The sequence below is a fragment of the Bradyrhizobium sp. genome (assembly GCF_004799405.1).
In the GTDB taxonomy this organism is placed as follows: domain Bacteria; phylum Pseudomonadota; class Alphaproteobacteria; order Rhizobiales; family Xanthobacteraceae; genus Bradyrhizobium.
Genome location: NZ_SSMW01000085.1, coordinates 1 through 56,887, shown reverse-complemented (window position 1 = coordinate 56,887; position 56,887 = coordinate 1). Strand labels below are relative to the sequence as shown.

55 protein-coding genes (1 of these 55 cut by a window edge) are annotated in these 56,887 nt (G+C 62.3%); 30 read left to right on the top strand and 25 right to left on the bottom strand.

Annotated elements, in window-relative coordinates:
- A protein-coding gene (gene groL, locus E7813_RS13990) for a chaperonin GroEL (RefSeq protein WP_291574878.1) crosses the window boundary here: on the top strand, positions 1–1,557 show its 3' portion. 90 nt of this gene lie to the left of the window's left edge; the window shows 1,557 of its 1,647 coding nt (coding positions 91–1,647); the start codon falls outside the window, past its left edge; the stop codon is at positions 1,555–1,557.
- Between the two features lie 165 nt (positions 1,558–1,722).
- On the top strand, positions 1,723–2,919 hold the full coding sequence (locus E7813_RS13985; protein WP_291574876.1) for a hypothetical protein: 1,197 nt from the start codon (positions 1,723–1,725) through the stop codon (positions 2,917–2,919).
- Positions 2,920–3,019: 100 nt separating this feature from the next.
- Here the strand turns inward: E7813_RS13985 and E7813_RS13980 are convergent, their stop codons facing one another.
- Together E7813_RS13980 and E7813_RS13975 are read right to left on the bottom strand one after the other, a co-directional pair.
- Complete coding sequence (locus tag E7813_RS13980) at positions 3,020–3,436, bottom strand: META domain-containing protein (RefSeq protein ID WP_291574874.1); 417 nt, start codon at positions 3,434–3,436, stop codon at positions 3,020–3,022.
- 156 nt (positions 3,437–3,592) lie between these two features.
- Complete coding sequence (locus tag E7813_RS13975; RefSeq protein WP_291574872.1) at positions 3,593–5,257, bottom strand: L-lactate permease; 1,665 nt, start codon at positions 5,255–5,257, stop codon at positions 3,593–3,595.
- Between the two features lie 307 nt (positions 5,258–5,564).
- Here E7813_RS13975 and E7813_RS13970 point away from each other — a divergent pair, with 307 nt between their 5' ends.
- The gene (locus tag E7813_RS13970) at positions 5,565–7,310 is read left to right on the top strand and encodes an ABC transporter ATP-binding protein/permease (RefSeq protein WP_291574870.1); all 1,746 of its coding nucleotides are present in this window, start codon (positions 5,565–5,567) and stop codon (positions 7,308–7,310) included.
- Between the two features lie 105 nt (positions 7,311–7,415).
- Here the strand turns inward: E7813_RS13970 and E7813_RS13965 are convergent, their stop codons facing one another.
- The 4 genes from E7813_RS13965 to E7813_RS13950 all read right to left on the bottom strand — a co-directional run bounded on the left by E7813_RS13965 (position 7,416) and on the right by E7813_RS13950 (position 11,910).
- Entirely contained in the window at positions 7,416–8,435 is a 1,020-nt protein-coding gene (locus E7813_RS13965; RefSeq protein ID WP_291574868.1) for a TorF family putative porin, read from the bottom strand.
- 411 nt (positions 8,436–8,846) lie between these two features.
- Entirely contained in the window at positions 8,847–9,284 is a 438-nt protein-coding gene (locus tag E7813_RS13960) for a hypothetical protein (RefSeq protein ID WP_291574866.1), read from the bottom strand.
- Positions 9,285–9,358: 74 nt separating this feature from the next.
- The gene (locus E7813_RS13955; protein ID WP_291574865.1) at positions 9,359–10,675 is read right to left on the bottom strand and encodes a heterodisulfide reductase-related iron-sulfur binding cluster; all 1,317 of its coding nucleotides are present in this window, start codon (positions 10,673–10,675) and stop codon (positions 9,359–9,361) included.
- Complete coding sequence (locus E7813_RS13950) at positions 10,672–11,910, bottom strand: FAD-binding protein (protein WP_291574863.1); 1,239 nt, start codon at positions 11,908–11,910, stop codon at positions 10,672–10,674. The genes E7813_RS13955 and E7813_RS13950 overlap by 4 nt, the downstream gene beginning before the upstream one ends.
- 237 nt (positions 11,911–12,147) lie before the next feature.
- Here E7813_RS13950 and E7813_RS13945 point away from each other — a divergent pair, with 237 nt between their 5' ends.
- Positions 12,148–12,486: an antibiotic biosynthesis monooxygenase gene (locus tag E7813_RS13945; protein WP_291574861.1), complete on the top strand. Its 339-nt coding sequence runs from the start codon at positions 12,148–12,150 to the stop codon at positions 12,484–12,486.
- A gap of 86 nt (positions 12,487–12,572) precedes the next feature.
- Here the strand turns inward: E7813_RS13945 and E7813_RS13940 are convergent, their stop codons facing one another.
- Positions 12,573–14,066, bottom strand: coding sequence for an FAD-linked oxidase C-terminal domain-containing protein (locus E7813_RS13940; RefSeq protein ID WP_291574859.1), 1,494 nt, complete (start codon positions 14,064–14,066; stop codon positions 12,573–12,575).
- Between the two features lie 246 nt (positions 14,067–14,312).
- Here E7813_RS13940 and cycA point away from each other — a divergent pair, with 246 nt between their 5' ends.
- Positions 14,313–14,705: a cytochrome c-550 CycA gene (gene cycA, locus E7813_RS13935; protein WP_291574858.1), complete on the top strand. Its 393-nt coding sequence runs from the start codon at positions 14,313–14,315 to the stop codon at positions 14,703–14,705.
- A gap of 77 nt (positions 14,706–14,782) precedes the next feature.
- On the opposite strand, the gene E7813_RS13930 is transcribed toward cycA, so the two are convergent.
- Positions 14,783–15,031 carry a hypothetical protein gene (locus E7813_RS13930; RefSeq protein WP_291574855.1) on the bottom strand — a complete coding sequence of 83 codons (249 nt, stop codon included), beginning with the start codon at positions 15,029–15,031 and terminating at the stop codon, positions 14,783–14,785.
- A 1,729-nt stretch (positions 15,032–16,760) separates the two neighbouring features.
- On the opposite strand from E7813_RS13930, the gene E7813_RS13925 reads away from it, so the two are divergent.
- Positions 16,761–17,438, top strand: a complete 678-nt coding sequence (locus E7813_RS13925; protein WP_291574852.1) for an alpha/beta hydrolase — start codon at positions 16,761–16,763, stop codon at positions 17,436–17,438.
- A gap of 113 nt (positions 17,439–17,551) precedes the next feature.
- On the opposite strand, the gene E7813_RS13920 is transcribed toward E7813_RS13925, so the two are convergent.
- The 5 genes from E7813_RS13920 to E7813_RS13900 form a co-directional block, all read right to left on the bottom strand.
- Positions 17,552–18,511 (bottom strand): alpha/beta hydrolase, encoded by a 960-nt coding sequence (locus E7813_RS13920; RefSeq protein ID WP_291574849.1) that lies wholly within the window; start codon positions 18,509–18,511, stop codon positions 17,552–17,554.
- Between the two features lie 95 nt (positions 18,512–18,606).
- Positions 18,607–19,254, bottom strand: a complete 648-nt coding sequence (locus tag E7813_RS13915) for a tetratricopeptide repeat protein (protein ID WP_291574847.1) — start codon at positions 19,252–19,254, stop codon at positions 18,607–18,609.
- A 128-nt stretch (positions 19,255–19,382) separates the two neighbouring features.
- Positions 19,383–19,508, bottom strand: coding sequence for a type B 50S ribosomal protein L36 (gene ykgO / locus E7813_RS13910; protein WP_002718645.1), 126 nt, complete (start codon positions 19,506–19,508; stop codon positions 19,383–19,385).
- 159 nt (positions 19,509–19,667) lie between these two features.
- On the bottom strand, positions 19,668–20,105 hold the full coding sequence (locus tag E7813_RS13905; RefSeq protein WP_291574845.1) for a MaoC family dehydratase: 438 nt from the start codon (positions 20,103–20,105) through the stop codon (positions 19,668–19,670).
- A gap of 14 nt (positions 20,106–20,119) precedes the next feature.
- Positions 20,120–20,596: a MaoC family dehydratase gene (locus tag E7813_RS13900; protein WP_291574843.1), complete on the bottom strand. Its 477-nt coding sequence runs from the start codon at positions 20,594–20,596 to the stop codon at positions 20,120–20,122.
- 155 nt (positions 20,597–20,751) lie between these two features.
- Here E7813_RS13900 and E7813_RS13895 point away from each other — a divergent pair, with 155 nt between their 5' ends.
- Together E7813_RS13895 and E7813_RS13890 are read left to right on the top strand one after the other, a co-directional pair.
- Positions 20,752–21,636, top strand: coding sequence for an amidohydrolase family protein (locus E7813_RS13895; RefSeq protein WP_291574841.1), 885 nt, complete (start codon positions 20,752–20,754; stop codon positions 21,634–21,636).
- A gap of 28 nt (positions 21,637–21,664) precedes the next feature.
- Positions 21,665–22,396, top strand: a complete 732-nt coding sequence (locus tag E7813_RS13890; RefSeq protein WP_291574840.1) for a hypothetical protein — start codon at positions 21,665–21,667, stop codon at positions 22,394–22,396.
- 103 nt (positions 22,397–22,499) lie between these two features.
- Here E7813_RS13890 and E7813_RS13885 read toward each other — a convergent pair whose 3' ends face one another.
- Positions 22,500–23,213 (bottom strand): glycosyltransferase family 25 protein, encoded by a 714-nt coding sequence (locus E7813_RS13885; RefSeq protein WP_291574838.1) that lies wholly within the window; start codon positions 23,211–23,213, stop codon positions 22,500–22,502.
- 116 nt (positions 23,214–23,329) lie between these two features.
- Between E7813_RS13885 and E7813_RS13880 the strand changes: the two genes are divergently transcribed.
- The gene (locus E7813_RS13880; RefSeq protein WP_291574836.1) at positions 23,330–24,076 is read left to right on the top strand and encodes a haloacid dehalogenase type II; all 747 of its coding nucleotides are present in this window, start codon (positions 23,330–23,332) and stop codon (positions 24,074–24,076) included.
- Positions 24,066–24,533, top strand: a complete 468-nt coding sequence (locus E7813_RS13875) for a YbaK/EbsC family protein (RefSeq protein ID WP_291574833.1) — start codon at positions 24,066–24,068, stop codon at positions 24,531–24,533. The genes E7813_RS13880 and E7813_RS13875 overlap by 11 nt, the downstream gene beginning before the upstream one ends.
- A 76-nt stretch (positions 24,534–24,609) precedes the next feature.
- Here the strand turns inward: E7813_RS13875 and E7813_RS13870 are convergent, their stop codons facing one another.
- The gene (locus E7813_RS13870) at positions 24,610–25,599 is read right to left on the bottom strand and encodes a tripartite tricarboxylate transporter substrate binding protein (protein ID WP_291574831.1); all 990 of its coding nucleotides are present in this window, start codon (positions 25,597–25,599) and stop codon (positions 24,610–24,612) included.
- A gap of 111 nt (positions 25,600–25,710) precedes the next feature.
- Positions 25,711–26,622: a LysR family transcriptional regulator gene (locus tag E7813_RS13865; RefSeq protein ID WP_291574828.1), complete on the bottom strand. Its 912-nt coding sequence runs from the start codon at positions 26,620–26,622 to the stop codon at positions 25,711–25,713.
- A gap of 115 nt (positions 26,623–26,737) precedes the next feature.
- On the opposite strand from E7813_RS13865, the gene E7813_RS13860 reads away from it, so the two are divergent.
- From E7813_RS13860 to E7813_RS13840, 5 genes are all read left to right on the top strand, one after another.
- On the top strand, positions 26,738–27,436 hold the full coding sequence (locus E7813_RS13860) for a pirin family protein (RefSeq protein ID WP_291574825.1): 699 nt from the start codon (positions 26,738–26,740) through the stop codon (positions 27,434–27,436).
- Between the two features lie 185 nt (positions 27,437–27,621).
- On the top strand, positions 27,622–28,221 hold the full coding sequence (wrbA, locus tag E7813_RS13855; protein WP_291574823.1) for an NAD(P)H:quinone oxidoreductase: 600 nt from the start codon (positions 27,622–27,624) through the stop codon (positions 28,219–28,221).
- Complete coding sequence (locus E7813_RS13850; RefSeq protein ID WP_291574821.1) at positions 28,214–28,435, top strand: hypothetical protein; 222 nt, start codon at positions 28,214–28,216, stop codon at positions 28,433–28,435. Before wrbA ends, E7813_RS13850 begins: the two co-directional genes overlap by 8 nt.
- Positions 28,436–28,519: 84 nt before the next feature.
- Positions 28,520–28,693: a hypothetical protein gene (locus E7813_RS13845; RefSeq protein ID WP_291574819.1), complete on the top strand. Its 174-nt coding sequence runs from the start codon at positions 28,520–28,522 to the stop codon at positions 28,691–28,693.
- A gap of 80 nt (positions 28,694–28,773) precedes the next feature.
- A complete protein-coding gene (locus E7813_RS13840; protein WP_291574817.1) occupies positions 28,774–29,715 on the top strand; it encodes a DUF5996 family protein in 942 nt (313 codons plus the stop codon).
- Here the strand turns inward: E7813_RS13840 and E7813_RS13835 are convergent.
- Both E7813_RS13835 and E7813_RS13830 read right to left on the bottom strand, forming a co-directional pair.
- Positions 29,712–30,899 carry a GNAT family N-acetyltransferase gene (locus tag E7813_RS13835; protein ID WP_291574816.1) on the bottom strand — a complete coding sequence of 396 codons (1,188 nt, stop codon included), beginning with the start codon at positions 30,897–30,899 and terminating at the stop codon, positions 29,712–29,714. The genes E7813_RS13840 and E7813_RS13835 overlap by 4 nt on opposite strands.
- A gap of 16 nt (positions 30,900–30,915) precedes the next feature.
- Positions 30,916–31,851 (bottom strand): hypothetical protein, encoded by a 936-nt coding sequence (locus E7813_RS13830; RefSeq protein WP_291574815.1) that lies wholly within the window; start codon positions 31,849–31,851, stop codon positions 30,916–30,918.
- Between the two features lie 192 nt (positions 31,852–32,043).
- Here E7813_RS13830 and E7813_RS13825 point away from each other — a divergent pair, with 192 nt between their 5' ends.
- A complete protein-coding gene (locus tag E7813_RS13825) occupies positions 32,044–33,135 on the top strand; it encodes a glycosyltransferase (RefSeq protein WP_291574814.1) in 1,092 nt (363 codons plus the stop codon).
- Between the two features lie 3 nt (positions 33,136–33,138).
- On the opposite strand, the gene E7813_RS13820 is transcribed toward E7813_RS13825, so the two are convergent.
- From E7813_RS13820 to E7813_RS26160, 4 genes are all read right to left on the bottom strand, one after another.
- Positions 33,139–34,452 carry an O-antigen ligase gene (locus E7813_RS13820; protein WP_291574813.1) on the bottom strand — a complete coding sequence of 438 codons (1,314 nt, stop codon included), beginning with the start codon at positions 34,450–34,452 and terminating at the stop codon, positions 33,139–33,141.
- On the bottom strand, positions 34,449–35,486 hold the full coding sequence (locus E7813_RS13815; RefSeq protein WP_291574812.1) for a glycosyltransferase: 1,038 nt from the start codon (positions 35,484–35,486) through the stop codon (positions 34,449–34,451). The genes E7813_RS13820 and E7813_RS13815 overlap by 4 nt, the downstream gene beginning before the upstream one ends.
- Positions 35,487–35,575: 89 nt before the next feature.
- Entirely contained in the window at positions 35,576–36,571 is a 996-nt protein-coding gene (locus E7813_RS13810) for a hypothetical protein (RefSeq protein ID WP_291574810.1), read from the bottom strand.
- Positions 36,558–36,983: an SGNH hydrolase domain-containing protein gene (locus E7813_RS26160; RefSeq protein ID WP_363331177.1), complete on the bottom strand. Its 426-nt coding sequence runs from the start codon at positions 36,981–36,983 to the stop codon at positions 36,558–36,560. Before E7813_RS26160 ends, E7813_RS13810 begins: the two co-directional genes overlap by 14 nt.
- Positions 36,984–37,204: 221 nt before the next feature.
- On the opposite strand from E7813_RS26160, the gene E7813_RS13805 reads away from it, so the two are divergent.
- From E7813_RS13805 to E7813_RS13740, 14 genes are all read left to right on the top strand, one after another.
- A complete protein-coding gene (locus E7813_RS13805; RefSeq protein ID WP_291574807.1) occupies positions 37,205–38,119 on the top strand; it encodes a DUF6492 family protein in 915 nt (304 codons plus the stop codon).
- Entirely contained in the window at positions 38,119–39,561 is a 1,443-nt protein-coding gene (locus E7813_RS13800) for an oligosaccharide flippase family protein (RefSeq protein ID WP_291574805.1), read from the top strand. Before E7813_RS13805 ends, E7813_RS13800 begins: the two co-directional genes overlap by 1 nt.
- A 19-nt stretch (positions 39,562–39,580) precedes the next feature.
- Entirely contained in the window at positions 39,581–40,399 is an 819-nt protein-coding gene (locus E7813_RS13795; RefSeq protein WP_291574803.1) for a class I SAM-dependent methyltransferase, read from the top strand.
- Positions 40,400–40,498: 99 nt separating this feature from the next.
- A complete protein-coding gene (locus tag E7813_RS13790) occupies positions 40,499–41,155 on the top strand; it encodes a polysaccharide deacetylase family protein (protein ID WP_291574801.1) in 657 nt (218 codons plus the stop codon).
- Positions 41,156–41,311: 156 nt separating this feature from the next.
- On the top strand, positions 41,312–43,594 hold the full coding sequence (locus tag E7813_RS13785) for an exopolysaccharide transport family protein (protein WP_291574800.1): 2,283 nt from the start codon (positions 41,312–41,314) through the stop codon (positions 43,592–43,594).
- Positions 43,587–44,405, top strand: a complete 819-nt coding sequence (locus E7813_RS13780) for a WecB/TagA/CpsF family glycosyltransferase (protein WP_291574799.1) — start codon at positions 43,587–43,589, stop codon at positions 44,403–44,405. The genes E7813_RS13785 and E7813_RS13780 overlap by 8 nt, the downstream gene beginning before the upstream one ends.
- A 79-nt stretch (positions 44,406–44,484) precedes the next feature.
- The gene (locus E7813_RS13775; RefSeq protein WP_363331176.1) at positions 44,485–44,646 is read left to right on the top strand and encodes a hypothetical protein; all 162 of its coding nucleotides are present in this window, start codon (positions 44,485–44,487) and stop codon (positions 44,644–44,646) included.
- Between the two features lie 226 nt (positions 44,647–44,872).
- Complete coding sequence (locus E7813_RS13770; RefSeq protein ID WP_291574798.1) at positions 44,873–46,849, top strand: tetratricopeptide repeat protein; 1,977 nt, start codon at positions 44,873–44,875, stop codon at positions 46,847–46,849.
- A gap of 36 nt (positions 46,850–46,885) precedes the next feature.
- Positions 46,886–47,194 (top strand): hypothetical protein, encoded by a 309-nt coding sequence (locus E7813_RS13765; RefSeq protein ID WP_291574796.1) that lies wholly within the window; start codon positions 46,886–46,888, stop codon positions 47,192–47,194.
- A 229-nt stretch (positions 47,195–47,423) separates the two neighbouring features.
- A complete protein-coding gene (locus E7813_RS13760; protein WP_291574795.1) occupies positions 47,424–48,476 on the top strand; it encodes an Ldh family oxidoreductase in 1,053 nt (350 codons plus the stop codon).
- 31 nt (positions 48,477–48,507) lie between these two features.
- Positions 48,508–49,875 (top strand): LLM class flavin-dependent oxidoreductase, encoded by a 1,368-nt coding sequence (locus E7813_RS13755; protein WP_291574793.1) that lies wholly within the window; start codon positions 48,508–48,510, stop codon positions 49,873–49,875.
- A 13-nt stretch (positions 49,876–49,888) separates the two neighbouring features.
- On the top strand, positions 49,889–50,680 hold the full coding sequence (locus E7813_RS13750; RefSeq protein ID WP_291574791.1) for a fumarylacetoacetate hydrolase family protein: 792 nt from the start codon (positions 49,889–49,891) through the stop codon (positions 50,678–50,680).
- Positions 50,677–52,410 carry a thiamine pyrophosphate-requiring protein gene (locus tag E7813_RS13745; RefSeq protein WP_291574789.1) on the top strand — a complete coding sequence of 578 codons (1,734 nt, stop codon included), beginning with the start codon at positions 50,677–50,679 and terminating at the stop codon, positions 52,408–52,410. Before E7813_RS13750 ends, E7813_RS13745 begins: the two co-directional genes overlap by 4 nt.
- An 11-nt stretch (positions 52,411–52,421) precedes the next feature.
- Complete coding sequence (locus tag E7813_RS13740; RefSeq protein WP_291574787.1) at positions 52,422–53,402, top strand: tripartite tricarboxylate transporter substrate binding protein; 981 nt, start codon at positions 52,422–52,424, stop codon at positions 53,400–53,402.
- 586 nt (positions 53,403–53,988) lie between these two features.
- Here the strand turns inward: E7813_RS13740 and E7813_RS13730 are convergent.
- The 3 genes from E7813_RS13730 to E7813_RS13720 all read right to left on the bottom strand — a co-directional run.
- Positions 53,989–55,140, bottom strand: a complete 1,152-nt coding sequence (locus tag E7813_RS13730; RefSeq protein WP_291574784.1) for an acyltransferase — start codon at positions 55,138–55,140, stop codon at positions 53,989–53,991.
- A 176-nt stretch (positions 55,141–55,316) separates the two neighbouring features.
- Positions 55,317–56,174 carry a D-amino-acid transaminase gene (locus tag E7813_RS13725; protein ID WP_291574782.1) on the bottom strand — a complete coding sequence of 286 codons (858 nt, stop codon included), beginning with the start codon at positions 56,172–56,174 and terminating at the stop codon, positions 55,317–55,319.
- Positions 56,175–56,330: 156 nt separating this feature from the next.
- The coding region (locus tag E7813_RS13720) for an amino acid ABC transporter ATP-binding protein (protein WP_291574779.1) at positions 56,331–56,887 on the bottom strand (557 nt) is incomplete at its 5' end.

The following is a 56,887-nucleotide window of genomic DNA, read 5'->3' as shown; positions in this document are numbered from 1 at the left end:
CTCGGTCCCAAGGGCCGCAACGTCGTCATCGAAAAGAGCTTCGGCGCGCCACGCATCACCAAGGACGGCGTCACCGTCGCCAAGGAAATCGAGCTTGAGGACAAGTTCGAGAATATGGGCGCGCAGATGCTGCGCGAAGTCGCCTCCAAGACCAACGATACCGCAGGCGACGGCACCACCACCGCGACCGTGCTGGCGCAGGCGATCGTGCGGGAGGGCGCCAAGTCGGTTGCCGCCGGCATGAACCCGATGGATCTGAAGCGCGGCATCGAGATTGCAGTGACGGCGGTGGTCAAGGACCTCGAGAAGCGCGCCAAGCCGGTGGCCTCGTCATCCGAGGTCGCCCAGGTCGGCACCATCTCCTCCAATGGCGATGCAGCGATCGGCAAGATGATCGCCCAGGCGATGCAGAAGGTCGGCAATGAAGGCGTCATCACGGTCGAGGAGAACAAGTCACTCGAAACCGAAGTCGACATCGTCGAAGGCATGAAATTCGACCGCGGCTATCTTTCACCCTATTTCATCACCAACGCCGAGAAAATGACCGCCGAACTCGAAGACGTCTATGTGCTGCTGCACGAGAAGAAGCTGTCCGGCCTGCAATCGATGCTGCCGGTGCTGGAAGCCGTGGTGCAGTCCGGCAAGCCGCTATTGATCGTCGCCGAGGACGTCGAAGGCGAAGCCCTGGCGACGCTGGTCGTCAACCGCCTGCGCGGCGGGTTGAAAGTCGCCGCCGTCAAGGCGCCCGGCTTCGGCGACCGCCGCAAGGCAATGCTGGAAGACATCGCGATCCTGACCGGCGGTCAGCTGATTTCGGATGAACTCGGCATGAAGCTCGAAAGCGTGACCGTCAACATGCTGGGACGCGCGCGCAAGGTGGTGATCGACAAGGAAAACACCACGATCGTCAGCGGCGCCGGCAAGAAAAAGGACATCGAAGCCCGCGTCGGCCAGATCAAGGCGCAGATCGAGGAAACCACCTCGGACTACGACCGCGAGAAGCTGCAGGAGCGCCTGGCCAAGCTCGCCGGCGGCGTCGCGATCATTCGGGTCGGAGGTGCCACCGAAATCGAGGTCAAGGAGAAGAAGGATCGCGTCGAGGATGCCCTCAATGCGACCCGCGCAGCAGTGCAGGAAGGCATCGTGCCGGGCGGCGGCGTCGCCTTGCTGCGCGCCAAGAAGGCCGTCGGCCGCATCACCAACGACAACTCCGATGTGCAGGCCGGCATCAATATCGTGCTCAAGGCGCTGGAAGCTCCGGTGCGCCAGATCGCCGAGAATGCCGGGGTCGAGGGCTCGATCGTGGTCGGCAAGATCCTGGAGAACAAGTCCGAGACCTTCGGCTTCGATGCGCAAACCGAGGAATATGTCGACATGGTCTCCAAAGGCATCATCGATCCGGCCAAGGTGGTGCGCACGGCGCTGCAGGACGCCGCCTCGGTCGCCGGCCTGCTGGTGACCACCGAAGCCATGGTCGCCGAGTTGCCAAAGGAGCCGGCGCCGCCGATGCCCGGCGGTGGCGGCGGCATGGGTGGCATGGGCGGCATGGGCTTCTGAGCCGGCCGCATTGGTATCGTCGCGATCGCGAAGGCCGCCTCCGGGCGGCCTTCTTTTTGGGGTGATTTGCGCCGAGCTTTGCCGGCAAGGACCTGGTTTCGATTCATTCGCAGCCAAAAAGGCTCTACGGTAACAACCGATTCTGTCCCCTCGAGGAATTTTGATATGCGCGCGTTTTTGTTCTGCCTGGTCGGCCTGATAACGGCCTCGTCGACTCCGGTCTTTGCCCAGATGAAGCTCTTGACCAAGCCCGCGAATGCCAATGAAACAAGGTATTTCACCTCCATCGACGGGTTGATGGAAGGCAATGCCGACGTCATCCTCAAGGAGGCCCGTCAGGGCAAGAACGTCACCTCCGCGGTGCTCGACGTTTGCTACCCCGTCGAGAAAGGCTCCGACCGCAAGGACCGCTTTGTCGCTAACCTCGCCGTGAACGGTCAGACCATGACCGGCACCACGCAAAGCCTTGGCGACAAATTGCCGGTCACGGTGAAACTCGTGCGCAAGCCGACCGGCGACACGTTCGAATTCAAGGGCCAGATCAGCGTCGGCCAGACCGTGACGGAAGTGACCTCGTCGGATAATTCCGACATCAGCGAAAAGGAATTCCAGGACAACCAGTCGAGTGATGACAACATCGCTGCATCGCCAAAGGATTTTAGCGAAGTCTCTCCGGAATCGATCGGCGTCAAGGTCAAGCTGGATGCTGCGGCGGATTTCCTCAGGAGTCTGAAGGGACAGGACGTCGAGGTGGCCCTCAGCAGCCTCGCCGTTTCCTGCGAGGCGCTGCGCGCCGGCGAGCAGACCATCAACATCAGCGCCGATCCGGATCGCGCCGCGGCGCTGATCGCAAAATACAGGTCGGCGCCCGGCGTGGTCGCCGCCGGCTGGACCAGCGGCATTCTGGAAATCGAGCGCACCATCCGCTTCGCAGCCGCCGACTGGCGCGACGGCGACAAGCTCAACAGGGACAGGCTCGCCGCCGCGGTCGCAGCGGTCCTGACCAAAACCCTTGCGGCGAAATCGTCGTCGTCGGCAACATGGAACCCCAATACCGGCAAGCTGAAATTGACCTTCAAGCGGCCGAGCCAGATGTTCCCCGCGCTCGATCTCACCGAGACCATCGAGGTTGCCGCCCTAGTGGCGCCGGACAAGCCCGGCACGTCCGACCGGTTATTGCTGTGGATCGGCACCCCGACCGTTACCACCACGGACGAATCCGCCGGCGCAAGGCTCAATCTGACCGATGAATCCAGCGGCGACGAGGAAGGCGATCCCAAGGACGACAACGGCTCGCTCGATGCGCTGGCCAAGGAGTTCAAAGGCCAGCGCTGGGACGCGGATAAATCGGTCTGGAAATGAGACGAGAGTCCCGTTTCGATCGGATCAAAACGGGACTCTGGACTCCAGTTTTGAGGCGTTTTCTTTCCGCGAACCGGTATCCACTTCGCTCGAAAACGTTCTAGTTGGTAAGGAGACGGAATCGCAGCGGCCTGGTTCCGATGAATGAAATGAGATCGCCCTGCCGCCTCCAGGTCGCCGCCTCGCTCAACGCCGCAACCAGTTCATCGTCGGCCTGCGCCTTGGCCGGCGGACAGGCGCGATCTTCCAGCGGGCCGGCGACGAAAATCACGGTATTGCCCGCGACCGAGAACTGGCCCTTGCCGCCCTTGCACCACAACTCCAGCGTCGCCTCGCCGCTGTCGCCGATCTGCATCGTCGGGACCCGCTTCGATCCGGGCTGCCGGGCTGCATCCAGTGTCATCTCGAATCCGAACGGAAATCCCTCCTGAGCGCGAGCCGGGCCGGCGTTGAAGGCAGCCGCGGTTAGAATAAACGTGCCCGCGGCTTGCTTCAAAAACCTTTTCGCTGAAAACATGCTGCCTCTCGAACTATCGCCGCACCGCCGCGCGCTGTTCTAATGGGCGAATGTGATCTTGACCAGATTGGCCGCAAAAAAGATTTACCGGTTCGCCAAAACAAATCCCCGCGGCAGCGGCCGCGGGGATTTTCACCGGTCGTAAACGACGGTCCTTTATTTCAGGACCATGGCCGTGAACGGATAGACATAGGCCTGCAGCATCACGAACAGCCCGACCAGGCACGCCAGCGCGATCGAGTGCTTGAACACGAAGCGCAAAATCGTGCTTTCGTGCCCGACCCAGTTGGTGGCGGTCGAGGCGACCACGATCGACTGCGCGTCGATCATCTTGCCCATGACGCCGCCGGACGAGTTGGCCGCACCCATCAGGATCGGCGACAGCCCGAGCTGCTGCGAGGTGATCTTCTGCAGGTTGCCGAACAGGATGTTCGACGACGTATCCGATCCCGTCAGCGCGACACCGAGCCAGCCCAGCAGGGTGCCGAAGAAGGGATAGAGCACGCCGGTTGCCGCAAAGGCGAGACCGAGCGTCGCGTCAACGCCGGAGAGCCGGGTCAGGGTGCCGATCGCCAGCATCGCCGAGATCGTGATCAGCGAATACGCACACAATTTGATGGTGCGCCCGTATTCGCTGACGATCTTGCCCGGCGACAGCCCCATGATGAAGCCCGCGATAATGGCGGCGATCAGCATGCCGGTGCCGGTAAACGACAGATAGGTGAATGAGAAGATCGCAGCTTCCTTGGTCGGCGCCGGCACCACCGGCGCAACCTTGTTGATCATGTTGTGCAATTCGGGAACCGCATAGTTCCAGGTGAAGATCGGATTCACCGCGGCCTTGAACCAGCCGGTGCCCCAGACTAGCAGAATCGCGCACAGGATGATCCACGGCAGCAACGCGGTGAACAGTTCTCCCGGCGTCAGCGGCGTCGGATCGATCAGCTTGGCCGGTGGCATCGTGCTGGCGGATTCGTCATTGCCGCGCAACGCGGGCGACAGCCAGAGCACCTTCGGCTGCCAGACTTTCAGGAACAGGATCAGGCAGCCCATCGAAATCAGCGATGCGCCGATATCGACGATCCACGGGTTGATGTAGTTCGAGATCAGGAATTGCGGGATCGCGAACGACACGCCGGTGACGAGAATGGCCGGCCAGACTTCCTTCATGCCTTTCCAGCCGGCGAATGCCCACACCACCCAGAACGGCACGATCAGCGAGAAAATCGGCAACTGCCGTCCGACCATCGCGCCCAGAATATAGGGATCGAGACCGGTTACCGACGCGAGGCCCTGGATCGGGGTACCCAGCGCGCCGTAGGCAACCGGCGCCGTATTGGCGATCAGCGACAGGCCGGATGCTGCAAGCGGCGAGAAACCGAGCCCGATCAGGATCGCACCCGTGATCGCCACCGGGGTGCCGAAGCCGGATGCGCCCTCGAAGAACGCGCCGAATGAAAATGCGATCAGCAACAGCTGCAATCGCCGGTCGGTCGTGACACCGCCCACGGCGCGCTTGAGCGCTTCAAACCGGCCGGCGGAAACCGTCAGCTGGTACATGAAGATGACGTTCAGCACGATCCAGCCGATCGGGAAGAAACCGGTGACGATGCCCAGCAGCGAAGCCCGGATCGCCAGGTTGGCCGGCATGGTGAACAGAAAGATCGCCACCAGGTTGGCCAGCACCAGCGCGGTGATGGCAGCGATATGTACCTTGACCTTGCCGCTCGCGATCAGCACCAGCAGCGTGACGACGGGTACCGCCGCAGCGATCGTCGAAAGCGTGGTATTGTTGAACGGATTATAGACTTGATCCCACATTGCGGTTCCTCCCCACGCCATTATGCGGTGCCCCGGCCAGCGTGGACGGTCAGGTGCGCCTGGCGTGATCGCGGGGGATGTCTATGCAATGAAGCAAGGTCGGCCGCGGATTTGGGCAATGCCACCCCGCTCACAACCTCGCGAAAGTATAAGGACCCCCGCCCCTCGCCGTTGGGCCCATGCTAGGGTTGACTCGAAGCCGGGAACAAGCAAACCCGGATCGCGAGAGCTAGGACTTTAGTCTAACGATCCGTAATTCTCTCATTTTTTCAGGCCTTTGAAGCCAACCTGCAGGAGATCGTAATCTGTGAACAACATCCGCTCGACGCTCGCAACCGTGTGGCGGATCGCTGCCCCGTATTTTTCCTCGGAGGACAAGTGGGCGGGCCGCGGTCTTCTAGCCGCGGTGATCGCCATTGAACTTGCTTCGGTATTCCTGACCGTCCTGTTCAACCGCTGGAACAATGTTTTCTACAATGCGCTTCAGGAACGCAACCAGGCCGTTTTCACCTACCAGATCGGTTATTTCGCCGTACTCGCCGTTTTCTGGATCACGTTGAAAGTCTACCAGCTCTATCTCAATCAGTGGCTGCAGATCCGGTGGCGGCAATGGATGACCGCCCGGTATCTCGGCGGCTGGCTGCACGACGCCAATCACTACCGGATGCAGCTGCTCGGCGACGCCGCCGACAACCCCGACCAGCGCATCGCCGAGGACACCCAGCGTTTCGTCGACCAGACGCTTGCTCTCGGCATCGGGCTTTTGAGTTCGGTCGTGACCTTGGCATCCTTCGTCTTCATTCTCTGGGGCCTGTCCAATGAAGCGCCGCTGCACCTGTTTGGCAGGGACATCCCGATTCCAGGCTATCTGGTGTGGGGCGCGCTGATCTACGCGCTGCTCGGGACGACGTTGACCCATCTGATCGGCTGGCCGCTGGTCGGGCTCAATTTCCAGCAGCAGCGCTATGAAGCCGATTTCCGCTTCAATCTGGTTCGCACGCGCGAAAATGCCGAGCAGATCGCCTTGCTGCGGGGCGAGCCGGCCGAGCGGACGCGGTTGCTGGGACGATTCGCCTTCGTGGTGCAGAACTGGCTCGACATCATGCAGCGCACCAAGAAGCTGACCGCCTTTACCGCAAGCTATTCGCAGGCCTCCGTGATCTTTCCCTACGTGCTGATCGCGCCGGCCTATTTTGCGGAAAAGATCCAGCTCGGCGGCATGATGCAAACCGCATCCGCCTTCAGCAGCGTGCAGGATTCGTTGTCGTTCTTCATCTCGTCGTACCGCACGCTCGCCGAATGGCAATCGGTGGTGGCGCGCCTCCACGGGTTCGAGACGTCAATTCAAAATGCCGACGCCCTGTTGAACAGGGAAAACATCGTCCACGTCGCGTCCGACGACAAAGGGACCATCGATCTTGAGAAGCTTCTGGTCAGCCTGCCCAATGGCGTCCCGCTGGTGACGGCGGACGGCTTCAAACTCCGCACCGGTGAACGCACCTTGCTGACGGGTCCATCGGGTTCCGGCAAGTCCACGTTATTCCGCGCCATTGCCGACGTTTGGCCGTTCGGCACCGGCTCGATTGCGATCCCCGCCAACACCACGCTGATGATGATGCCGCAGCGGCCGTATTTTCCGGTCGGCTCGCTACAGGCTGCGATCGTGTACCCCGCGGAAGCGAGCGCGTTCAGTCCGGATCGGGTCAGGGGTACGCTAGTCGCGGTAGGCCTGCCTCAGCTTGCCTCGAGGCTCGACGAAGATGCGCACTGGAACCGAATGCTGTCGCTGGGCGAGCAACAACGGCTGGGGCTCGCCCGCGCGCTGCTGCATGCCCCGCAATATCTGTTTCTCGATGAAGCAACCGCATCGCTCGATGAAGCCGCCGAGGCCACGCTCTACCGTCTGCTCGAGGAGAAATTGCCGGCGACCACCATCGTCTCGATCGGTCATCGCTCGACCCTTGAGGCATTCCATCAGCGCAATATAGCGCTGGTGCAGCAGGGCGAGCTATTCGCGCTGCGCGACCGCGGCGAGGATGCGAGGCCGTCGTAACAGCTAAACCCCTCCGTGCGTCCCGTCTCATCATCAGGCGGCCCGCCATAGCAAAAGGGGCGGCAGATCGCTCTGCCGCCCCCGTGATCTCAAGATAGATAGAGTCTACTTCAGGTTGGTCATCGCGGTCAGGTCAGCCGAGAGCTTGGCGATGCCGGCCGAGCCGCACCAGTTGGAGCCAACGCCAGACGGATTGATCGGAGTGAAGCTGGTTAGATTGGAAGTGGTGTAGGCGCTGGTGAAGGCGTTGCAATTACCCTTCGAAAGGTCGGTGTCCGAGTAACGCAGATCGAGGGTGAATACCTTATAAGTGAAGCCGATACCGATGTTCCAGGTGTTGTAGTCGGCATATTTGATGCCCAACGGAAATCCCGAGACGCCGTAGAAGGAGTCTGAGGTTCCGAGCCACTGCCGGCCGAACTCGCCCGAGGCATACATGCCGACGCCGCTGGTACCGAACATCGTGCTCGGCGCGGTGTACTTGCCGGTAACCGACGCATAATTGCCCCAGGCGCCGGAGTGCAGGAAGTTCGGGGAGTAATACTCGTTCACTCCGAACTGCCAGTTGTCGTTCACGGTGTAGTTCACCTTGCCGTAAACTTCGAAGAAGCTCACGTCCTTCTTCATCACGTTGCCGTTGTTAAGAAAGATCGTATTGATGTCGATCGGACAGACATTGCCGCCGGGAAATGGAGCGCCGATGAAGAAGGTATTGTCGGCGCAATGCCCACCCGGATACAGGTAACCCCAGAGGCCGAAATCGAAGGCGAAGGCGCCGAAGGTCGGACGAATACCGCCGTAGACATCGACCTCGGCCGCGGCCCGGTTGGAAAACGAAATGCTCTCGAACGAGGTGCCGACGTAGAGTTGCAGATCCTTGCTGACATTGTAGCGCGGCTCGAAATAGGCCGCCACCGAGGGTTGGTGGTTGGACTGGGTGACACCGCGGAAGATATAGTCGTTCATGATCGCGCTGCCGAAAGCGATATCCCAGGGATCGAATGGCGCCGGCGGCGGCGCCTTGGCGGCCTTCAGAGGCAAATCAGCGGCGAAAGCGGAACCGACAGTTGTCGCACCGCCAGCAGTCATTGCAAGAACAGCTGCGACCCAAACCATTTTCTTCATGACGATCCCCATCACATTTCAAAAAAACAGCCCAATTCCGACGCCCCCCGGGGACTGGCGATACCGGCTGTAACCAAAGTCCTTAACCTCAGCCCAATCTGGAACGTGCCATCCACCGCGGAAAGCAAAAAACGCGAGCATCTGCCGACTTTTTAGGCGTATTGGCCGTTCCAGATAAGGTTGTTGCCAAGTGTTGTATTCTAACAACAAATTGGGACCGCTTATACCGCCAGAAGCGCATCTTCCAGACGGCGGGGGAGCGCGCGACCACACTATTTGCCGCCGAGTGCGAATCAGGCCGCACCGAGAGCATCGATTCGGTCGGGAAAAACACACGCAAAAAAGCCGCAGCGGCGAGCGCTGCGGCCTTGAAACGTAACCCGCGGAAACGGAAGCGCCGAACGCGCTCGGTTACTCGTCGTCCCCGCTGGCAGGCGACGAGCTTGAACTGTGGCCGTCCGAATGCCCCCATGACGGGGCAGGACTCGGTGCGGCCGGAGCCGGGCTGGGAGCGGCCCAACTCGGCGCCGACGGCGCAGGTGCCGGCTTTGGGGTGGGAGCGGGGGCTGCAACCGGTCTCGGTGCCGCGGCCATCGGTTCCGGCTTGGGCGCGGCAGGTTTGGACGCCGCTTTCTTTTTCGCAGGACGCTTTTTGGCGCTGGCCTTCTTGGCTGATTTTTTCGGCGCCGCCGCCTTGGACTTCTTGGCGGACTTCTTGGCCTTTTTCGCCGATTTCTTGCCGGATTTCTTGGCCGTTTTCTTCGAAGATTTCTTCGCGGATTTCTTCTTCGCCGTCACAAGCTTTTTCTTCTTACTCTTACTCTTCTTGCCCTTTTTTCCCTTAGCCATCGTGATCCTCCTGTTGCCGCTGGTCTGTGTCCATCGAGCGTTTCGGTTGTCCGCTTGCACGCGGGCTCAATCGATCAGTTCAATCCTGGCCGGGGACCGCCTGTCGCCCAGTCGAGAAGCTCAATCGTGTGGACCACAGGAACTGACGTACCGCCGGCAATCTGCACCATGCATCCAATATTGCCTGCAGCAATCATGTCCGGCCTGACCGTCGCAATGTTGGCGACCTTTCGATCGCGCAATCTGCCCGCAATGTCAGGCTGGAGAATGTTGTACGTTCCCGCCGAACCGCAACACAAGTGGCTCTCGGGTACATCTTTCACCACGAAACCGCTCTTGGAAAGCAATTCTTTCGGGGCTTGCGTGATTTTCTGTCCGTGCTGCAGCGAACAGGCCGAGTGATAGGCGATCACGAGATCGCTTCGTTGCCGCGGCGGCTCTAGATCGATGCCGGCGACATATTCCGTGATATCCTTGGCCAGCGCCGAAATTTTCGCGGCCGGGCCTGCAAAATCGCGGTCCTCGCGCAGCATGAAGCCGTAATCCTTGATCACCGTGCCGCACCCCGATGTCGTCACCAGGATGGCATCGAGACCGTTGCGCCCGGCTTCCGCGGTCCAGACGGCGATGTTGGCCCGGGCGCGCGCCAGCGCGTCGCCGTCGCGTCCCAGATGATGGGTCAGCGCGCCGCAACATTGTTCGTCCTTGACCAGCACGACCTCGATGCCGTGGCGGGTCAAGAAATTGATGGCGGCCTGGTTGATGCGCGGGGCCAGGACCTGTTGGGCGCAGCCTTGCAGCAGCGCGACCCGTCCCCGTCTGGTTCCCAAGGCCGGAAACACGCTCCCGCCGGAAGGACCCGGCGCCGGCAGACGGCCTGGCGCAAGCGCCAGCATCGCCTTGATTCGCCACAGTAAATCCGGCGAATCCGATCCAGCCTTGGGTGCCGGCAGAAGCGCCGCCAGCGGCCGGCCAAACCGCGCCAGAATCATGCTGAGGCGAAACAGTCGCGGCCGCGGCAGAACCCAGGCCAGCATCGTCCGCAACGCCCGCTCGGCCAGCGGGCGCGCATAGTCGTTTTCGATCCGGACCCGCGCCTGATCGACCAGGTGCATATAGTTCACACCCGACGGACAGGTGGTCATGCAGGCAAGGCAGGAGAGACAACGGTCGATGTGCTTGACCACGTCCCGCGTCGGCGGCTTGTCCTTTTCCAGCATCTCCTTGATGAGATAGATTCTGCCCCGCGGACTATCGAGTTCGTCGCCAAGCAGTACATAGGTCGGGCAGGTCGCGGTGCAGAATCCGCAATGCACGCAGGCGCGCAGGATTTTGTCGGCTTCCGCAATGTCGGGATCGGCGAGTTGGGCGAGGCTGAATTCGGTTTTCATGTCGCAACCCTCCGGTCCAGCCGGCCGCGATTGAGGATGTTTTTCGGATCGAAGCTGTGGCGGACGCGTTCGCCCAGGGCGGTCAGGCCGCCAGGCTGCGGATGAAACACATCGACATGGCGCCGGATTTGCTCAGGGGCGCGCAACAGCGTGGCGTGACCGCCGACGGCATCGACCCGCGCCCGCACCAAAGCTGCCTGGGCGTCGGGCTTGGGAGGCAGCGCCGCCCAGATCAGGCCGCCGCCCCAGTCATAGATCACGTCGCCGCCGGTATCTCGCGCCAGCGCCTGACCGAGCGCGCCGCCCGAAGCCGGCGGGCAGACGATCCGCCACACCGGCCACGCTCCCAGCGCGCCGTCGGCCGCGAACGGTTCGATGTCGCGAACCGAACTCCAGATCGCCGCCGAGGCGGCATCTTGCCGAACTTCGGCCGCGCCAAATGGCGCGAGAGCCGAAGCCAGGGCGGCCGCGCGATGCACCGCCGAGGCGGTAATGCCCTCCAGCCGCAGCAAGGTGACCGCCTGCCGGGGCGATCCGAGTTCCGCCAGCCCGCCTGCGGCGGCCTGAAATGCCGAATGCGGCACATGCGCCGCGCCGGACACATCGAATGGCGAACCCAATGCCGCCGTCATCGCCTTGTTTGCGGCGAGGTCATCCAGCCCGCGCAGCACCAGCGTGCGTTCGCTCTCGGATCGCGGCATCACCTTCAGCGTCACTTCGGTCATGACCGCGAGCGTGCCCCAGGATCCCGCCAGCAATTTGCAGAGATCGTAGCCGGTCACGTTCTTCACCACGCGGCCGCCGGCCTTGAAACTGTCGCCGAATCCGGACACGGCATGTGCGCCCAGCAGGTGATCGCGGGCGCCACCGGCCTTGATGCGACGCGGACCGGCGAGGCCGGCGCCGATCATGCCCCCGACGGTTCCGATGTCGGGCGTGCCGAGCAGGCTCGAGGTATTCATCGGCTCGAAGGCAAATTGCTGGTTCCTGGAGTCGATCAGCGACAGTACATCGGCGAGCGGCGCGCCGGCCTGGACCGTAATGATCAGCTCATTCGGCTCATAGGCAGTCACCGCATTGAGCGCGGAAAGGTCGAGCAGCGCATTGGTCGCCATCGGCTGGCCGATCAGCCGCTTGCCGCCATGACCGATGATTTCCAGCGGCTGTTCGCTGGCAATGGCCGCGCGCACCACCTGCTCGACATCCTGGGCGTCGCGTACTTTCAGGGTATCCAAACCAACCGCCTTTCGGGTCCCGCGCCATTCTTCTAAAGGCGCGGCTGGCGGGCACAAGGGCGAGTTTGAAAACCGAAGCGGACATTCGCCCCCAGTCCGCCTGAAGGAGACATCGTCACTTCGATTTGTATCGAAGCATTCGCGAGAACAATTCGTCATATATCGAATTGTACCTGTCAATTGCCGGACCACGCAGCGTCCGGCGATACAGGGGAAAATCACGAAGGAGCGACCACCATGGACCGATATGCAATCAACGAACGAACCATCAGCGACGCCATCAGCGGCGGAGGCCTGCTGGTGGTCGCGCAATGGGAGGCCAGCGAAGGGCAAGCCGACAACGTTGCCGGCATCCTGCGCCGCTTTCTGCCCGAGGCGCAAAGCGAGCCCGGCGCAAAACTGTTCCTGATCGGGCGCGGACGGGAAAATCCGGCGCAGTTCCTGTTCTACGAACTGTTCCGCGACGAGGCCGCTTTCAAGGCGCACCAGGAAAGCGAGCATTTCAAATCCTGTATCGCGGGCGAGGCCTTGCCGCTGCTGGCGAGGCGCGAACGCGTGCAATACGCATTGCTCTAGCCGCCAACAGCGATCTGCGCAGAATCGAAAAACGCAACCGGGCCAACCCCGGTTGCGCGCGCAAACCTTTGATTTTCTTGGGACGACTAGAACCGCGGAATGTCCGGGAAAGCGAGCTTGCCGCCATGGACGTGCACGCGGCCGAGCTCGGCGCAGCGGTGCAGGGTCGGAAATACCTTGCCGGGATTGAGCAGTCCTTGCGCGTCGAATGCGCATTTCAGCCGCTGCTGCTGGTTGAGGTCGATCTCGCTGAACATCTCCGGCATCAGGTCGCGCTTTTCGATGCCGACGCCGTGTTCGCCGGTGAGCACGCCGCCGAGTTCGACGCAGCATCGAAGGATATCGGCGCCGAACGCCTCGGCCTTGTCCATCTCGCCGGGCTTGTTGGCATCGTACAGGATCAGCGGATGCAGGTTGCCGTCGCCGGCATGGAACACGTTGGCGACGCGCAGGCCGTATTTTTCGGAAAGATCGCGGATTCGCGTCAGCGCTTGCGGCAGCGCGCCGCGCGGGATGGTGCCATCCATGCAGAGATAGTCCGGCGAAATCCGGCCGACGGCCGGAAAGGCCGCCTTGCGGCCGGACCAGAACAGGTTTCGCTCGGACTCCGAATTGGAAATCCGGCACGTGGTCGAACCGCAGCTACGCGCGATCGCCTCGACACGGCCGATCAACTCGTCGACCTCGACGCCGGGACCGTCGAGTTCGATGATCAAGAGCGCCTCGACGTCGAGGGGATAGCCGGCATGGACGAAGGCTTCGGCGGCGTGGATCGCCGGCTTGTCCATCATTTCCATGCCGCCGGGGATGATTCCGGCGCCGATGATATCGGCCACGCATTGGCCGGCCGCCTCGACTTGCGCGAAGCCGACCATCAGCGCGCGCGCGGTTTCCGGCTTCTGCAGAATCCGCACCGTGACCTCGGTAATGACACCGAGCAATCCCTCGGACCCCGTGATGATACCCATCAAGTCGTAGCCGGATGTCTCGGCAGACTTGCCGCCGACCTTGATGATTTCGCCCGACATCAGCACGATTTCGCAGCCCAGCACGTTATTGGTGGTCATGCCGTATTTCAGGCAATGCACGCCGCCGGAATTCTCCGCGACATTGCCGCCGATCGAGCAGGCGATCTGCGACGACGGATCGGGCGCATAGTAGAATCCGGCGTCCGCCACCGCCTGGCTGATGGCAAGGTTGGTGACGCCCGGCTCGGTCACCACGACACGGTTGTCGAAATCGATCTCGCGGATGCGCTTGAATTTGCCGAGGCCCAGCAACACCGCATCGGCCAGCGGCAGCGCACCGCCGGACAGCGAGGTGCCGGAGCCGCGCGGCACCACCTTGATGCCCTGTTCGAAGCAATATTTCAGAATCTGCGAGACCTGTTCGGTGGTGTCCGGCAGCACCACCACCATCGGCGGCTGTCGATACGCCATCAGGCCGTCGGACTCGTAAGGGATCATTTCGGCAGCACTTTCGATCACGCCCTCGCCCGGCACGATCGCGCGCAATGCCGCCACGATGCTATCGCGGCGTCCCAGCACAGCCTGATCCGATGCAGGCATCATGATGGTCATGTCAATATCTCCCGCGCCGCAGCGCCCGGCGCTCGCCGATTTGTCATGGCAAATCAAGCACGTCTGGACCGTTTTGGGTAGGTGACCAAGGCGATGGACGGCCGCGATTGCCGGTCATCCGGCAATGCCGCCGGGACTGATGAAACCCGGACGCGTTTGGCGGCTTGTCCACCGCGCGTACGCCATGCCACAAGCGGCTTCAGGCCACCTCGGAACCTCGAAGCGCACCCCCAAAAGAGCACTCCAATGCAAAAACTGAGATTGAGCGCGCTGGTCCTCATCGTCTCATCGCTCGCCGTCTCCGCAGCATTCGCGCAGGATGTCGCCGCCGGCAAGACCTCCTTCAACAAATGCCTGGCCTGTCATGCCATCGGCGAAGGCGCCAAGAACAAGGTCGGCCCGGAGCTTAACGGACTCAATGGCCGCAAGTCCGGCACCGCGCCGGATTATTCCTATTCGGAGGCCAACAAGAATTCGGGGATCACCTGGAACGAGGCCGAATTCAAGGAGTACATCAAGGATCCGAAGGCGAAGGTTCCCAACACCAAGATGTCGTTCGCCGGCATCAAGAACCAGCAGGAGATCAATGATCTCTGGGCGTTCCTCGCGCAATACGACAAGGACGGCAAGATCAAGTAGCCGTCCTGATGCGTCGTCTATCTGGGGTGTTCCGCCGCAGGCCGCGACTTCCGCTACTGGCGATTCGAAGTCCGTGTTCAGTAGCGCTTGACACCGGCGGTATGATTTCCGCGATGCGGCCGTACCGACATATGCAGTCCCGACGCGTCGCCGAGCGGTGCCTGCGAGGCCATCGTACTGGAAAATCCGCGGCCATCGTTCGAATAGATGGAGAAGGCAGGGTCCTGGGCCGCGGCCGCGGCGGGCTCCGAGACCTGCGCCGAGGCAGGCGTCGCAAGGAGCGCGGAAAGAACGAGCGGCGCAGTCAAAAATTTGAAGTTGGTCATGGTATCCTCCTGTCACTGGCGCGCAACCCATGCGCGTGCTGTTCATTGACATGACTGACAGTTAGGCTTTGGTATTCCCTTCGCGCAGGCGTGGCGCAATCACGCTTCGGCGATCAGCATGTGATGTCACACAGGATCAGAACAGCGGCGGCGTTTGCCGTCGGACGGCCTTTTATTTGGAGCTATCCGCGCCCGCGACTTCTGGTTTTTGGCACGGAGCGGACATCGTGCCAGGTCCGCCCTGAGTCCACTTCCGGGGGGATAGCGGAAGTCGGATTTCGGGGCCGTGACGTCTCCGTTTGACCCGAAGCGGACATCGCTTCCGCATTGGAAACGTGATTTCTTGGGTTCTCAAACCTTGTGGGAGGACGGAGCCATGAAAGCCTCGTTACTCTTCGTTGCGAGTCTAGCAGTCGCTATCATCTCGCTGTGCGGCGTAAGTGGCACGGCAGTGTCGCAAACCACAACAGCTTCGGGCGGCACCGCCTTGCTTCCTAACGTCGTGGTCGAAGCGCCGAAGCACCTAGCCAGGCCGCAGCACCTGACGCACCGCGGGGTTGCCCGAAACACCGTATCTCCTCGGACGTCGCCAAGCACTCCCACCCCATCATCGTCGCCGGTTTTGGCACGGCTTGCGCAGCTTGCGAGTGCCAGTGGCAGTTGCGTCGGTGGTTGCCAAACAAGCTTTAGGTCGGGCGACGCCCCTTGGCACGGATGCTCCTTGTCTAGCGGCACGTTGTCGTCAACGTGCAGAAACGTAGGCAACTACAAAACCTATAACGAGTGCATGGAAGCCTCATTGGTAACCGGTTGGAGAACCAATGAAATCACATGGTATTGCAGCAGCTTGGCGTTGAAGTAACGAAAATTCTGTCGAAAATTCATATGAGGCCGTCTCCGTTGGTGGCCGCCCTTTCTCGCGAGCACGGCCTGCGATGTCGCCGATCGGAGTGCAGGAAGAGAGCGTGTCGATATTCGTCCGTGCCTGCGCTTGTTGGCGTTCGGATCGGAGACGACAAACGGGGTTTCTCAATAAACCGTAGCGGCCTCAGCGGGCTGGATTCGCCAAATTAATCGCAGACTTCTTCGTTAATTCCCCCCATTCCCGTCCCTTGCTCAAGATGACAGCCCCTTTTCACCGGACGACAGCCAAACCTGTTGCAGAAGATTTGCCCGGATGTTTGATCCTTCGCTTGCCTCGATGCGGGCTCTCCGCGCCCAACGTGCAGGTTCGGCTTCTTGGTGTCGTGAGCGTCCTGAGCATTCGCGGGTAGGATCGAAATGAGCGCAACAGCTAACCCCGCGAAGGAGAGTGATAGAGCTCTCATGGCCGTTTCCTCCGAGGCTTGACGAGACCAACGCAGACGATGCGCGGACACCGTATCGAAGAACTTGAATATCTTACGATATAGCCAACCGGTCGACTTGGCAAAGTGATCTGAAACGAGCCCCCGGTGTCCGCATTCACGATGTCGCCTCATGGCACAAAACGGACATGGCTTGGCGGCCCGGCGATGTCCGCTGTCGGGGGCGAAGCGGAAGTCTCGCTTCGGGGCCGCGATGTCCGCTTTTGACCCCAACCAGACATCCGTCTGAAATGGGGGGATCAGTGTACCATCGCGTACAAAAAATCTGTGATGCCGTCGGTCCAGCTCATTCCAAGCCGTCTTATAGGGAGGCAGCCCATAAGTGCGGCTTGCGAGCGGTCTTGAGAAGAGAAGGACTTATTGTGGCAACATTCATCCTTGTTCCCGGGGCAGGCGGCATGGCTTGGTATTGGCATCGCGTGGTCCCCCTTATTCGCGCGGCAGGGCACGAACCTGTGGCGGTCGATCTCCCTGGCGACAACAGACAAGCCGGTCTTGCAGAGTATGCTGACATCGTTGCCCGCTCGATCGCAGATCGAGCCGATGTTATTCTGGTCGCTCAGTCGCTTGCAGGCTTCACGGCACCCCTCGTTTGCGCACGTGCGCGCGTGCAGATGTTGGTGTTCGTCAACGCGATGATCCCAGAGCCGGGTGAGACCGCTGGCGTGTGGTGGGGCGCAACAGGAGCAGTAGAAGCGCGGGAACAAGCTGCGGCTGTGCGTGGCTATACGGCGGAATTCGACGTGGGAACGTACTTTCTGCACGACGTGCCGCAGGAGGTGCTGCGTGCTGGCCCGGAACAGCCTCGCGAGGAAGCCGAGACCATTTTCGGCGATCCCTGTCTGTTCGAGGGTTGGCCTGACATCCCCATTCATGTTCTTGCGGGAAAAGATGACCGTTTTTTCCCAATCGAATTTCAACGGCGTGTCGCGCGTGAAAGACTCGGAAAGGAGGTGGCAGAAATTCCCGGTGGCCATCTTGTTGCGTTGTCGAATGCGGAACGACTGGCCGAATGCCTTGTTGCCTATGAGAAGGGTTGATAGCGGGCCGGCTTGGCTAAATGAGTCTAGGTCGGCTTTGGCACAAAGCAGACGTCGAAAGTGTACCGCTTAATGTCCGCTTCCGGGAGATCAGCAGACCTGCATTAACCGCCCTAATTGGCAGTCGCCGCACCATGCATGAGACCGCCGATCATCTCATCGATCTCGCTGACCACGAGATCGGGCGCGGCGTTCTGCACCATGTGACCGACGCCGGGCAACACGATGAGCTTGGCATTGGGCACCACCGCCGCGAACGGCCTCGAGTGGATGTTCGGCGACACGGTCTTGTCGGAATCGCCGGTGATCACCACCGCCGGCGCCCTGATCGCGGCATAATGCGGCGCCTGCCCGGCCACCGCCGCCTTCAGCGTCACCAGATCCCGGGCATTGGCGAGGAATTCGCGCGGACGCAGCAACAGCAGCGTTGCGGTAGCCTCGACGAAATCCGTTGGCATGGTCTGCGGCAGAAATGCGCCGCGCGCGCCGGGCCCGGTCAGAAAATAACCGAGCGGCAGGGTAACGCTATAGGCCAGTAGCGGGCCGATCACGGGCGTGGTGACGAGCCTGTTGTACCACCCGACGCCGCCGCGCCACGGATAGGCGACCGGGGCCAGCATCACCAGGCCTGCAACGCGTTCCGGATAATCCAGCGCCAGCCGCGCCCCAAGTGCGCCGGCCCATGAGTGAACCACGAAGATGGCCGGGCCGATCCCTAGTTTTTCCAGCGCCTGCTCGATCATCCGGCCCTGAATCGCCGGCGTCGAATCCGATGGCTCGGCGCGCGTGCTCCAGCCATGGCCGGGACGATCGATCAGGATCACCCGATGATTCCTCGCGAGCATCTCGCCCAGCGGCCGCCGCATGCTTTCGAGATTCGAGCTGGCGCCATGGATCATCACAACCGGCGGACCGGCGGCGTCGCGCGGTCCGATATCGACGACGTTGAGGCTTGCGCCGTTGACCTCGATGTTCTCGCCTTGCGCGGGATAGGCGCGCTGCAGCACCACGACACCGGCCTGCGTGATCAGCGCCAGCACCGCCAGCACGATCGCGGCAATCGCTAAACTCATTGGCAATGTCCGGATGATCCTGTGCACCGCCAAGCTACGGTTTGGCGGGGTAACGGTTTCGCAGGCTGTCGCCGATCGCGGTTTGCGCGGCGCGATCAGATGTCGCGGCCTTCGACCTTTTCGGTCAGGGTCTTGACCAGCTCCGGCACCTTGTCGAGATGGGGATTGACGGCAAGCGCCTTGCGGAAGGCATCGAGCGCGCGCTTGTCGTCGCCGAGATCCTGCATGATCATGCCGAGCCCGGCCAGCGCGCCGAAATGGCGGGGTTCGCGAATCAGAACCTGCTCGATGTCCTGGAGTGAATGGGCATAGTCGTTCTGCAGGTAATACAGCGTCGCGCGCCGGTTCCATCCCTCGACGTAATCGGGACGCAGCTTGACCACCGCATTGAGCAGCTTCAGCGCCACGTCCATCTGCTGGGCGTCCATCGCGGCCTTGGCCCGCATCATCAGAAGCGCGGCGGTATCGCTCGGGGTCTGCATCCACAGCGCCCAGATCCGGGCCTCGACATGCTTGGCGCTGGCCTCATCCGGCGCCACCTTCAGGGCGCCGAACAGAAAATCCAGTCCACGGATGCGATCGGCGCCAACCTTCGGCAGCTTGCTCGGCGCCTCCGGTAGTTTCTTCTGGCTCTTGGGCGGTACGGCCTTTGGATCCTGCGCAACCGCCGCGCTCGGCGCCACGGCAATCGCCGACGCGAGGAGGATGGCTATCCGGCCGATGCGGGCGCGATGGAATCTCATCGCCAAAGTCTAGCCACAGGAAAACGCGCTGCAAAGCAGCAACGGCGTCAAAGACGCGTGAAGGCACCGAATTTGGCGGCAGGTCCGCAGGCTGGATTCAGCCCTGAATCAAGCCTGATCAGCCTCAATCAGCCTTGGCGCGCCTTGAAGCGGCGCTGAACCTTGTTGATCACGTAAACCCGGCCCTTGCGGCGGACCAGACGGTTGTTGCGATGGCGACCACGCAACGATTTCAGCGAGTTACGGACCTTCATGAGACAATCCTGATGCGTTGAAAGGCCGTGTTCGACAGGCCGAAAGCCCCGCGGCGGCCAAGCCGCCCGGGACGCGCGGTTTTTAGGCCATCGCGCGGTCGAATGTCAATGCAAACAGGGCATTCGAAGGCCGGATTTGGGCTGAAACCACTGCCAAATTCACCGCGGAAACTCGACCATGGCCTCTCCGGTGGCGACCTTTTCGCCGCCCTGGTTGCGCACCATGACGTCGATCAGGACCCAGCGCGATTTCGCGGTGGCCAGCTTGGATTTGATCAGGCCGGTCGGCTGGATGGTGTCGCCGGGCCTGACCGGCTTGACCCACCTTGTTTCGAGCCGGCGATGAATGGCGCCGGCGGGATAGGCCCAATCGGTAATCATCCGCGAGATCAGCCCGAAATTGTTCATGCCATGCATGATGATGCCGCCGAAATTGGTCTTGCCGAAATTGCCCTTCATGAAATCGTCGTCGAGATGCAGCGGGTTGTAGTCGAGCGACGCATCGCAGAACAGGCGGATGGATTCGCGGCTGACCTCGAATTTCGGGCCATCGATGGTGTCGCCTTCGGCGAGATTTTCAAACGTGATCGCGCTCATGATGGCTGGCTTCCTTACATCGGCCGGATGGTCCAGCCACGGCCGGAACAGATGACGTCGCCATGCTGGTTGAAAAAGACATTGTCGTGCACCACGAACAGCCGCTCGCGCTTGATGAACTTGTCGAGCGCGCGGGCGGAAAGCGTGATGACGTCATTGGGACGCGCCGGAATATTGTAGCTCCATGATTGCCCGGCATTGACGGTGCCGGGGCTGCGCATCCAGTCGTCGGCCGGCGTACAGGAAAACATCAGGAGGATGTGGATCGAAGGCGGCGCGATCAGCCCGCCGTAACGGGTGGTCCTGGCGTAAGCTTCGTCGAAATAGACGGGATGATCTTCACCGACCGACTTGCAGTACAGCGCGATCGCTTGCTGCGTCAGGGTGTAGGGAATGGTCTTGCGCGGCTCGCCGGGAACGATGTCGTCCCAGAGCTTTCGCAAATTGGCGTCTTTCCAGAAATCGGTCTCGAAGGCGTCCGCCTGCCCCATATGTTTCCTCCCGTCGTTTGGCCGAAGCGAACACCATTTTCGGACCGGCGACAATGACATCCGGCGCATGGCCAAAGGCTTTCAATGCCGCATTGTTTTTGTTAATCCGCTTCTCCAAACGTTCCCGTGCTGAACTGCCCGTCAGGAAACCCAAAATGCCGAAATTGCCGCTGCTCAATCCCGACGATCTGGTGGCGATCGATATCCACACCCACGCGGAAGAACCTTGCGGCCTGCATGCCGACGACGGCTACGACGACTTCCAGGCCCAGATGGCGGACTATTTCAAGTCGCCGAACAAGCATCCACCCACCGTTGCGGAAACCGCGGCCTATTACCGCGCCAAGAAAATCGCCGCGGTGATCTTCCCGGTCGATGCCGAACGCGAAACCGGCTTTCGCCGTTACAGCAATTACGAAATGCTGGAAGTCGCTTCCGAAAATTCCGACGTGCTGATCCCGTTCGTCAGCATCGACCCGCACAAGGGCAAACTCGGCGTGCGCGAGGCCCGCAAACTGATCGAGCAATACGGCGTCAAGGGGTTCAAGTTCCACCCGACCATGCAGGGCTTTTATCCCAACGACCGCATGGCCTATCCGCTGTACGAGGCGATCACCGAAGGCGGTGCGATCGCGCTGTTTCACACCGGGCAGACCGGCGTCGGCTCCGGCATGCCCGGCGGCATGGGGATGCGGCTGAAATATTCCAATCCGATGTACATGGACGACGTGGCGGCAGATTTTCCCGACTTGAGGATCATCCTGGCGCACCCGTCCTTTCCGTGGCAGGAAGAGGCGCTGTCGGTCGCGACCCACAAGCCGAACGTCTACATCGACCTCTCCGGCTGGTCGCCGAAATATTTTTCGCCGATCCTGGTGCGCTACATCAACTCGATCCTGCAGGACAAGATGCTGTTCGGCTCGGACTGGCCGGTGATCACGCCCGACCGCTGGCTGTCGGATTTCAGCAAGCTCGACATTCGCGACGAGATCAGGCCGAAAGTTTTGAAGGCGAATGCGCGGAAGCTGCTCAACATATGAATGCGTCCCGGCATGAAAGCGGCCTGCCATGAAGCTGCCCGACATGTGGGTGAATGTGACCTGGAGCGATCTGCCGCTCAATCTTGAAAACGCGCGGCAGGTCGCAGCGGTGGTGACCGCGTTCACGTTGCCGCTCACCACCACGGGAGAAAACGTCGCGGTCGCGGTCTTCGCGGTGCTGGCGTTGATGACGTTCGATCTTCCGCGCCTCGTTGCAACGCTGCGCAGCCCCGCGGGATATCTTCCCGTCGCGCTGTTCGCGCTGCTTCTGGTCGGCGTGCTTTGGTCGATGCAGCCCTACAGCGTCGCCATCAGCTGGGTCATTCCTTACTGCAAGCTGTTGCTGATCCCGCTGGTGATCGCCACCGCGTTGACGCCGCGACAGGCCCTGCAGATCGCCGCCGGCTTCCTGGCCGCATGTGTTATCCTGCTGGCGCTGTCCTGGGTATCGTTGCGTTGGCCGAGCGGTCCGTGGCACTGGTTCAAGTCGTCCGGCGTTCCCGTCAAGGACAACGCCGTGCAGAGCGATTGCTTTGCCTTGTGCGCCTTCGGACTGGCGATCGGTGCTGCGCGCATCTGGTCCGCGGGTGGCAGAGGCCGTGCACTCGCGATGGACATCCTGGCGCTGTTGTTCCTGGGCGACATCTTTTTCATCTATCTGTCGAAGACCGGCATGATCGTCGCGGCGGCGTATATCCACGATAACGCAGGGCATGCTGTACTGCCTGGCGGTGGGTGTATTGGGCGCCGCGGTCAATGATCGGCTGGCCGGTCCGGCAGAATCCTTCGCGCAGTACCTCTCGGTCCGTCGTCCGGCCGAGCGGCTGTTTGCGCGCCTGAGCCGTAGCGCGTAGCCCCGACGATCAACGCCCGAACCATCGTTTCAGATAGCGGCGGCGGAATTTCTGCACCGGAAACTGGAGGCGGAGCCACGCTCGTCCGCGGCTCTGGTGATCCAGCGAACTGTTGAACAGCCCCGTCAAGCTGCCCTGCTCCACCAGCGGCGGCTCCGGCCACAGGAACGGAATTCCCATCGCCGGATCGCTGGCGTTGAACGCTATGTCGATCGGCCTGGTCATCGGATGGCGCGCAATCCAGTCGAGCCGTGCCTGCGCTTCGATGGCGCCGAGTGCATAGGCTTCCGTGTTGCGGACGCGGTTGCCGGGATAGACGATCTGGCCGGGGCGCAACTGCGACGCCGGCGTGTAAAAATTGCTGGCAGCGCCGAGATGCAGGATGCGCGGGCGCGGCCAGCGCTCCGCGTCGTCCAGCACGCGTTTCAATTGGTCGGTAAAACCCGAGACCAGTTGCGCGTCGTCCTCGAAGATCAGCGCCAGGTCCTGCTTGCGGTCGCGAATCCGCTGCATGGCGACGATGTGCTTCAATGCGCAGGATTTCTGCCGCAAGCTCAGATCGGCGCCCGGCGCGAACCAGGCGGCATCGACTTCGGGAGTGATTTCATCAGCGTCGAAATCGAGCACCCATTCGAACGGAATTCCGGCGCGATCGAGTTCGCGCTGGATGTGATCCTTCCGCTCGGGCAAGGACTTCGCATGGATCACATAGGCCGGCAGCATGGACTGTCCATCACGTTCGAGCGCTGCCCGCCTTCCCGCCGGCGGCCCGATACCGATATACTGGCAAAATCATCGGGCGGGAACAACGCGCCAGCCAGTCGAGCAAGGGAATCGCCGTGACCGTCAAAGCCGTTGTGTTCGATGCCTATGGCACGCTGTTCGATATCCAGTCGGTGGCATCGATCACCGAGCAGGCGTTTCCCGGCTACGGCGGGATCATCACCCAGATCTGGCGGATCAAGCAGCTCGAATACACCTGGCTGCGCTCGCTGATGCGCCGCTATCAGGATTTTTCCGTGATTACGCGGGATTCGCTGACCTACACGCTGCGATGCCTTAGCCTGCAAAGCGACCCGGCCGTGTTCGAACGCATCATGGACAAATACCTGCATCTCGATCTCTATCCCGATGTTAGGGCGACACTGGCGGCGATGCACGGCCGCAAGCTTGCGATTCTTTCCAACGGCAGCACTGGCATGCTCAACGCGCTGGTGCGCAACAGCGGGCTCGACCGCCTGTTGAACGCGACCATCAGCATCGACTCCAAACGAATTTTCAAACCGAGTCCGGACGCCTACAGCTTGATCGAAGAGCAACTCGGCGCAGCACCTGAGGAAACGCTGTTCGTGTCGTCGAACCCGTGGGACGCCTGCGGCGCCAAGGCGTTCGGCTTGAACGTCGCCTGGATCGAGCGGGTGACGCCGGAAGCGATCGCTGAAGCCTGCGTCAGGAACGACCTGATCGCACCGCTTACGATGTTCAAGGCGATCCGGACGCAGATGGACGAACTCGGGCTCGAACCGGACTACCGCATTCATACGCTGTCGGAACTGCCTGCCCTGGTGGCAGCGCATGAGTCTTGAATCGGTCCGGGCGTTTTTCGCCGAAAAGGCTCCCGATATCGCCGTGATCGAATCGCCCCTGAGTTCGGCGACGGTGGCGCTGGCCGCCGAAGCCTACGGCGTCGAGCCGGCGCGGATCGGAAAGACGCTGTCGCTGCGGATCGGCGAACGCGTGGTGCTGATCGTCACCTCGGGTACCGCGCGGATGGACAACAGGAAGGTCAAGGCGCAGTTCGGCGTCAAGCCGAAGATGCTCGGCCTCGACGAAGTCGCCGCCATCACCGGCCATGAGGTCGGCGGCGTCTGTCCGTTCGGATTGAAGACGCCGCTGCCGGTTTATTGCGATGTATCGCTCAAAGCATTCGACGAGGTGGTGCCGGCGGCGGGCTCGACCCACAGCGCGGTGCGGATCGCGCCGTCGCGGATGGCTGAACTGGTCGGCGCCGAATGGATCGATGTCTGCGAGGTACGCGCCTAGCGGTCCAAAATGCAAAACAAACGGGGCTTGGGAAGGCCCGCCGCCCCGGGCCCAAGTGTGAGGCCTGCCTGCTCCCCTACTCCACCTTGCCGATTTTCTTCACTGCAGCGATCAGACGCGCCGAGTCCTCGGCGACGAATTTTGAGAATTCCGGCGCGTCCATGTAGGCGACCGGGCTGCCCGCGGTCTCGAAGGTCTTGGTCACCTCGGGGCTTTTGACCGCTTGCGCCATCGCCTCGCGCAACCGCATCATGATCGGAGCCGGCAGCGCGCTTTGCGCGAACAATCCAGCCCAGATGTAGAACTCGACATCCTTGTAGCCGAGTTCCCTGAAGGTCGGCAGATCGGGAAAGCTCGCAATCCGCTCTGCGCCCCAGTTCGCGAGCACGCGCATCCTGCCGTCATCGACCTGTTGCTTCAGCGTGCCCGGCGCCGACGCCAGCGCCTGCACCGTGCCGCTCATCAGCGCATTAAGTGCGGGACCGGCGCCGCGGAACGGGATGTGCAGCAGCTTGATGCCGGCGCTGGCGGCGAACATCTCCATCGCCACATGCAGCGTGCCGTAGGGGCCCGATGAGCCGTAGGGAATTTGACCGGGACGTTGTTTGGCGTCATCGACGAAATCCTGCAGCGTCTTCCATGGCGCCGAGGCCGGCACCGCGAGCAAAGTGGGATCGGCGAGCACGCGCGCAACCGGTGCGAATTGCGAAACTTCATAGACCGGAGGCCGGTCGAACAGCCGGTCCGCTTCGGGCAACACCGCCAGCGACGACAGCGTCATCAACAGCGTATAACCGTCGGGCTCGGCGCGTGCCGCCGCCGCGTTGCCGATCGCTCCACCGGCGCCGCCGGCGCGGTTGTCGACGATCACGGACTTGCCGAGAATGTTCTCCAGTGCGAGCGCTACGGGCCGCGCGGCAAGATCGGCCTGGCCGCCGGCCGGGAACGGCACAATCATGCTGATGGTGCGCGCCGGCCATGCGGCTTGCGCCAGTGCCGCGTTCGAGAGCGCGACCTGCGCCAACGGCGCGGCTACGGCGGCTTTCAGAAGTTCACGTCGATTCATCGGCGGTTTCTCTCCGGAGAATTTTCGGTTTGTTGTTGGAAGGAGCGTAGCCCGAAACCGACGACGTTGCATAGCCGCGCCCATTTCACTGTCCATTCCGGGTTAAAAAAATCATTTCCGTTTCGATCGCTTCATAAAATGCTTCGCCAGAAACTCTGCCAGCACCTCGACGCGCGCCGGGCGCGGGCCGCCGGGCGGGGTCACCAGGTGCACGGCGCCCTCGCTCTGCTTCCAGCCCTTCAGGATCACTTCGACTTCGCCCGACGCGATGGCGTCGCCGACGATGAAGTCGGGCAGATCGGCGATGCCTAGTCCTGCGAGCAGCGCCGGCATCAGCGCCTCGCCATTGTTGACGCGCAAGGGACCGGCGGGGCGCACGCTGGCCTGTTCGCCGGCGGCATTGGTGTAATGCCAGACGTCGGGCGTCGACAGATAGGCGTAACCGAGGCATCGGTGCTGCGCCAGATGCATCGGGTGGGTCGGCCGGCCGTGTCGCTTGAGGTAGTCGGGCGAGGCCACCGTATAGCGCGGCATCGCGCACAGCCGCCGCGCGATCAGGGACGAATCCGGCAGGCTCGCGATCCGCAAGCCGGCATCGAAGCCTTCGCCGATCAGATCGACCATGGCGTCGCTCAAGTGAAGATCGATCGCGACATCGGGATATTCGGCAATGAACGCCGGCAGGATCGGCGCCACCGCCCTCACCCCGAAGGTCATCGGCACCGCGAGCCGCACCAGTCCGCGCGGCGCCACCGCCTGCGCCAGCGCCTCGTTCTCCGCGTCCTCGCCGTCACGCAGCAGTCGTGCGGCGCGCGCGGATAGTTTTTGCCCGGCATCGGTCAAGGCCAGCCGCCGCGAGGTGCGGTTGAACAGCCGCGCACCAAGCCGCGCCTCCAGCCGGCTGACCGCCTTGGACACCGTCGCCTTGGACAGCGCCAACTCGGCGGCGGCACCCGCAAACGACCGTAATTCCACGACTTTTGCGAAAATCGCCAACCCTTCGAAGTCCGGGAGTTTTGTCATGTGGAATTTCCCAATTGGTACAGTAGTGGAAACAATGTGTTTCGATCATTTCTATTTATGCACCATGGGAAAGCGCATATCCAGAGCGAACCGGAATTCAACAAGGACAAATCCCATGATCGAACTCAGGCCCTTCAATAAACTTGGCGGCGCCGACCACGGCTGGCTCAAGGCCAAGCATCACTTCTCGTTCGGCAGCCATTACGATCCCAGCAATATGGGCCATGGCAGCCTTCGCGTCTGGAACGACGACGAGATCGCGCCCAACACCGGCTTTCCCGCCCATCCCCATGCCAACATGGAGATCATCACCTACGTCCGCGAAGGCGCGATCACGCATCAGGACAGTCTCGGCAACAAGGGGCGTACCGAAGCCGGCGACGTGCAGGTGATGAGCGCCGGCTCCGGCGTCCGTCATTCCGAATACAATCTCGAGCCGACCAAAACAAAAATCTTCCAGATCTGGATCGAGCCCAGCACCGAAGGCGGCCAGCCGACCTGGGGCGCCAAGCCGTTTCCGAAGTCGGACCGCTCGGGAAAATTCGTCACCATCGCCAGCGGCTTTGCGGCCGACAACGACGCGCTGCCGATCCGCGCCGATGCGCGGGTGCTCGCCACCACGCTGAAAGCCGGCGAGAGCGCCGAATATGCGCCCGGCAAAACCCGCAACCTCTATCTGGTCCCGGCAGCGGGCGCGGTCGAGATCAACGGCGTACGCGTCAACGCCCGCGACGGCGTCGCGATCCGCGACGAGGCAAAGCTGAAGATCACCGCGCTTGAGGATTCGGAACTGGTGCTGGTCGACGCGGCATAACTCTCATTGTCGACGAACACTCTCTCGCTCGTCATGCCGGGGCCAAAAGCGCGAAGCGCGTCTTCGCGCAAGATGTCCCGGGCATCCGCGCCTTTCCTGTTGAGCGGACAAGACGTGGATGGCCGGGACCAAGCCCGGCCACGACGAATTTTAAATCGCAAAATCCAAACCTATCGGAGACCACCATGACCAAAGTTCTCGTTCTCTATTATTCCGCCTATGGTCACATCGAGACCATGGCAAACGCCGTCGCCGAGGGTGCCCGTGGCGCCGGCGTCACGGTCGACATCAAACGGGTACCGGAACTGGTGCCGCCGGATGTCGCCAAAGCCTCGCACTACAAGCTCGATCAGGCAGCGCCGGTGGCGAAGATCGAGGAACTCGCCAATTATGACGCCATCATTGTCGGCACCGGCACGCGGTTTGGCCGGATGGCGTCGCAAATGGCGAATTTTCTCGACCAGGCCGGTGGCCTCTGGGCCAAGGGCGCGCTGCACGGCAAGGTCGGCGGCGCCTTCACCTCGACCGCGACCCAGCACGGCGGCCAGGAAACCACGCTGTTCTCCATTGTCACCAACCTGTTGCATTTCGGCATGACCATCGTCGGCCTGAATTACGGGTTTGGCGGCCAGATGAAGCTCGACCAGGTCACCGGCGGCTCGCCTTACGGCGCGACCACCATTACCGGCGGCGACGGCAGCCGGCAGCCCTCCGACAACGAGCTGGAAGGCGCGCGCTATCAAGGACGCGTGATCGCGGAGACCGCGAAGAAACTGCATGGCTGATGCGTCGCGAGCGGCATTCTCCCAGGTCGATGCCGCCCCATTTGCCGTGAGGGACGACGGACTATGCCATGATCGAAATTCTCCTTATCTATCAACTGACGCGCAACCCCCTGAAGGCGATCGCGCGGCGCTGGTGGTGCCGCAGCCTTTTCCGCGCCTCGCGCGGCAAACGGTATTGCGCGGAATGCCCAAAATCCTGATCTCGATCCGTTGATTGACGTCCACGACCGATAACGTAGCGGAACCGAAAGGTTCGTGCGAAGTTAGGTCCCGCGCACCCGCGCCTGGAGACTTTGCGATGAGCAACAAGCCCGATTCCAAGCACACCACCAAGGCCCCCGCCGAAAAGCACCCCGGCATGATGGGCGACGGCACCGAGGAACAGAACCTCGGCCAGCCCGGCAATCCCGCAGCCCGCATCAAGAAAGATGACGTCGACGCCGCCTTCGGCAAGGACGGCAAGAAGAAGTAGCCGCGCCGACCCTCCATCGTCGAAAGTTGGAATATAAAGGCCGGACCGGATGGGTCCGGCTTTTTCGTCTGGAGCTAGCGATGACATCACAGGCTGCATGGCCGGAATTGCCTATCGCGTCGTGGCGCGAGACCTACGAAACGCTGCATCTGTGGACCCAGATCGTCGGCAAGATCCGTCTTGAGCGCGCGCCCTGGCTCAATCATTCCTGGCAGGTCGCACTGTATGTCACCGCGCGCGGACTAACGACCTCGCCTATCCCCGACGGTATCAGGACCTTCCAGATCGATTTCGACTTCATCGATCATGTTTTACGAATTTCGACCAGCGATGGCGCGGAACGGCAGCTTGCCCTGGCCGGACAATCGGTCGCGACTTTCTATGCTGGCGTGATGGCTGATCTGGCCGACCTTGGCATTCATGTCGCCATCGACGAGATGCCCAGCGAATTGCCGGACCCGATCCGGTTTTCGCAAGACCGCAAGCATGCGTCCTACGATCCGGACGCGGTGCGGCGCTTCCTGCAGATTCTCGTCAATGTCGATCGGGTGTTCAAGCAGTTCCGCACCGGATTCCTCGGCAAGGCAAGCCCGGTACATTTTTTCTGGGGCAGCTTCGATCTCGCGGTGACGCGCTTTTCGGGCCGGCGCGCGCCGCGCCATCCCGGCGGCGTGCCTCATCTACCTGACGAAGTCGCCTGCGAAGCCTATTCCCATGAAGAAAGCAGCGCCGGTTTCTGGCCCGGCAGCAGCGCGATCGACTACCCCGCGTTCTATTCCTATGCCTATCCCGAACCGCCGGGTTTCCGGACCGTGAAGGTGCTGCCGGAAGCTGCATTCTTCAGCGAAGCGCTCGGCGAATTCATCCTGCCCTACGACGCCGTGCGCACCGCCGAGGCGCCGGACCAGGTGCTGCTCGATTTCCTGCAAAGCAGCTATGACGCCGCAGCCAATGCAGCGAACTGGGACCGGGACGCGCTGGAATGCACGCCAGGCCAACCGGGCGTGGTGCGGCAGGTTTAATTCTCTTCGCGCGAGGCCGGCCTGCCGAAGGCGCGGCCTACCAAGGCGGCAAGCCGCGGATGGCGGCGAAGCTCGCGCGCGGCGCGATCGCGCACCGCAAAGGGAATGCCGCGCCAACTCAGGGCCGTGGTGAGGTCGACCAGCGGAAACGGCGTCACGCCGAACCGGCGCTTATAGGCATAATTGCCGATGCTGAAGTCGAACTGGCGGACGCCATCCCGATGCAAGGCCGCCATGGTGCGTTCGATGATCAGCCGGCCCGGCGAGCAGTTCGACCACTTCTCGCCGGCGTTGCTGATGCGAACCATGACATAGCGCGCACCGGTACGTATCCCGAGCAGGGTCGCGACCACCTCCTCGCCGGATGTCAGCGCCGACACCACGGCATAGCCGCTGGCGACACCATCGCCGACCAGGTTGCGGTAGAACGCGGTGCTGGTCTCATCATTGAGAGTGAAATTCAATCCGAGATACTGTATCCGCGCACCCTGCTGAACCTCCATGGTGGAAAGAATCCGCAGCGCCTCATCCTTGTTTGTGACGATTTTGAAAATGGCTGCGGGATCGCGCGTAAACACCCGCCAGCTTCGCTCCAGTTCCTTGCGCACGGTTCGTTCCAGCGAATAGCGCCAGGCATCGAAATCGTTGCCGGTCGTGACCAGATTGCCGTTGAGCGAACAGGGGCGCACGCCATCGAGCAGCGCCAGCGGATTGGGCCGGCCGTCGAGATCGACCGGCATCTTGCGCAGCCGGATGAGATCGGCGCCGCCGGGCAAGCGCCGCAGCGCCGCCAGCAGGTTGCGCCACAGCAGATGCGCCGCCTTGGCATCGCGCGGCGCGGCGTTACCCAGCATCGGCGCGTTATAATCGGTCAAGGCAAGATCGGCGAATTCGACGATCCGGATGCCGGCATGGATCCGGCGCACCAGCGGCAACAGGGCAACCTGTTCCGACGTTGCCGGATCCGAAATGACGGCGACCAGCGGCTCGACATCGTCGAGGCCGGCGAATGCGCTGTACCAGGCGTCGAGCCAACGGGCATCCTGGAACGGCGTCGGCGAATCCTGACCGTGCCAGCGCGCGGCGGCCTGTTTCCAGTCGCGGACAAACTCGACGCGGAATCCGGCCGCGCGGAAACTCTTGCGCGTTTCCCGTCTTCCCGTCTCTGCCGTCAACACCGCCATCGCTGGACCGATTTCTTCAGGCCGCCTTGGGCAGATCGACGATTCTGCCGGGTTCATTGGCGTCAAGCCGGAAGTCGATCACCCGGCGTGCGTTGCGCTCGCGTTTGACCCAGCGGCTGTCGCGCAACAGCTTTTGCAGCACCGCCTTGGCGAAGTAGGACGGGCCGCGGCTGTTCCGGCTCCTGGGCTGATAGCCGAAACGATGCCGCAGCAGGCCATTGCCGAGGTTTACGATCTCGGCGCGCCGGATCGTATCGTTGGTATAGGACACCGTCATCGAAACGCTGAAGGTATCGAGGTTTTCGACGCGATGCGGGGCGTTCAATTGCCAGTTCAGCATCTGGCCCGGGCCGATATCGAACACCTTGGCGTGCCTGTCGTACCAGGGCTCGTAGGGGATATCGACTTCGACGTTATAGACGGCAACGTCTTCGAGCAGGGTCGGCGTCAGGAACGGCGCGGTGTCCGGATAGACAAAAACCCGCTTGCGGCCCGCGATCTGCACAAGCGCCTGGCCCGGCAGATCGAAGTGATAATAGACTTGCGCGTCCGGCGACGAGACCAGGATGCTCTCCTGATGGTCGCGCGCGCTGAAGCCGGGGACCCTGGCGCCGACTTCCTCGAACATGCCATTGAGCATCTCGCGGTAACGGCGGTCCACCGCGCCAACGTCGCGCATATTGAGCCAAAGCCCGCCGCGGGAGATCGCATCGATGACCTGTTCGCCGCTGAGGTCGCCGATGTCACCTTCGCGCCAGACCCGCTCGGAACCGCGGGCGCCGGTTTTCACCAGGCTGTAGTGTTCGCGCGGATAGTTCTCGATCAGCCGGGCAAGATGATCCCTGGAGAACAGAGGCGACTTGTGCATCTCATGCGCAAGCTCGATCGGTTGATGGCCCCACAATGCCGAATGGGTATCGTCCCAGTTGGTGAAAACCTTGCTCGTCGTCATCGTCGCACTCCTGCCGGCTGTCCCGAGTTTCTCGCAACCTCATCGTTCGTGTCCCGTTATGAGACGACGGACCTGTTCCCGGCTTCTATCTGGCAAAAACGATGCCCCGCAGGGCGCCGGCGCTTACCGGAAACTAATGTCTGGAATGTATGGCTAACGCGAACGCTTAACCGAAGGCGCCGGCGCTGCTCGATGGCTTCAGAACCCGCATATCAGGTGCTTTTCCTCGGCGCCGGGCCGCAAATGCAATGCGGCGTCGGGCAATTTACCCGCCTGCTCGGCGAGACCATCGAAAAGCTCGACCCCGGCAGTTCCACGACGTTAACCCTGACGCGGTCGGAAGGATCAATCGCACAGATCTGGCGCGCGGTCGGATCGGCGCGCAGCGTGATCTGCAACTTTCCCATCGTCGCCTGGAAGCGCGTGATATTCCGGCCACTGCTGGCGCTGGCGATCGCGCGGCTGCGCCGGCGGCGCGTCATCCTCATTCAGCACGAGTGGAGCGGATTGAACCGGCTGCGCCGCATCACCTACATTCCAGCGCTGCTGCTTGCCGATACCATCGTGATGTTCTCGCCGCTGGTACGGCGCGAACTCGCCGGCGATCCCGTCATTGGCTGGACCGCGCGAAAATGCGTGCTGGCGCCGTTGCCGCCGAGCATCGAGGCGCCGGCGGGTATCGCCGACTCCAAGCTGCGGCAGCAGCTTGCCGCCGCGCGCGAACAAGGCCGTCTCGTGCTCGGTCATTTCGGGTCGATCTATCCCGGCAAGCAACCGAATGCGCTGCTCGATATCGCCGCGATCCTCAACGCGCGCGGGCTGAAGCCGCTGACGGTCTACATCGGCTCGTTCATCCGCGGCATCGACAGGGTGGAAGAAGAGTTTCATGCCCGCGCCGCCGAACTCGGCGTCTCGGACGACGTCATCGTCAGCGGTTACGTCGCCTCGGATCACGAGGTATTCGGCCTGTTCAGCGAGATCGATGCGTTCTGTTATCCGCTCGAGGAGGGCCTCACCGCGCGGCGTTCCAGCGTCATCACCTGCGTGCAATCGGGACGGCCGGTCATCGTCACCGGCCCGGCCGAAGCGGACGAGTTCGATCATCATCCCCGCTTCAAGGAATTGATCGATCGCGGCGCCATCGTGCTGGTGGCGCGCGGGTCGGGCCAAGACGTGTATGCCGACCGGATCGCCTCTGCCCTCAAATGGCCGTCGGTGCCGGTACCGTTCGCATTCGACGACTGGTGGCGTGATGTCGCGCAGGCAGTGCGGGCGCAGCTCTGAGCTTCATTCCCTGAAGCGGAAGCGTGCCAGGTAGTGCAGGCCGAACAGCGCCACCAGGAACGTGAACCACAGCGGATCGGCGCGGTCGAGAAAGAAGCTCTCCATCGACGAGAGATAAAGCCCGAACAGCCAGATCCGCAGCAGCGACATCGTCAGCGGGCCGTTGTTGCCGCCTGCGTCGGCGGCCTGGAAATTACGCAAGGGCGCGATCACCAGCACCGCGATCAAGAGCGCCAGTCCCGGCAGCCCCATCGCCAGGGTGGTGTCGAGATAGCCGTTGTGGCTGTGCGAGGCGTACGCCGCCCATTCCTTGCCTTCCGGGAGATCGCGGACCGAACTGCTGCCCCAGAACGCCTCAAAGCCGTAACCGATCGGCAGCCGCTTCTGCGCCGACTCTACCGCGAAGGCCCAGATGTCGGTGCGTCCGGTGAAGCTCGAATCCAGCGGCAGCAATTTTGCGACCTCGGCGAGGCCATCGCTCATCACCGTACCGACGCTGAGCATGTTGAGCAGCAGCAGCGGCATCAGCAGCAACACCGCGCGCCCCCACAGCGAACGGACCAGCGCCGTGAGCGAGGTCAGCACGATGACGGCAAAACACAACGTCAGCGAACTCTTGCCGGCAGAATACAAAAGAAACAGCGATGACAAGCCAATGATGGCGGCTCCCGACAGACAGGCGCCGGAGCGCGCGATGTAGATGCCGAGAAACAGCAACATTGCCATCACGGCCGCCGCCTCGTTCTTGTGGCCGAACGAGCCGCGCCAGCTGCCGGCGAGCCCCGGTTCCTGGGCGTCGGTCGCCAGATGAATCGACAGGTTCGGGGCGAACAACAGCCCGAGATAACAGATTGCCAGCAATGCCAGTGCGGCGATACTGAACCACCGCATCAATTCGTTCTGGGATTTCGGCAGCAGCAGCAGCGTCGCGGCCACCGCGATGACACAGGCCGTCAACGCAAAGCGCCGTATCGAGGTAGAGGGATCGAGCGACAACACGACGGTCGCAAATATCCACCCCGTAAACAGGATAAATCCAGGCGACAGCAATGTCGCCAGCCCGCGCATGTTGGCGCGCATGGTCAACCCGATCGTCAGCACTGCCAGGCCGCCGAACGCCGCATAGGTCAGCACCTCGTTGCCGGTCGAGGCATCGCCGATCTGCACCTCGCCGAGGTCTTCGAACGGATGCAACGAAACCCATGCCAGCAGAAGAACGCCGACAAAGGTGACGCCGCGAACGATGTCCATCACCTGCTGGCGTCGCAATTCACCGACGATGGCGTCAACCTCGGACCTCGTGACCAGTTGGCTCACGACACGATCTTCGAGGCTTTGTAGGGTTGCGGTTCGATACCGATGGCGGCGAGCGCACTGCCGGCCGCGACCGTCATCGGATGTAGCGCGATGATGGCTTTTTCACTGACAAGAAGCCGGCCGGTGCGAACGAGCGACCAGGGCAATGTCGCAAGCATCTTTGCCGCCAGCTTGAGGCGCGACCACGCCGAGCGCGCCGCCTTGACTTCGATGCGGTAGTTGATCGCGCCGATGCGCAGGCCGCGCAAAGCGAGCCATCTCGGGTTGGTCCGGTCATCCGGCACGGTTTCGGTGATGACGGCCTCGGCGACCCAATGGAACTTCATGCCGGCGCGGCGGCAACGTACGAAGAAATCGGTATCGCCGCCGCCGAGAAAGTTGAACCGCAGGTCGAAGGTTGGATCGGCCAGCCGCGCAAATACCGATCTGGTGATCAGGCAGTTGCCGCAGCCATAGATGACCGGCACCGGACCGCTTTCGTCATAAGCCGGCCAGAACGCCGGGTGGCGGCGCAGCCCGCGTTTGCTGTCGTCGTCGAAATTCGGGAAAACCGGCCCACCGACCAGATCGGCGCTGGTGGTTTCGGCGGCGCGAACCATGTGCTCGAGCCAGTCCGGCGATGCAACCTCGTCGTCATCGATCATCAGGAAATTGGTTGCGGCAGGAAACATCGCCTGCGCGGTTTCAAACGCGGCATTGATCGCATGACAGTTACCCTGGCGCGGCTCAACCGCGCAAAGGCCTGAAAGTCTGCCGGCCTGGAGGAATTCAGCCGCAACCGGCACGCTGTCGCATCCCATGGCGTCGTTTTCGACCATGACGACCGCGAAACGGCGGCCGGTGCGCTGCACGGCGAGCGATTCCAGCGTGCGCCGCAAGTGCTGCGGCCGACGAAAGCAGGGAATGCAGACCACGATCCCGACCGACCGATCGAGCGAAGCCGATGCCGCTACCACCGCGCGGGAGGGGCGCGGCACGGCGACGGCGATTTTTGTCGCTGCTTCGGTTTGATAATCGGCTGAAATCTGGTTCATGACGGATTGGTGTTTGCGCATCATCGGCTGGCAAGCTGACCTTCAACGGTTAACGGAACAGGGTTAACCAAGGTTAAAAAACGACGGAATCACCCGCTGAAGAGCATCCTGAAAAGCTTCCGGGATTCGGGAAAACGGTTGTTCTCGATTTGGGTGGGCCACAACCCGTCGACGTCGAAATAGGCCGCATAGGCGATATTGCCGGCGTTCTTCACAAACCAGTCGTGCATCCGCTGAATGAAGAACGGGTTGTCGCCGAAATTGCCGACGCCCCATTCGGGATAGCTCATGCGTTTTTTGTGCAACCCGGCGAAGTCCCGTTGCCATTCCAGGCCGAATGGCGTCTTCAAGTAGAAGGTATTCCACCGTTCTTCGACGGAGCCCTCATATTTGAAATCGTAGACATCGAGCCCGATATAATCGACGACATCGTCGCCCGGATAGGCGAGATCCGCGGCGGCGTCCTGCGGCCCCCAGCCCGGACACCAGTCGTATTTGAAGTCCCCTGAGTATCGCCGGAATATTCCGACGACGCGCCTGAATGCCGCGATGTAATCCGCTTCCTGGCCCTTGGCGAACCACGCCATCGAAACAAGATTCATTTCCCAGCCGAGGCGAATGACCGCCCTTGGCTGCGCGTCGGAAATGGCTTTGGCCGCCGCTTCGAATTCGGCGTCGTGCATGCCATTTGCAACATCCGCCAGCGGGGTACCCTTCACCGTCAGGGGAACCGACCACACAACGTTCCGCGCCGGGTTGAGTTTTTTCCAGATACCCGGCACCCAGCTTAATTTCAAAAAATCCTCCCAGGTGGATTGGGCGTAGAAGTCTACGCCCAAAACCGCCGACGGCGGCTGCTTCAGCCATCTTTCCCAATTCTGCAGCGTGCGTTCGCGACCGTCGGTGCCCCAATTCACGAAGGCGCCCGCGAATTTCGATGAGTCCGAAAGCGCGCGCGGGGCGGCGTTTGCCGCGCCGCAGCCCAAGAAAATTCCGAACAAGGCCAGCGCGGCGATAATGCACGCCAGCTTTCCGGAGAGACGCCCGCCAAGCGGCGCCGGGCGACCTCGATCAATTCGATGCATGGCTGACGACCCTCGTTATCAAAAGCGATCTCGGCCTTCGCGCCACTTCAACCGACCCTTCCGCAGTCAAGTGACCGGCGTCAAACTGCATCGGAACGTCGCCTTCGGCAAATTCGTCGCAGGACCCGTCATGACAGATGGAATCGTAAACCGAAACGTATGTCGCGCCGCTGGCGGTGACGAACCGGCTCATGGCCCGAGCTCGCGACGCGCGTCGCAGAGCCAACCGCAAGCAATTAACCTTGCCGAAGCGGCCGCCCGGGATGGCACGCATCGTTGCAAATGCGGACACACCGGACGAGGCAACTGTGCCAAAAAGGACAGACGCCGCGGGCTTGATATCGTCGATGGCAGGCTCAAGCCGGGAATGCGTCCTGATTGCCACGTCCAAATTCCCCTGGGGATTTCGCATTACGCATCCGGCACTGCAATATCCGGTCCATCGTCGCGCCACGCCGCCGTGCGAATGAGCGAAATGGTTACCGTCGCGGCGAATTAACCAAATCGGGAATGCCACGGGAGATCGCCGATCCGTTCGGCATCGATCTTGCTCTCTCCATCAACATGGAACAGGCGTCCAGAAACATTGGTTCGGAAAGCCATTGCCCGGAGAGACCTAACGAGATGAATCGCGTGGCGTTGTTAACCCCAACTTACGGACGCGATCTGGAACTGTGCACGCTGCTGTGCGAGAGCGTCGACCGTCACGTCACCTCGTTTTCGAAGCATTACCTGTTGGTTCCCGACTGCGACCTGTCGCTGTTTTCTCACTTCGAGAGCGAGCGCCGAACCGTTCTTCCGGCGTCGATGTTCCTGCCCGGCTGGCTTCGGCCGCTGCCGCGGATTATTCAGCGCAAGCGGCGCCAGTACTGGTGGTCGTTGCGGGCGAAGCCGGCGAGCGGCTGGCACGTGCAGCAGCTCATCAAGATCGCCGCGACCATGTCGCTGCCGCACGAGCGATATTGCATCCTCGATTCCGACATCGTGTTCTTCCGCGATTTCGACCTGGCACGGTTCGAATATCCGAATTCGATTCCGCTGCTGAAGATGCCTGACGAGGTCACGCCGAAGCAGATTCGTCATGCGCGCTGGGTCGAGACCAGCCACCAGCTTCTCGGGCTGCCCGTGCCATCGCTGCCGGCAGCGGACTTCATCGGCCACATCATCTTCTGGGATCGGCAGACCGCCCGCGCCATGGCCGCCAAAATCGAGACGGCTACGCGCCTCCACTGGGTCGAGGCGCTGTGCCGGACCCGCGAATTCTCGGAATACATGCTGTACGGCTATTTCGTGCAGAGCGACCAAGCGCTTTCAGATCGTCACACGGTTACTCCCCGTACCCAATGCATCAGCTATTGGGATCAGCCCAGGCTCAGCAAAAGCGAACTCAACCAGTTGCTTTGCCGCGCCGGCAAGGACGACGTCGCCTTTTCGGTCGCTTCCTTCTCGGGTACGCCGGTGCAAACCATCCGCGACGCGATCGAGGAAAATGAGGTTGCCCGGACGCCCGCTGCCGTCACACGCGAAACTGCGGGAGTGGTTGCGTAATGCTGATCGGACAAGCCAGCATCAACCTGTCCGCCAACATCCTTTCGGCATTGCTGGGGCTGTTGAGCGTTTTCATTTTCACCAGGCTGTTCTCGCCGCATGATTACGGCGTCTACCTGCTTGGGGTTGGATTCGCCTCCGTCATCAGCACCTTCCTCGCCGGATGGTTTCGCAATCTGATCCTGAGCGGGCACGCGCGAAACGACGGCACCGACGTTCGCGGCCTTGTGATATCCGGCTACCTGATTTGTTGCCTGGTCGCGCCCGCCGCTTACGGATTGGGACGTCTGGTCGGGTTAGACGCGATGGCGGCAATGGCCGCGGTCGCGCTGGCGGTCGCGATCGGCCTGTTCGAACTTACACAGGATCTGGTGCGGGCGCGGCTGCTGGCCGTGACGGTCATGAAGGCTACGCTGGTTCGCGCCGTGGCAGCGCTTGGTCTCGGAGCGGCCATGGCGTTTCTCGGTCCTGCCGGATATCTGTTGCTGGCTTCATCGACGCTGGCATATCTGCTCGCCGTATTGGTCCAGTCACCGACGGCCTGGCGAGGCACCATCGTCAAGTTCGATGGCGCCGGCCTGATGGCCCTCGCCAAACAGGGCCTGCCGCTGACGCTGTCGCTCACTCTGCTCGCGGTCTCCAGCGTGACCGACCGGTTCATGATCGCCAACCTGGTCGGCGCCGCCGATGCCGGACGGTATATCGCCGGCCTCGACCTGGTTCGGCAAACCCTGATGATGCCGGCGATCAGTGCCGCGGCGGCGTTCTTCCCGCTCGCCGTGCAGATCTATGCCAATCAAGGGCACGCCGCAGTGCGGTCGCATCTCGGCGAATGCGTGGAACTGCTGCTCAGCATCACGCTTCCCGCCTGTCTGGGGTTCGCCGTCATCGCCCCGCACGTCGCCAACGTCGTGCTCGGTGTCGAGTTTCGTGCGATCGCCGCGCAGACCATGCCCATCGTGGCGGTCGCGGTGATTTTCCAGATCCTGACCCAGCAATACCTGCATGTCAGCTTTCTGCTTTCCGCGCGCAACTCATTCTATCTGGTCAATACGGCCTCGATTATCGCGGCCAATGTGATCCTGTCCTACGTCCTAATCGGCCAATACGGCACCGTAGGCGCGGCGTGGGCGCGGCTTGGCGCCGATCTCGTCGGATTTTTCGGCGCCCTCGTTCTCAGCCGGCGGGCCTTTTCGATTCCGATTCCGCTCGGCCGGCTGGCGCTGACGGTGATTGCCGGATTGCTCATGGCCCTGCTGGTCGGCGCGCTCGACCGCTACTTGCATGTCTCGGATCTGACCGCGTGCCTGGTCCTGACGTTCGCCGGACTGGCCAGTTATATCGCGTTGTGCTGGCTGCTCGACATCTCCCATGCGCGCGCGCGCCTGAAGCTGTGCCTGATATTTTTCCGCACCAAATTCGCCAATACCGGCGCCAGATAACCAATCAATGAACAAAACCATGACAATGGATCTTGCGCACGCAGTACCTGCCGATATCGCCACCGATGCACGTGGCACGACCGGCGGATCGCCGCAGCCTGCGCATCCGCAGTCGTTGCTTGCGTTGCCGCCCGGCGAAGCGCGCGACAGCCTGCTTGCGGTTCACGCCGTCCTTCAGACGCAACTGCCGCCGGGCAGGCTTGCGATCTACGAGGCCGGCGGCGGCTCGACCAGCTTCCTGCCGCTCGAGGTGCTCGATCGAGCCCATGTCACCGTGGTCGATATCGACGAAGACCAGATCCGCAACAACGACTACGCACAGGAAACCATCCTCGGCGACGTCCAGACCTGGCGCTTCAAGCCGGACAGCTTCGACCTCGTGATCTGCTACAACGTGATCGAGCATCTTTCCGATGTCGAGGCGGCCTTGATCCGCTTTTGCGAGTCCTTGAAGCCGGGCGGCCTGATCCTGATCGGCGCGCCGAATCCCAGATCGCTGTCCGGCGTCGTCACCAAATATTCGCCGCACTGGTTTCACGTCTGGTTCTACCGTCATGTGCGCGGCGAAGTGCAGGCCGGCCGGCCCGGTCATCCGCCGTTCCCGACCTTCTTTCATCCGCTGGTGACGCTTTCGAACCTCGAAGCGTTCGCGAACACCCACGGCCTTCGATTCGTCTACCGGAAGGAATACGAGAGCCCGCGCTTTCCGGAGATGCGGTTGCGCAAGCCGGTATTCGCCGCCCTGATCGATGCGGTTGCCGTCGTCATCAACTGTCTCCTGCCGGGCAAGACCGACGTGCGGCACGGGGATTATCACCTGGTTTTGCGGAAGCACTGAATAATGAAAACAATATGGTCCGAAACCAAAGCGAGATTCAGTCATCGGCTGGCGACGCATTTGCGCGTCGAACCTTTCCGGTTGCGCAATCAAACCCCGATGGTCAGCTTCACCTTCGACGACATTCCGAAAAGTGCGGCCACCACCGGCGCTCGTATTCTCGAAGACCGTGACGCGCACGGAACCTTCTATGTGTCGGGCGGCCTCGTCGGCACCACATCGCCCCATTGGGCCGTGGCCGACGCCGAGGACCTCGTTGCCCTGCACCGCAACGGTCACGAAATCGGCTGTCATACGTTTTCCCACAAGCGGGCGTGCGATCTCGACGCCCAGTCGATGGCCGAGGAGATCGAGCTTAACCGTGAATACTTCCGGACGCTGGACGCCACCATCGCGACCGGGAACTTCGCCTACCCGTTCGGATACGGCACGTTCGTGCGCAAGCGTCAGCTCAAGACCGAGTTTACGTCCTGCCGCAGCATCGTGCCGGGCGTGAACAGCGGCACGGTGGACCTACAATTTCTTCGCGCGTTGCCCCTGATCGACCGGCGCATCGACCGCGACGGGATCGAGCGCGCCTTCGACGACGCGCAAATCAATAACGGATGGTTAATTTTCTACAGCCACGACGTCGCCAGCCGTCCAAGTCCCTACGGCTGCTCCCCGGCGCTGATGAATCACGCGCTTGAGGTGGCATCCCGCCGGCAAATCCCGGTTTTGAACATGGCGGAGGCGTTGCAATGCGCCGGCGCTTAAACGCTTTTTTTGCCATTTCGGTGAATAGTCCCTCAATGAGTATGGTTAATTGTTCCTGTTGCGTTGGTTCCGCGCTGAACTCCGGCGCGCGTGGCGTGACTCGACGAGTAACCCCTCAGCCGATGCGTGCGGCAGTTCGAATGGAAGCTGGGGCCGATGCTTGCGTATGATCAGCCGATAAATCAGGCCCGGCCGGACGGCCGGCAGCCGCCGCCGACGGGCTTCACCTTGCTGGACCTGACCGGCGCGCTATGGCGGCGAAGGGTCGCGATTGCGATGGCCGGGCTGATCTGCGCCTGCGCCGCCGTCCTGATCGGCAAGAGCCTGACGCCGAAATATTCGGCAACCGCCCAGCTTTATGTCGATCCCCGCGAATTGCAGCTGGTCGATCGCGAACTCACGCCGAGGTCCCAGGATATTTCCGGCCTCGCGATGGTGGTCGAAAGCCAGGCCCGCGTAATCACCTCGAACAACGTGCTGCTGCAGGTGATCCAGGATACCCATCTCGACAAGGATCCGGAATTCGGCGGCGAATCCGGCAACCTGCTGGCGTCGCTGCTCGGCCTGTTCGGGCTTGAGCCGCACTCCACCGGCGAAGCCAAGCTCGGCCAGATGGCGGCGCTGGACGCCCTGAACCGCCACATCACCGTGAAGAAGACCGACCGCACCTTCGTCGTCGACATCGATGTCTGGTCGTATGATCCGGCCAAGGCGGCGATGCTCGCCAACGCCGTTACCAATGCCTATCTGGCGGAGTCGAAGAAATCGCAATCCACCGCCGCAAGGCGCGCCACCGCCGATCTGTCGGGACGGCTGAAGGAATTGCAGACACGGTTGCGCACCGCCGAGAACGCGCTTGCGGTCTACAAGGCGCAGAACAACTTCATCGGCACTCAGGATTCGGCGATCAGCGACCAGCAGCTTTCGGCCAGCAACCAGCGGCTTGCCGCCGCCCGCGCGCTGGCACTCGATGCCCAGGCCAAATACGACCAGATCGAAGCCAGCCGGCGCGCATCGGCCGATGCCGGCGCAATCCCCGAAGCGCTGCAGTCTCCGACCATCGCCAACTTGCGGGCGCAATATGCCGAGGCCCGCAAGCGTTACGCGGAGATGACCAGCGAGTTGGGGCCGCTGCACCCCTCGCTGCGCCAGATGGAAAAGCAGGTCGATGACCTGCGCCGCACGATCAATGAAGAGGTCGACCGTTTCGCGCTGTCGGCGAAAAACGACCTCACCCGCGCCAAGGATTACGAAGCCTCGCTGAGCAAGGCGCTGGATGCGCAGAAAAACCAGAGCCTCCAGCTCAGCCAGGCCTCGGTGCGGCTGCGCGAGCTCGAGCGCGACGTCGAAGCCAGCCGCGACGTCTATCAGTCGTTCCTCAAGCGCTCGCGCGAGACCGAGGAACAGGAAAGCCTCAATACCTCTAACGCGCGTATCATCGGCGAAGCCACCGTGCCGCGGCGGCGGGCATTTCCGCCGGCGATGAGCCTGCTTGCGATGATCGGCTTCATGTTCGGCGCGCTCGGCGCGGCGGCCTGGGTGGTCGCCGCCGATCGTCTGTCGGCGCCCGACGCCACCGAGCCGCGTCCGCGGGCATCGGTAGCGCCGGACATGAGGATTTCGGTTCAGCCGCCAAGATCGCCGTTGCCGCAAAGCATGCAGACGAACGCGCCGGTCGCCCTGGTCGAGAAGCCACTGATCGCGCGGCTGCAGGAATCCGACGTGATGCGGACGCTGGGCGCCATCCTCGGATCCGGCGGGATTCCCGACGTGACACGAATGGGCTGGCCGACGCTCCGGGCGGGCTTCCCGCTGACGACCTTCCTCAACGCCATGCGCGAGATGCGCACGACGCTTGCGAAATATTCGCGCGCCAACAAGACGCCGGTGATGGCCGTGATCGGCACTGGCTCCGGCGAGGATCGCACCATCGCCGCGCTGAACATAGCGCTGGCGGCCGCACGCGATGGCGCCAGGGTATTGATGATCGATGCCGATCACGCCCGGCACGCGCTCTCCAGCAGGGTGACGGGCCCCGGCAAGAGCGAGGCCGGATATCTTGGCTGGCTCAGCATCGGCAGCAAGGCCTCCCGCGCGATCAAGACCGCCAATGGGATCTCGATCCTGCCGGCGATCAAGGGAGCCGATGGCAAGGCCAGCGACGCCATCCGCAAGGTGATCGCGCAGGCGAGCTCCGCCGGCGGCTATGACCTCGTGATCCTCGAAGGACCGGCGATGCCCTGCAGTGCCGCCAGCCGCAAGCTGCTCGATATCGCCGACGGCCTGGTCGCGATCCTGCCGGCCAGCCTCGACATCAACGACTGCATGGAAGACATCCTCGCGGACCTCGGCGGCGCCGAGCGCAAGCTGGTCGGCGTGGTCCTGAGCGAACTTCAGCCCGCGGCGGTCCGCCCTCGGCAAAGCAAACAATATGCTTGAACGCCGCACAAATCAGCTGGGAAGGCTCGCCACTGCCGGCGTGCCCAGAATCACGCTGGGCGGGCTGCGGCTTGCCGTGCTCGACATCGAGCAGACCGCGAATTTCATGATCGAGGCGGTATTCCCCGAGCGCCGGGTCGGCCGTCCGCTCTACCTGACCTCGGCCAACGGCGAAGTGCTGGCGCGCTGCTCGACCGAGCCGATGACGAACCGGCTGTTCCACGCCGCCGACCTCATCAACGCCGACGGTCAACCGCTGGTCACCGTGTCCTGGTTCAAATCACCGACGCCGCTGCCGGAGCGGGTCGCGACCACCGACCTGTTTCACGCCGTCGCGCGCAAGGCGGCAGCCGCCGGGCTGACATTTTACATGCTCGGCGCGGACGAAGCGGAAAATGCCGCTGCCGTCGCCAACGTCAAGAAAATGTATCCCGATTTGCGGATCGTCGGCCATTGCCACGGCTATCTGAGGGGTGAGGCGCTGCGCGCCAAGGTCGACGAAATCAATCAATTGGCGCCGGATTACCTGTGGGTGGCGCTCGGCGTTCCCTATGAACAGGCTTTTGTCGATGAGTTCACGCCGCGCCTTTCCAGAGTCGGCGTCATCAAGACCGCGGGCGGACTGTTCAACTTCCTGTCGGGCCGCCGGGCCCGCGCGCCACGCTGGATGCAAAGGATTGGACTCGAATGGGTCTGGCGAATCTGGCTGGAGCCGCGCCGGCTGTTCTGGCGCTACCTGACCACCAATCCTCGTGCGCTCTATCTGCTTCTTCACAGGAGCAGGCCGTCCGATCGGACGCCACGGGGCTGACATGAACGATCGTGCGGCCCAAAGGCTTGCCTGAAAACGATCCCTGTGCGCCGATCGATCCCATGGCGCCTGGAAATGGATGATCGAGCGCTGCGATAGTCGCCGGGGATACAATCTCATTTCGCACACGACGATGGCGCTGCAGGAGTATGTGGCGGATTTCGCCGTGTTCGGCGACGATTACCACACGCCCGACGGCAGCACGATTCGCGATTGCAGCAGGGCGCGGCGTGCGGGATAGCCAGGGCAAGCCGGCTTGCTTCGCAGCTGTTACGGGTTACCGGCAAGGTCGCCTGCCGGTTGTCGGCTTGCCAAAGGCATATTAACCTCTGCCGTTGAGTGACCAGGCCGGGAACATGCAGAAGATTTGCGCCGCTAAACAGCATCGCGATGGCAGCGGCCGGTACTGGCGCCGCAGCTGCCGCGTGGCAATTCCTGTTGTCCTTGCTCTATGCCTGCAGCCGCGATTGGCGTATGCGGGCGACCGGGAAGATTGCAGCAGCGCGGTCGCGGAAAAGATCGAGAGCGGTTGCACGGCCGTGATCGGCGACGCGGCAAGAACGCCGGATGACGCCGTGAAGGCCTTCGTCAATCGCTCCCGGATGTACGCCAGCCGCGCGAAATTCGACCTTGCACTGTCCGACGCCAGCGCTGCGCTGGAACTGGACACCCGGTCCGTCGCGACATTGCTGGTTCGAGGCTACGTCTACCAGCGCATCAACAACCTCGATTCGGCGCTGGCGGATTTTCAACGGGCAATCGAGATCGATCCAAACAACCCCGCCCCGCTGGCCTCGCGCGGATTCCTCCGGCTGCAGCAGAAGAACTGGGCCGAGGCGCTGAAGGACTACGACGCGGCGCTGGCGCTGCGGCCCGATCATGCTTCGGCTCTTGTCGGACGCGGCCGGAGCAACCTGGAAATGGGTCAACTCGACAAGGCGCTGGCCGATCTCGATGCGGCCATTGCCATCAGCATCAACACCCCGAGTGCATTCTACTGGCGCGGTCAGGTCTATCGCCGCAAGGGCGACACCGACCGTGCCATCGACGATTTCTCCCGGGCCGCCGTCGAGGCCGCGCCAAACGACGCCGGACCCTATTTTGCGCGCGGTCAGCTCTACAGCTCCAGGGGAGACTACGCACGCGCCATCGCCGACTTTGACAAGGTCCTGTCGATCGTACCCGACGACAAGAACACCCGGCAGTTACGGCAATCGACGCTTGCGCTGCAGGCGGAAATGGCGCGCGTCCACGACAAGCCGGCAGTTGCAGCATCGCCTCCCGGACAAGCCGCTCCGGCCGCGCCGCTGCCGGCGGCAAATGCGCTCGTCGATCAGGCCAAACGCCTTTACAATGTACGAAAATATGCCGATTCGATAGCGCTTCTCACCCAGGCGCTCGCGGCCGATCCGCACAACGATCTGGCTTTGCGGCTGCGCTTTCTGTCGTATTCCAAGCTGAATAAATTGCCCGAAGCGCTTGCCGACGTCGATCAGCTGGTTGATCTGCACCCTGCCGACGCGCAGATGTTGGTGCTTCGCGGCATAACGCTGGCGGCTTTGCGGCAAACCGACAAGGCGATGAGCGATCTGGAGCACGCGCTTGCGATCGATCCGAACAGCGCCCAGGCCTATTCCGGACGCGGACTGGTGGAGCGGAAACTGGGAAAGCCGACGGAAGCCATCGCCGACTTCGACCGTTCAATCGCGATCAATCCAAAGGACAGCAACTCATACGTCCAGCGCGGCGCGGCCTTTCTGGCCCTCCATCAGTTCGACAAGGCGCTGGTGGATTACGACCAGGCCGTGACGATCAATCCCCTGAACGACGATGCACGCGCCTCGCGGGGACTTGTGCTGCTGATGAAGGGAAATTCCGCCGAAGGGTTGCCGGACCTCAATCGTGCGCTGGAGCGCGACCCCACCAACCAGATCGCGCTTCTCGGGCGCGGACTAGCCATGCTGTCCTCGGGTCAAAACGATCGCGCCATCATAGCGCTCAATCAGGTGATCGGAAGGTCGGCCGATGATTCTGCGGCAAGGATCCTTCGCGCGCGGGCGTTTCTCGCGCAAAAGGATACTTCCAATGCGATGCTCGATCTCAATGATGTGCTCGATTCGACGCCGGGCAATGCCGAAGCATTGACGTTGCGAGGCATCACCCGGTCGGTGATGCACGAATATGACGCAGCTCTTGCCGACCTTGATCAGGGACTTGAAAAACGCGAGAGCGTCGAAGGCTATTTTGCGCGCGCGAAGATTTATGACGCAAAGAGCGATGTTCCGCATGCGACAGCCGATTTTCACCGGGCCACCGAGTTAAAGCCAAAAGGGGTTTTTGATCTGGTTGCGCAAGCCCAGGCAAAAAAGCGGATCCAGCAGCTTTCAAAAAGCCTGCCATGCGGAAGTGCGGGTCGGACGGAGCGCGATGGCGCATGCCTGTGACGATGGGTGCGTTATCATCAATCGAAAGGGGGAACCGTGCATCAGGCCGCTGATCTGCAATTCGAACGCTCGGTGCACGAGTTTGTGCGGTGGCGCGCGGTGCCTGAACAAGAGCGTTCGCCGGCGCCGGCATGGTGGTGGGGGCCGGCGTTCGAATTGCGCGGCGTCGAGCTGCCGATGCCGGCCGAGTGGTGCTCAAGCCTCGCACTGCCGGCTGGTTCATCCTATGCCGCGGGCGCGGAGGTGCTGCTCGGCTCGCTCGCCGGCCAGACCTCACTGCCGTGGCCCGGCGGTTTTCCATACAGGGCCGGATATTCGCCCGGGCCGGTTATCGAGCAGCCTTGAGCCTTGACCGCTGCGCGGGCGCTTCAAGTCCGTCGCCCGTCACCAGCTGCAGCGGCGGCGAGAAATGCATCGCGGCTTTCATCGGGACGTCGAGGCGGCCGCATTGTGTTGCAAAGAGGCAAAATTTCGGGTTCCAAGTCATTGCCATCGGCCCATCGCTTTGAGACCATAAGCTGGCGACAAACAAGCAAGACCCGCTTTCGAGCGGGCTTTGAGCCGAGGAACCCCCATGCCGATCGTTCAGGCCGACCGTCTCACACGCATCGGTGTTGCGCTGCTCAAGGCTGCCGGCGCGTCGGACGAGGAGGCAAGCGCGGTGGCGGTCGGCTGCGTCAATGCCAACCTCGCAGGCCATGACTCGCACGGGGTGATAGCGATCCCGACCTATATCGACCGTGTCAAAGCTGGACATATTGTTCCCGGCGCGAAGTGGACCATCGTCCAGGAATCGCCGACTACGACGGTGATCGACGGCCACTGGGGCTTCGGCTTTCATGTCAACGCCAAGGCGATGGCGCTGACCATCGAGAAGGCGAAAACCGCCAATGTCGCGGCCTGCACGGTGTTCCGGCAAAGCCATGTCGGGCGCCTCGGCGCCTACCCGCTGATGGCCGTGAAGGAAGGCATGATCGGACTTGCCACCGCCGATTCCGGCCGTTCACCCAAGATCGTCGCGCCATTCGGCGGCCGCGAGGCGCGGCTCGGCACCAACCCGATTTCGATCGCCGTGCCTTCAGACCTCGATGCGCCGTTCTACCTGGACATGGCGACCTCCGCCGTGGCGGCCGGAAAGATCGCGCTCTCGGCCGCGCGCGGCGAAGAAATTCCGAAGGGCTGGATCGTCGACAGCGAAGGGCGGCAAAGCACCGACCCCAGCCAATGGCGGAAGGGCGGCGCGCTGCTGCCGCTCGGCGGCACCGAGGGCTACAAGGGCAGCGGGCTTGCGGCGATGGTCGAGGTGCTGTGCGGACTGCTCACAGGCCTCGGCTTCGGCGTCGAGCCGACCGGCCGGCACAATGACGGATGCTTCATGGCGGTGTTCAATGTCGCGGCATTCCGACCGCTGAAGGATTTCAAGAAGGAAGTCGCCGAGTTCGCGCGATACCTCAAGGCGACGCCGCCCTCCGAAGGCTCATCCGGCGTGCTATATCCGGGCGAGGTCGAATATATCCGCGAGCAGCAACGCAAGGTCGCCGGCATCGAAATCGAAGACGCGACCTGGGATAAATTGCGCGCGCTGGCGGGCGAATACAAACTGGCCGCCGAGCTCGATCTCGCGTGATATCGCATCGGGACGACACAGGGAGAGCAGCATGACGCGGCAAATGGCATTGGTCGGATTCCTGCAGGCGCAGAACTGCACCAATTTGCCCAGTTCGTGGCGTCACCCGGAATCGCGCGACGATTCGATGTCGGCGGATTACTATCAGGAGATCGGCCGGATCCTGGAATCCGGCAAGTTCCACATGGCGTTTTTCGACGACCGTCTGGCGATGCCGGACCGTTACGGCAACGATCACGCCCATACCGTCGAATACGGCATCCGTTGCGTGAAGATGGATCCGATCGTGGTCCTGACCGCGATGGGCATGGCGACCGAAAAACTCGGCCTCGCCTCGACCTGTTCGACCACCTATTTTGAACCGTTCGACGTCGCCCGCAGATTCGCCACGCTCGATCTGATGACCGGCGGCCGCGCCGCCTGGAACGTGGTCACTTCGGTCAATGACGGCGAGGCCCACAACATGGGCAAGGACGCCCATCTCGAGCATGATTTGCGTTACGACCGCGCTGACGAATTTATGGAAGTGGTGCTCGGCCACTGGGATTCCTGGCAAGACGGTTCGCTCCTGATCGACAAGGCCAGTGGCCGGTTTGCCGATCCGGACAAGGTCAAGCGCCTCGACCATCAGGGGCGATTCTTCAAGTCGCGCGGGCCGTTCACCGTGCCGCGCTCCCAACAAGGCCATCCCGTCGTCATCCAGGCCGGCGCCAGCGGCCGCGGCCAGCGTTTCGCCGGGCGATGGGGTGAAGTGATTTTCACGGCGGCGCGCAACCTGGCCGGCGCCAGGCAGGGCTATGAGGCTATCAGGAACGAGGCCGCCAAGGCGGGTCGCGATCCCGATCAGATGTTCCTGTGCAATCTGGTCACGCCGGTTTCGGGCGCGACCAAGTCCGAGGCCGAAGACAAGATGGCGCTGATCCAGAAGCTGCCGCTGGAAATCGACGCGCTGTCGCTGTTGTCGGAAGGCTTGAATTACGATTTCGCCTCCAAGGGCATCGACGAACCGCTGACGACGGAAGAGCTGCAAGGCATGCAGGGCATGCTCGGCATCCGCGACGGCGTGCTGCGAACCAGCGGCAAGACCAATCCGAGCACCCGCGATTTCATCACCTTCTCCGGCCGCGGCCAGACCCAGGATGCGATCGTGGGCGGCCCCAAGGAGATCGCCGACAGGCTCGAAGAGATGTTCGCCGGCCGCGGCTGCGACGGTTTTGTGGTCGCGGCCACCTACGTGCCGGGCTCCTATGCCGACTTCGTCCGCCATATCGTGCCGGAGTTGCAGCGCCGCGGATTGTTTCACAAGGATTACGCCGGCAAGACCTTGCGCGAGAATCTCGGGTTGAAGCGTCCCGCTGCCGGCGCATGGAAAACCCGGCCGCAGGCCGCGGCCGAATAACGGGAGGATTCGCATGCGTTGGCTCAAATTCACCGCGTCGGGGAAAACGTCGTGGGGCATCGTCGAAGGTGACCGCGTGATCGTGGTTGGCGGCGATCCGTTCGGCGAATGGCAGCGCACGCCGCAAACGCATGCCCTGGCGGACGTCAAGATCGAACTGCCGGTGATGCCGCGCACGTTCTATTGCGTCGGCCTGAACTATCTCAAGCATCTGAAGGAAGCCGCCGACAAGCGTGGCGAGGTGCCGAACGTCCCGGACAGGCCTGAGATCGGCTATCGCGCGCAGAACGCGCTGATCGCGAATGACGAGGAAGTGGTGATTCCGGCCGGCGCCACCGACAAGATTCACTACGAAGGCGAGTTGGTCGTCGTGATCGGCAAAAAGGCAAAACACCTGTCCGAGGCCGACGCGATGTCCTGCGTGTTCGGCTACACCATCGGCAACGACGTCAGCGAGCGCAGCTGGCAGAAGGCCGACCGCGGGCTATGGCGCGCCAAGAATGCCGATACCTTCAAGCCGATGGGGCCGTGGATCGAAACCGATGTCGACCTCGACAAGATGGAGACCGTGGTGAAGGTCAACGGCAAGGAAACCGGCCGCTTCCACACCAACGACATGATCTTCGGCATCAAGCCGTTCATCGTCGAACTGACCAAATATTTCACATTGTGGCCGGGCGACGTGATCTGGATGGGCACCGACGGCGCCTCGCCCGACATCAAGGCCGGCGACGTGGTCGAGATCGAGATCACCGGCATCGGCACCTTGCGCAACAGGTTCGTCGCGGAAAATCCCAAAGCATGAGCCGCCACAGTACCGCGCATTATTTCCTCGAAGGTCTGGTCGATCTCGGGGTGGACTATATTTTTGCAAATCTCGGCACCGATCACGTATCCCTAATCGAGGAACTGGCGCGCTGGGACAAGGAAGGCCGCAAGCACCCCGAAATGATCCTCTGCCCGCATGAGGTCGTCGCGGTCCACATGGCCGGCGGCTATGCGCTGGCGACCGGACGGAGCCAGGCGGTGTTCGTGCATGTCGATGCCGGCACGGCCAATGCGTGCATGGCGATCCAGAACCTGTTTCGCTATCGCCTGCCGGTGATGCTGTTCGCCGGCCGCGCGCCCTATACACTGCATGGCGAGTTGACCGGCTCGCGCGACGCCTATGTGCATTTCGTGCAGGATCCGTTCGACATCGCCAGCATCGTCAGGCCTTACGTCAAATGGGAGTATTCACTTCCCTCGGGCGTGGTGGTGAAGGAGGCGCTGGCCCGCGCCAATGCGTTCGCGCAGAGCGACCCGCCGGGTCCCGTCTACATGATGCTGCCGCGCGAGACCCTCGCCGAGCAATGGGACGACGCGGATATGCCCGCCTACCCCGCCGTGCGTCACGGCGGTATTAAGTCCGGCGGCATCGATCCGGCGCGGGTCGATGCGATCGCACAAAGCTTGATGGCGGCGGAAAACCCGATTGCGCTGACCGCCTATCTCGGCCGCCGGCCGCAAGCGGTCGCCGTACTGGATCGGTTGGCACAGGCCTGCGGCATCCGGGTCGCCGAATTCAATTCGATCGATCTCAATATCCCGCAAGGCTCGCCCTGCTTCGCCGGGTTCGACCCGCTGCCGCTGCTCGAGACCGCCGACCTCGGTCTGCTGCTGGATTCGGATGTGCCGTTCATTCCGAAATATGCCGGGCGCGCCGACGCCATCAAATGGATCCAGATCGACATCGATCCCTTGAAGTCGGATTTTCCGATGTGGGGATTTGCGACCGATGTGCGAATCCAGGGCGATTGCGCTGTCGTGCTGCAGCAGGTGCTCGATGCCGTGGAGGCGCGCGCCGATGATGCCTTTCGTCAGCGCGCCGCCAACCGCATCGCAAGCTGGGGCGAGGCGCGCGAACAGGCAGCCAAACGCCGCGCCGCCGCCAGCGCCAACAGGGGCGTGTCAGGCGCGCTCAGTGCGCCCTTTGTGTTCGCGACGCTCAACGGAAAGCTGTCGCAGGACGACGTCGTCATCAACGAGGCGATCCGCAACGGACCTGTCCTGCAGGAGCACATCACGCGCACGAAGCCGCGGAGCTACATCGGGTTGGCCGGGGGCGGCCTTGGATTCAGCGGCGGCATGGCGCTAGGGTTGAAACTGGCCGAGCCGGATCGCCGCATCGTGCAAATCATCGGCGACGGCGGCTACCATTTTTCGTCGCCCGACAGCGTCTATGCGGTGGCGCAGCAATACCGGATTCCGATCCTGACGGTGGTGCTGGACAATGGCGGCTGGCAGGCGGTCAAATCGGCAGTGCAACGCGTCTATCCCAAGGGTATCGCCGCCGAGACCAATGAGTTCCAGTCGCGGCTGATGTCGGGCCGCCAGGGCGAGACGCGGGATTTCTCCGCGGTGGCCCGCGCCTTCGGCGCGCATGGCGAATGCGTCAGCGAGCCGGACGATCTTGCCGCCGCAATCGATCGCTGTCTCGTTGCACTGAATGACGGCAAGGCCGCCGTGCTGCACGTTCACATCACGTCGCTATGAGGAACGCATCCATGAACGCGCACCGCAAGAGCTTCTGTTTCGGATTGATTGCGCTCGCCCTGACGGTGGTGGCATCGGCCTCGGCGCAGGAAGATCCAGTGAAATACCCGACGCAGCCGATTCGCATCGTGGTCGGCTTCGCCGCCGGCGGCGGCAACGACATCATCGCGAGGATCTTTGGACAGAAATTATCCGAGGACCTTGGCCAGCCAGTCATCGTCGAAAATCGGCCGGGCGGCGGCGCCATCGTGGCGACCGAGCACGTCGCCGAGTCAGCGCCGGACGGCTATACGCTATTGGTCGGCGCCAGCGGCATGGCCATCAACCCGTCCTTGTACTCCAGGTTGCCATACGATTCGGTGCGCGATTTCGTTGCGGTTTCCGAACTCGCGACGTTTCCGCTGATCCTGATCGTCAACGCATCGTCGCCGATCAAGTCGGTCGCCGAGCTCGTGGCTTATGCGAAGGCCAATCCGGACAAGACAAATTATGCCAGCTCATCCGCCTCGTTCCAGCTCGTGACCGAACTGTTCAAGCAAAAGACCGGCGCGCCGATGCAGGTCATTCCCTACAAGAGCGCCACCGAATCGGTCACGGCCGTCATCTCGGGCCAGGTGACCACGACCATTGCTGACGCCGGACCGGTGTTGAGCCAGGTGCAAGGAGGTCATGTGCGCGCGCTGGCGATTGCTTCACCGAGGCAGATGGCGGAACTGCCCGGTGTTCCGACCCTGAAAGAAACCGGCGCCGATGTCGACGGCGACCTGTGGACCGGCGTGTTCGCTCCCAAGAATACGCCGCCGGCGGTCGTGAAGAAGCTCGAGAGCGAGTTCATCCGCATCGCGCGATTACCGGAAGTCATCAGCCGCCTGAAGCCGCTCGGCGTCGAACCGGTCGGCAGCTCGTCGGAAGAGTTCACCCGGATTCTGGCAGCGGATATCATCCGCTGGGGCGAGGTCGCCAAGGCCGGCAATATCAAGATCGAACAGTAGCCGCGCGCAGCGACACTTTTGAAACGACCAGCGTTACGAGCGCTGCGATGGCGATGTTGAGGATCAGTGCGCCAAGCCCGACCTAGAACACGTAATTGACACCGCCGAGATCGGCGGTCGCAAGGGGCTTCATTGCTCCACGCCGTCGACGACCCCCATCCGATGCCCGCGGCCCAACCCAGCAGCAGGCCTTCGGCGCGGAACCAGCGCGTGAACAACCCGAACACCAGCGCCGGAAAGGTCTGCAGAATCCACAAGCCGCCGAGCAATTGCAGGTCGAGCGCATATTGCGTCGGCGCCGGGCCGCATCTACAAGCTCAGCCTCGAGGGCAAGGTGCTCGGCATGCTCGGCCAGTCCGGAAAACAATTGAAACAATTCGGCTGGATCCACGCGATGGCCTGTCCGTCGGAGAACGTGATCTATGCTGCCGAGTTGCTGAACTGGCGGGTGCAGAAGCTGATCCTGAAGCCTGATATTGTCGTTATTGCGAGGAGCAGAGCGGCGAAACAATCCAGAACCTCTCCAAGCTGGATTGCTTCGCTTCGCTCGCAATCACGGTTGAGCTTGGTCCGGACGGCTATGCTTTCAAATCATCCGCGCCACGGCCGGAATCTTGCGCAACATCAGGGTAACCCCCCAGCTTAACGTCAGCGTGCCGGTAAACACGATCGCGAACTTGACGCTGGCGTGAAGCGAGGTGCTGTAAACGGCGTATTGCAGCCAGATGATGAAAATGTAGTGCAGCAGATAGACGCCGTAGGCCGAGGGCTGCAGCCGATCGAGCAGGCTCCAGGGGCCTCGCTCAAAGTGCAGGAAAATCGCCGGCACCGTGAACGCCATCGCGGCGCTGAACATCGCAAATGCGAGGCCGTAACTGGCGCGCCACGACAGCGGCGGCGCACCGAAATTCGCCACCCAGTTGTGGTGGACGTAAACCAGGCCGAGGATCGCGGCATAAAACACCAGCGCGAAAGCGAGCCACACCGGCCAACGTCTGGCCAGTTCGCCGTTCTCCGCGAGCAGCCCCGTCCTCAGGCTCGTCGCGCCGACACCGACGCCCGTGAAGAAATAGCCGGCGTAAAGCAGGATACGGCTGGTCTGGATCGGTAGCGGGAACCCGTCCGGTTCCAGCCAGCTTGCATCGCCGAATACCAGGTGCATCGGCAGATAAACCGCGATCGAGACGATCAGAAATACCGCAAAGGCCGTCATCGGCCGCTCGCGCACGGCAAAGATGATCTGGCCCAGCGTTTCGATCACCCGAGGGGCGACCGACCAGACGATGGCGGCTATCGCGTCGAGCGCCAGCAGCACCCACAGGAACCACGCCGGACCCGACGGCCAGGGTCCGATGGTGAGCGTGTGCCACCAGAAATGCAGGAAGTTGAAATCGGTCGTACCGGGCAGATGATAACGCAGGAATGTCGGATAATAGGCGATCGGCATCACCACGAACACCGACAACAGATACGGCACGCCGAGCCGCCATGTGCGGTCGCGCAGGAAAATCGCCGGTCCCTTTCGCGCCAGGCTATCCCGCACGAACAGTCCGGAAATGAAAAACATGCAGGCCATGAAGAAACTGTCGTTGAACAGCACGATCAGGTCGAAGCCGAGCCAGCGCATCGGATCGCCGCTGCCGAATAAAGTATAGTTGACGACGGAATGATGTAGCAGAACCAGGAGCGTAATGAAGGTTCGCGCACGATCAAGCGTCGCGATGCGTGCCGGCGCCAAGATTGCCTGATCGCTTGCATTCGGTTTCTGCGGCATTGGCGTAACGTTATTGCATTGCCGCTGCTTGATCCAGATGGCCGCTGTCTGGTCGCAGGCCTATCGCCGGTTTATAACCGACCGCGGAAGGCGCCCGCAGATCCAGGTCAAGGCCGCCGCGCAACCGCGGCAGCCCGGAATCATTGCGCCGTCGCCTTGGCGAAGTCGATGTAGATCTCGCGCAGCCTGTCCGTCATCGGTCCCGGTTTGCCGTTGGCGACGGGCTTGCCGTCGATGGTGACCACGGCTTGCACGAACACCGTGGCGCTGGTGACGAAGGCTTCCTTGGCCGCCAGCGCTTCTTCGACCGTAAAAGGCCGCTCCTCGACGCGGAGCTGACGCTCTTCGGCGAGCGCCACCACCGCCTTGCGGGTGCAGCCCGGCAAAATCGCGGTGGAATTCTGCCGCGTCACCAGCACATCGTCCTTGGTCAGGATGAAGGCCGACGACGATCCGCCTTCGGTCACCTTGCCGTCCTCGATCATCCAGGCTTCGCCGGCGCCGGCTTCGGCGGCGGCCTGCTTGGCCAATACCTGCGCCAGCAGCGCCACGCTCTTGATGTCGCGCCGGACCCAGCGCAGATCGGGCACGGTAATCACGGCGATGCCGGTCTTGGCGGATTCGGCGCCGACGATGTCCTTGACCGAGGTGAACATCACCAGCGTCGGCTTGACGTCCTTGGGGAACGCAAAATCCCGCCCGCTGTCGGCGCCACGCGTCGCCTGCAGATAGACCATGCCGTTGACGAGATGGTTGCGCGCGATCAGCTCTCTCTGGATTTCCTGGATGCGCTCGACCGTTTCCGGCAACGCCAGCCCGATCTCGCCGACCGAGCGTTCCAGCCGCGCCAGGTGCGAGGCGTTGTCGATCAGTTTACCCTCCAGCACCGCTGCGACTTCGTAAATACCGTCGGCAAACAGGAAGCCGCGGTCCAGTACCGACACCTTGGCTTCTGTCAGGGGAACGAACGAACCGTTGACGTAGGCGATCTGATCCAAGCGAATTCTCCTGTGGGGGCGAAGCGATTTGCCGGCACCATATAGGCAACTGGTTAATACGGCTTAACCATGGCCATTGCGGGACGCATCCGCTTCACCTCTTCCATCGGGAGAGGTGAAGCGTGCCCGCGGCAGCACTTCGCTATGCGTCCCTCATCAATGCGAGAGAATCTTCGAGAGAAACTTCTGCGCGCGGTCGCTGCGGGGGCTGCCGAAAAAGTCGGTCTTGAGCGCGTCCTCGACGATTTCGCCCTTGTCCATGAAGATCACCCGGTGCGCGACCTTGCTGGCGAAGCCCATTTCATGGGTCACCACCATCATGGTCATGCCTTCGCGGGCAAGATCGACCATCACGTCCAGCACTTCGGAGATCATCTCGGGGTCGAGCGCCGAGGTCGGCTCGTCGAACAGCATGGCGATCGGGTCCATCGCCAGCGCGCGGGCAATGGCGACGCGCTGCTGCTGGCCGCCGGACAATTCTGCGGGATATTTGCGCGCATGGTCCTTGAGACCCACCCGGTCCAGCAGCTTGGCCGCCTTCGCCATCGCCTCCTCGTGCGAGCGGCCCAGCACCTTTTCCTGCGCCAGGCACAGGTTCTCGGCGATCTTCAGATGCGGGAACAGCTCGAAATGCTGGAACACCATGCCGACGCGGGCGCGCAACTTCGGCAGATCGGTCCGCGGATCGTTGACCTTGATGCCGTCGAGGATGA

What these genes read in the sequence shown, in the direction of transcription:
- E7813_RS13800 (WP_291574805.1), top strand. Translation starts at nt 38,119, where the DNA reads ATGCTGATCGGACAAGCCAGCATCAACCTGTCCGCCAACATCCTTTCG.
- E7813_RS13850 (WP_291574821.1), top strand. Translation starts at nt 28,214, where the DNA reads ATGGCTGATGCGTCGCGAGCGGCATTCTCCCAGGTCGATGCCGCCCCA.
- E7813_RS13940 (WP_291574859.1), bottom strand. Translation starts at nt 14,066, where the DNA reads ATGACCATCATGATGCCTGCATCGGATCAGGCTGTGCTGGGACGCCGC.
- E7813_RS13760 (WP_291574795.1), top strand. Translation starts at nt 47,424, where the DNA reads ATGCCGATCGTTCAGGCCGACCGTCTCACACGCATCGGTGTTGCGCTG.
- E7813_RS13785 (WP_291574800.1), top strand. Translation starts at nt 41,312, where the DNA reads ATGCTTGCGTATGATCAGCCGATAAATCAGGCCCGGCCGGACGGCCGG.
- E7813_RS13795 (WP_291574803.1), top strand. Translation starts at nt 39,581, where the DNA reads ATGACAATGGATCTTGCGCACGCAGTACCTGCCGATATCGCCACCGAT.
- E7813_RS13890 (WP_291574840.1), top strand. Translation starts at nt 21,665, where the DNA reads ATGAAGCTGCCCGACATGTGGGTGAATGTGACCTGGAGCGATCTGCCG.
- E7813_RS13815 (WP_291574812.1), bottom strand. Translation starts at nt 35,486, where the DNA reads ATGAACCAGATTTCAGCCGATTATCAAACCGAAGCAGCGACAAAAATC.
- E7813_RS13740 (WP_291574787.1), top strand. Translation starts at nt 52,422, where the DNA reads ATGAACGCGCACCGCAAGAGCTTCTGTTTCGGATTGATTGCGCTCGCC.
- ykgO (WP_002718645.1), bottom strand. Translation starts at nt 19,508, where the DNA reads ATGAAGGTCCGTAACTCGCTGAAATCGTTGCGTGGTCGCCATCGCAAC.
- wrbA (WP_291574823.1), top strand. Translation starts at nt 27,622, where the DNA reads ATGACCAAAGTTCTCGTTCTCTATTATTCCGCCTATGGTCACATCGAG.
- E7813_RS13905 (WP_291574845.1), bottom strand. Translation starts at nt 20,105, where the DNA reads ATGAGCGCGATCACGTTTGAAAATCTCGCCGAAGGCGACACCATCGAT.
- E7813_RS13960 (WP_291574866.1), bottom strand. Translation starts at nt 9,284, where the DNA reads ATGGCTAAGGGAAAAAAGGGCAAGAAGAGTAAGAGTAAGAAGAAAAAG.
- E7813_RS13915 (WP_291574847.1), bottom strand. Translation starts at nt 19,254, where the DNA reads ATGAGATTCCATCGCGCCCGCATCGGCCGGATAGCCATCCTCCTCGCG.
- E7813_RS13810 (WP_291574810.1), bottom strand. Translation starts at nt 36,571, where the DNA reads ATGCATCGAATTGATCGAGGTCGCCCGGCGCCGCTTGGCGGGCGTCTC.
- E7813_RS13895 (WP_291574841.1), top strand. Translation starts at nt 20,752, where the DNA reads ATGCCGAAATTGCCGCTGCTCAATCCCGACGATCTGGTGGCGATCGAT.
- E7813_RS13965 (WP_291574868.1), bottom strand. Translation starts at nt 8,435, where the DNA reads ATGAAGAAAATGGTTTGGGTCGCAGCTGTTCTTGCAATGACTGCTGGC.
- E7813_RS13840 (WP_291574817.1), top strand. Translation starts at nt 28,774, where the DNA reads ATGACATCACAGGCTGCATGGCCGGAATTGCCTATCGCGTCGTGGCGC.
- E7813_RS13900 (WP_291574843.1), bottom strand. Translation starts at nt 20,596, where the DNA reads ATGGGGCAGGCGGACGCCTTCGAGACCGATTTCTGGAAAGACGCCAAT.
- E7813_RS13870 (WP_291574831.1), bottom strand. Translation starts at nt 25,599, where the DNA reads ATGAATCGACGTGAACTTCTGAAAGCCGCCGTAGCCGCGCCGTTGGCG.
- E7813_RS13830 (WP_291574815.1), bottom strand. Translation starts at nt 31,851, where the DNA reads ATGACGACGAGCAAGGTTTTCACCAACTGGGACGATACCCATTCGGCA.
- E7813_RS13975 (WP_291574872.1), bottom strand. Translation starts at nt 5,257, where the DNA reads ATGTGGGATCAAGTCTATAATCCGTTCAACAATACCACGCTTTCGACG.
- E7813_RS13955 (WP_291574865.1), bottom strand. Translation starts at nt 10,675, where the DNA reads ATGAAAACCGAATTCAGCCTCGCCCAACTCGCCGATCCCGACATTGCG.
- E7813_RS13985 (WP_291574876.1), top strand. Translation starts at nt 1,723, where the DNA reads ATGCGCGCGTTTTTGTTCTGCCTGGTCGGCCTGATAACGGCCTCGTCG.
- E7813_RS13865 (WP_291574828.1), bottom strand. Translation starts at nt 26,622, where the DNA reads ATGACAAAACTCCCGGACTTCGAAGGGTTGGCGATTTTCGCAAAAGTC.
- E7813_RS13930 (WP_291574855.1), bottom strand. Translation starts at nt 15,031, where the DNA reads ATGACCAACTTCAAATTTTTGACTGCGCCGCTCGTTCTTTCCGCGCTC.
- E7813_RS13835 (WP_291574816.1), bottom strand. Translation starts at nt 30,899, where the DNA reads ATGGCGGTGTTGACGGCAGAGACGGGAAGACGGGAAACGCGCAAGAGT.
- E7813_RS13825 (WP_291574814.1), top strand. Translation starts at nt 32,044, where the DNA reads ATGGCTTCAGAACCCGCATATCAGGTGCTTTTCCTCGGCGCCGGGCCG.
- E7813_RS13945 (WP_291574861.1), top strand. Translation starts at nt 12,148, where the DNA reads ATGGACCGATATGCAATCAACGAACGAACCATCAGCGACGCCATCAGC.
- E7813_RS13875 (WP_291574833.1), top strand. Translation starts at nt 24,066, where the DNA reads ATGAGTCTTGAATCGGTCCGGGCGTTTTTCGCCGAAAAGGCTCCCGAT.
- E7813_RS13790 (WP_291574801.1), top strand. Translation starts at nt 40,499, where the DNA reads ATGGTCAGCTTCACCTTCGACGACATTCCGAAAAGTGCGGCCACCACC.
- E7813_RS13845 (WP_291574819.1), top strand. Translation starts at nt 28,520, where the DNA reads ATGAGCAACAAGCCCGATTCCAAGCACACCACCAAGGCCCCCGCCGAA.
- E7813_RS13980 (WP_291574874.1), bottom strand. Translation starts at nt 3,436, where the DNA reads ATGTTTTCAGCGAAAAGGTTTTTGAAGCAAGCCGCGGGCACGTTTATT.
- E7813_RS13775 (WP_363331176.1), top strand. Translation starts at nt 44,485, where the DNA reads ATGATCGAGCGCTGCGATAGTCGCCGGGGATACAATCTCATTTCGCAC.
- E7813_RS13755 (WP_291574793.1), top strand. Translation starts at nt 48,508, where the DNA reads ATGACGCGGCAAATGGCATTGGTCGGATTCCTGCAGGCGCAGAACTGC.
- E7813_RS13860 (WP_291574825.1), top strand. Translation starts at nt 26,738, where the DNA reads ATGATCGAACTCAGGCCCTTCAATAAACTTGGCGGCGCCGACCACGGC.
- E7813_RS26160 (WP_363331177.1), bottom strand. Translation starts at nt 36,983, where the DNA reads ATGCGAAATCCCCAGGGGAATTTGGACGTGGCAATCAGGACGCATTCC.
- E7813_RS13750 (WP_291574791.1), top strand. Translation starts at nt 49,889, where the DNA reads ATGCGTTGGCTCAAATTCACCGCGTCGGGGAAAACGTCGTGGGGCATC.
- E7813_RS13920 (WP_291574849.1), bottom strand. Translation starts at nt 18,511, where the DNA reads ATGAGTTTAGCGATTGCCGCGATCGTGCTGGCGGTGCTGGCGCTGATC.
- E7813_RS13780 (WP_291574799.1), top strand. Translation starts at nt 43,587, where the DNA reads ATGCTTGAACGCCGCACAAATCAGCTGGGAAGGCTCGCCACTGCCGGC.
- E7813_RS13885 (WP_291574838.1), bottom strand. Translation starts at nt 23,213, where the DNA reads ATGCTGCCGGCCTATGTGATCCATGCGAAGTCCTTGCCCGAGCGGAAG.
- cycA (WP_291574858.1), top strand. Translation starts at nt 14,313, where the DNA reads ATGCAAAAACTGAGATTGAGCGCGCTGGTCCTCATCGTCTCATCGCTC.
- E7813_RS13745 (WP_291574789.1), top strand. Translation starts at nt 50,677, where the DNA reads ATGAGCCGCCACAGTACCGCGCATTATTTCCTCGAAGGTCTGGTCGAT.